General features: G+C 73.0%; 55 protein-coding genes (1 of these 55 only partly in view). 19 read left to right on the top strand and 36 right to left on the bottom strand.

Annotation, left to right across the window (positions count from 1 at the left end; all coding sequences use genetic code 11):
• The 14 genes in view from AB0M83_RS29255 to AB0M83_RS29190 are tightly spaced (at most 28 nt apart) and all read right to left on the bottom strand, a layout consistent with a single transcriptional unit that may run on beyond the window.
• Positions 1 to 9, bottom strand: partial view of an ornithine cyclodeaminase family protein gene (locus tag AB0M83_RS29255; RefSeq protein WP_364521612.1) — the beginning only. It extends 969 nt beyond the left edge of the window; 9 of the gene's 978 nt are visible here — the first part of the coding sequence; its start codon is at positions 7 to 9; the stop codon falls past the left edge of the window.
• Entirely contained in the window at positions 6 to 716 is a 711-nt protein-coding gene (locus AB0M83_RS29250; protein WP_364521611.1) for a 2OG-Fe(II) oxygenase, read from the bottom strand. The genes AB0M83_RS29255 and AB0M83_RS29250 overlap by 4 nt, the downstream gene beginning before the upstream one ends.
• 28 nt (positions 717 to 744) lie before the next feature.
• On the bottom strand, positions 745 to 1,437 hold the full coding sequence (locus AB0M83_RS29245; protein ID WP_364521610.1) for an alpha/beta fold hydrolase: 693 nt from the start codon (positions 1,435 to 1,437) through the stop codon (positions 745 to 747).
• 11 nt (positions 1,438 to 1,448) lie between these two features.
• Complete coding sequence (locus AB0M83_RS29240) at positions 1,449 to 2,816, bottom strand: class I adenylate-forming enzyme family protein (protein ID WP_364521609.1); 1,368 nt, start codon at positions 2,814 to 2,816, stop codon at positions 1,449 to 1,451.
• Positions 2,813 to 3,277: a hypothetical protein gene (locus AB0M83_RS29235; protein WP_364521608.1), complete on the bottom strand. Its 465-nt coding sequence runs from the start codon at positions 3,275 to 3,277 to the stop codon at positions 2,813 to 2,815. Before AB0M83_RS29235 ends, AB0M83_RS29240 begins: the two co-directional genes overlap by 4 nt.
• The gene (locus tag AB0M83_RS29230; RefSeq protein WP_364521607.1) at positions 3,270 to 4,382 is read right to left on the bottom strand and encodes a beta-ketoacyl-[acyl-carrier-protein] synthase family protein; all 1,113 of its coding nucleotides are present in this window, start codon (positions 4,380 to 4,382) and stop codon (positions 3,270 to 3,272) included. Before AB0M83_RS29230 ends, AB0M83_RS29235 begins: the two co-directional genes overlap by 8 nt.
• A 23-nt stretch (positions 4,383 to 4,405) precedes the next feature.
• A complete protein-coding gene (locus AB0M83_RS29225) occupies positions 4,406 to 5,632 on the bottom strand; it encodes a polyketide synthase (protein ID WP_364521606.1) in 1,227 nt (408 codons plus the stop codon).
• The gene (locus tag AB0M83_RS29220; protein WP_364521605.1) at positions 5,629 to 6,897 is read right to left on the bottom strand and encodes an MFS transporter; all 1,269 of its coding nucleotides are present in this window, start codon (positions 6,895 to 6,897) and stop codon (positions 5,629 to 5,631) included. The genes AB0M83_RS29225 and AB0M83_RS29220 overlap by 4 nt, the downstream gene beginning before the upstream one ends.
• Positions 6,894 to 7,151: an acyl carrier protein gene (locus tag AB0M83_RS29215; RefSeq protein ID WP_364521604.1), complete on the bottom strand. Its 258-nt coding sequence runs from the start codon at positions 7,149 to 7,151 to the stop codon at positions 6,894 to 6,896. Before AB0M83_RS29215 ends, AB0M83_RS29220 begins: the two co-directional genes overlap by 4 nt.
• Entirely contained in the window at positions 7,148 to 9,556 is a 2,409-nt protein-coding gene (locus tag AB0M83_RS29210) for a non-ribosomal peptide synthetase (RefSeq protein WP_364521603.1), read from the bottom strand. Before AB0M83_RS29210 ends, AB0M83_RS29215 begins: the two co-directional genes overlap by 4 nt.
• A gap of 28 nt (positions 9,557 to 9,584) precedes the next feature.
• Positions 9,585 to 10,298 carry an alpha/beta fold hydrolase gene (locus AB0M83_RS29205; RefSeq protein WP_364521601.1) on the bottom strand — a complete coding sequence of 238 codons (714 nt, stop codon included), beginning with the start codon at positions 10,296 to 10,298 and terminating at the stop codon, positions 9,585 to 9,587.
• A 10-nt stretch (positions 10,299 to 10,308) separates the two neighbouring features.
• Positions 10,309 to 11,547 carry a hypothetical protein gene (locus AB0M83_RS29200; RefSeq protein WP_364521600.1) on the bottom strand — a complete coding sequence of 413 codons (1,239 nt, stop codon included), beginning with the start codon at positions 11,545 to 11,547 and terminating at the stop codon, positions 10,309 to 10,311.
• A gap of 5 nt (positions 11,548 to 11,552) precedes the next feature.
• Complete coding sequence (locus AB0M83_RS29195) at positions 11,553 to 12,206, bottom strand: GNAT family N-acetyltransferase (RefSeq protein ID WP_364521599.1); 654 nt, start codon at positions 12,204 to 12,206, stop codon at positions 11,553 to 11,555.
• Positions 12,203 to 13,042 (bottom strand): hypothetical protein, encoded by an 840-nt coding sequence (locus tag AB0M83_RS29190; RefSeq protein ID WP_364521598.1) that lies wholly within the window; start codon positions 13,040 to 13,042, stop codon positions 12,203 to 12,205. Before AB0M83_RS29190 ends, AB0M83_RS29195 begins: the two co-directional genes overlap by 4 nt.
• Before the next feature lie 236 nt (positions 13,043 to 13,278).
• On the opposite strand from AB0M83_RS29190, the gene AB0M83_RS29185 reads away from it, so the two are divergent.
• The 4 genes from AB0M83_RS29185 to AB0M83_RS29170 are packed head-to-tail and all read left to right on the top strand — an operon-like array spanning position 13,279 to position 18,753.
• Positions 13,279 to 13,473: an MbtH family protein gene (locus AB0M83_RS29185; protein ID WP_364521597.1), complete on the top strand. Its 195-nt coding sequence runs from the start codon at positions 13,279 to 13,281 to the stop codon at positions 13,471 to 13,473.
• Entirely contained in the window at positions 13,470 to 14,360 is an 891-nt protein-coding gene (locus AB0M83_RS29180) for a 2-dehydropantoate 2-reductase N-terminal domain-containing protein (RefSeq protein WP_364521596.1), read from the top strand. The genes AB0M83_RS29185 and AB0M83_RS29180 overlap by 4 nt, the downstream gene beginning before the upstream one ends.
• An 11-nt stretch (positions 14,361 to 14,371) precedes the next feature.
• Positions 14,372 to 14,635: an acyl carrier protein gene (locus tag AB0M83_RS29175; protein WP_364521595.1), complete on the top strand. Its 264-nt coding sequence runs from the start codon at positions 14,372 to 14,374 to the stop codon at positions 14,633 to 14,635.
• A 20-nt stretch (positions 14,636 to 14,655) separates the two neighbouring features.
• Positions 14,656 to 18,753 (top strand): amino acid adenylation domain-containing protein, encoded by a 4,098-nt coding sequence (locus tag AB0M83_RS29170; RefSeq protein WP_364521594.1) that lies wholly within the window; start codon positions 14,656 to 14,658, stop codon positions 18,751 to 18,753.
• Here AB0M83_RS29170 and AB0M83_RS29165 read toward each other — a convergent pair.
• The 3 genes from AB0M83_RS29165 to AB0M83_RS29155 form a co-directional block, all read right to left on the bottom strand.
• Positions 18,731 to 19,234 (bottom strand): hypothetical protein, encoded by a 504-nt coding sequence (locus tag AB0M83_RS29165; protein ID WP_364521593.1) that lies wholly within the window; start codon positions 19,232 to 19,234, stop codon positions 18,731 to 18,733. The two genes, AB0M83_RS29170 and AB0M83_RS29165, sit on opposite strands and share 23 nt — an antisense overlap.
• Positions 19,235 to 19,251: 17 nt before the next feature.
• Entirely contained in the window at positions 19,252 to 20,361 is a 1,110-nt protein-coding gene (locus AB0M83_RS29160; RefSeq protein WP_364521592.1) for a hypothetical protein, read from the bottom strand.
• A gap of 125 nt (positions 20,362 to 20,486) precedes the next feature.
• Positions 20,487 to 21,902 carry an amidohydrolase family protein gene (locus AB0M83_RS29155; protein ID WP_364521590.1) on the bottom strand — a complete coding sequence of 472 codons (1,416 nt, stop codon included), beginning with the start codon at positions 21,900 to 21,902 and terminating at the stop codon, positions 20,487 to 20,489.
• 140 nt (positions 21,903 to 22,042) lie between these two features.
• Between AB0M83_RS29155 and AB0M83_RS29150 the strand changes: the two genes are divergently transcribed.
• The 5 genes from AB0M83_RS29150 (at position 22,043) to AB0M83_RS29130 (ending at position 26,695) form a co-directional block, all read left to right on the top strand.
• Complete coding sequence (locus AB0M83_RS29150) at positions 22,043 to 22,852, top strand: IclR family transcriptional regulator C-terminal domain-containing protein (protein ID WP_364521589.1); 810 nt, start codon at positions 22,043 to 22,045, stop codon at positions 22,850 to 22,852.
• A gap of 67 nt (positions 22,853 to 22,919) precedes the next feature.
• Entirely contained in the window at positions 22,920 to 24,080 is a 1,161-nt protein-coding gene (locus AB0M83_RS29145) for a CaiB/BaiF CoA-transferase family protein (RefSeq protein WP_364521588.1), read from the top strand.
• Positions 24,073 to 24,864 carry a citryl-CoA lyase gene (locus AB0M83_RS29140; RefSeq protein ID WP_364521587.1) on the top strand — a complete coding sequence of 264 codons (792 nt, stop codon included), beginning with the start codon at positions 24,073 to 24,075 and terminating at the stop codon, positions 24,862 to 24,864. Before AB0M83_RS29145 ends, AB0M83_RS29140 begins: the two co-directional genes overlap by 8 nt.
• Positions 24,865 to 24,875: 11 nt before the next feature.
• Positions 24,876 to 25,736 carry a dioxygenase gene (locus AB0M83_RS29135; protein WP_364521586.1) on the top strand — a complete coding sequence of 287 codons (861 nt, stop codon included), beginning with the start codon at positions 24,876 to 24,878 and terminating at the stop codon, positions 25,734 to 25,736.
• 5 nt (positions 25,737 to 25,741) lie between these two features.
• Positions 25,742 to 26,695, top strand: coding sequence for a zinc-binding alcohol dehydrogenase family protein (locus AB0M83_RS29130; protein WP_364521585.1), 954 nt, complete (start codon positions 25,742 to 25,744; stop codon positions 26,693 to 26,695).
• Here AB0M83_RS29130 and AB0M83_RS29125 read toward each other — a convergent pair.
• Positions 26,692 to 27,225, bottom strand: a complete 534-nt coding sequence (locus AB0M83_RS29125) for a carboxymuconolactone decarboxylase family protein (RefSeq protein ID WP_364521584.1) — start codon at positions 27,223 to 27,225, stop codon at positions 26,692 to 26,694. The genes AB0M83_RS29130 and AB0M83_RS29125 overlap by 4 nt on opposite strands.
• Before the next feature lie 113 nt (positions 27,226 to 27,338).
• Positions 27,339 to 29,054, bottom strand: coding sequence for a glycosyl hydrolase family 18 protein (locus tag AB0M83_RS29120; protein ID WP_364521583.1), 1,716 nt, complete (start codon positions 29,052 to 29,054; stop codon positions 27,339 to 27,341).
• 286 nt (positions 29,055 to 29,340) lie between these two features.
• On the opposite strand from AB0M83_RS29120, the gene AB0M83_RS29115 reads away from it, so the two are divergent.
• From AB0M83_RS29115 to AB0M83_RS29100, 4 genes are all read left to right on the top strand, one after another.
• Complete coding sequence (locus tag AB0M83_RS29115) at positions 29,341 to 31,923, top strand: ABC transporter permease (RefSeq protein ID WP_364521582.1); 2,583 nt, start codon at positions 29,341 to 29,343, stop codon at positions 31,921 to 31,923.
• Positions 31,916 to 32,608 carry an ATP-binding cassette domain-containing protein gene (locus tag AB0M83_RS29110; RefSeq protein ID WP_364521581.1) on the top strand — a complete coding sequence of 231 codons (693 nt, stop codon included), beginning with the start codon at positions 31,916 to 31,918 and terminating at the stop codon, positions 32,606 to 32,608. The genes AB0M83_RS29115 and AB0M83_RS29110 overlap by 8 nt, the downstream gene beginning before the upstream one ends.
• Entirely contained in the window at positions 32,605 to 33,279 is a 675-nt protein-coding gene (locus AB0M83_RS29105) for an ATP-binding cassette domain-containing protein (RefSeq protein ID WP_364521580.1), read from the top strand. The genes AB0M83_RS29110 and AB0M83_RS29105 overlap by 4 nt, the downstream gene beginning before the upstream one ends.
• 562 nt (positions 33,280 to 33,841) lie before the next feature.
• Positions 33,842 to 34,192 (top strand): VOC family protein, encoded by a 351-nt coding sequence (locus AB0M83_RS29100; RefSeq protein WP_364521579.1) that lies wholly within the window; start codon positions 33,842 to 33,844, stop codon positions 34,190 to 34,192.
• Here the strand turns inward: AB0M83_RS29100 and AB0M83_RS29095 are convergent.
• On the bottom strand, positions 34,189 to 35,028 hold the full coding sequence (locus tag AB0M83_RS29095) for an oxidoreductase (protein WP_364521578.1): 840 nt from the start codon (positions 35,026 to 35,028) through the stop codon (positions 34,189 to 34,191). The genes AB0M83_RS29100 and AB0M83_RS29095 overlap by 4 nt on opposite strands.
• A 98-nt stretch (positions 35,029 to 35,126) precedes the next feature.
• On the opposite strand from AB0M83_RS29095, the gene AB0M83_RS29090 reads away from it, so the two are divergent.
• The 3 genes from AB0M83_RS29090 to AB0M83_RS29080 all read left to right on the top strand — a co-directional run bounded on the left by AB0M83_RS29090 (position 35,127) and on the right by AB0M83_RS29080 (position 38,535).
• Positions 35,127 to 36,029 carry a LysR family transcriptional regulator gene (locus AB0M83_RS29090; protein ID WP_364521577.1) on the top strand — a complete coding sequence of 301 codons (903 nt, stop codon included), beginning with the start codon at positions 35,127 to 35,129 and terminating at the stop codon, positions 36,027 to 36,029.
• A 194-nt stretch (positions 36,030 to 36,223) separates the two neighbouring features.
• Positions 36,224 to 37,408, top strand: coding sequence for a cytochrome P450 (locus AB0M83_RS29085; RefSeq protein WP_364521576.1), 1,185 nt, complete (start codon positions 36,224 to 36,226; stop codon positions 37,406 to 37,408).
• 47 nt (positions 37,409 to 37,455) lie between these two features.
• Entirely contained in the window at positions 37,456 to 38,535 is a 1,080-nt protein-coding gene (locus tag AB0M83_RS29080) for a GDSL-type esterase/lipase family protein (RefSeq protein WP_364521575.1), read from the top strand.
• A gap of 93 nt (positions 38,536 to 38,628) precedes the next feature.
• Here AB0M83_RS29080 and AB0M83_RS29075 read toward each other — a convergent pair whose 3' ends face one another.
• Genes AB0M83_RS29075 through AB0M83_RS29060 form a run of 4 tightly spaced genes read right to left on the bottom strand, consistent with a single transcriptional unit; the run spans position 38,629 to position 40,780 of the window.
• Positions 38,629 to 38,928: a hypothetical protein gene (locus tag AB0M83_RS29075; RefSeq protein WP_364521574.1), complete on the bottom strand. Its 300-nt coding sequence runs from the start codon at positions 38,926 to 38,928 to the stop codon at positions 38,629 to 38,631.
• Positions 38,915 to 39,139, bottom strand: coding sequence for a hypothetical protein (locus AB0M83_RS29070; protein ID WP_364521573.1), 225 nt, complete (start codon positions 39,137 to 39,139; stop codon positions 38,915 to 38,917). Before AB0M83_RS29070 ends, AB0M83_RS29075 begins: the two co-directional genes overlap by 14 nt.
• 46 nt (positions 39,140 to 39,185) lie before the next feature.
• Positions 39,186 to 39,641 carry an Lrp/AsnC family transcriptional regulator gene (locus tag AB0M83_RS29065; protein ID WP_285992032.1) on the bottom strand — a complete coding sequence of 152 codons (456 nt, stop codon included), beginning with the start codon at positions 39,639 to 39,641 and terminating at the stop codon, positions 39,186 to 39,188.
• Positions 39,638 to 40,780 carry a Xaa-Pro peptidase family protein gene (locus tag AB0M83_RS29060; protein WP_364521572.1) on the bottom strand — a complete coding sequence of 381 codons (1,143 nt, stop codon included), beginning with the start codon at positions 40,778 to 40,780 and terminating at the stop codon, positions 39,638 to 39,640. The genes AB0M83_RS29065 and AB0M83_RS29060 overlap by 4 nt, the downstream gene beginning before the upstream one ends.
• Positions 40,781 to 41,169: 389 nt before the next feature.
• Here AB0M83_RS29060 and AB0M83_RS29055 point away from each other — a divergent pair, with 389 nt between their 5' ends.
• Positions 41,170 to 42,114 (top strand): 5'-3' exonuclease, encoded by a 945-nt coding sequence (locus AB0M83_RS29055; protein WP_364521571.1) that lies wholly within the window; start codon positions 41,170 to 41,172, stop codon positions 42,112 to 42,114.
• Between the two features lie 30 nt (positions 42,115 to 42,144).
• Here the strand turns inward: AB0M83_RS29055 and AB0M83_RS29050 are convergent, their stop codons facing one another.
• From AB0M83_RS29050 to AB0M83_RS29035, 4 genes are all read right to left on the bottom strand, one after another.
• Entirely contained in the window at positions 42,145 to 43,362 is a 1,218-nt protein-coding gene (locus tag AB0M83_RS29050) for a GNAT family N-acetyltransferase (protein ID WP_364521570.1), read from the bottom strand.
• A gap of 55 nt (positions 43,363 to 43,417) precedes the next feature.
• Positions 43,418 to 44,620: a GNAT family N-acetyltransferase gene (locus tag AB0M83_RS29045; RefSeq protein WP_364521569.1), complete on the bottom strand. Its 1,203-nt coding sequence runs from the start codon at positions 44,618 to 44,620 to the stop codon at positions 43,418 to 43,420.
• A gap of 72 nt (positions 44,621 to 44,692) precedes the next feature.
• Positions 44,693 to 45,463 carry a DUF4333 domain-containing protein gene (locus tag AB0M83_RS29040; RefSeq protein ID WP_364521568.1) on the bottom strand — a complete coding sequence of 257 codons (771 nt, stop codon included), beginning with the start codon at positions 45,461 to 45,463 and terminating at the stop codon, positions 44,693 to 44,695.
• Positions 45,464 to 45,622: 159 nt separating this feature from the next.
• Positions 45,623 to 48,403, bottom strand: coding sequence for a DEAD/DEAH box helicase (locus AB0M83_RS29035; RefSeq protein WP_364521567.1), 2,781 nt, complete (start codon positions 48,401 to 48,403; stop codon positions 45,623 to 45,625).
• 176 nt (positions 48,404 to 48,579) lie between these two features.
• On the opposite strand from AB0M83_RS29035, the gene AB0M83_RS29030 reads away from it, so the two are divergent.
• On the top strand, positions 48,580 to 49,155 hold the full coding sequence (locus tag AB0M83_RS29030; protein ID WP_364521566.1) for a hypothetical protein: 576 nt from the start codon (positions 48,580 to 48,582) through the stop codon (positions 49,153 to 49,155).
• Here the strand turns inward: AB0M83_RS29030 and AB0M83_RS29025 are convergent.
• The 7 genes from AB0M83_RS29025 to AB0M83_RS28995 form a co-directional block, all read right to left on the bottom strand.
• On the bottom strand, positions 49,152 to 50,033 hold the full coding sequence (locus AB0M83_RS29025; RefSeq protein WP_364521565.1) for a YegS/Rv2252/BmrU family lipid kinase: 882 nt from the start codon (positions 50,031 to 50,033) through the stop codon (positions 49,152 to 49,154). The genes AB0M83_RS29030 and AB0M83_RS29025 overlap by 4 nt on opposite strands.
• Positions 50,033 to 51,004 (bottom strand): twin-arginine translocase subunit TatC, encoded by a 972-nt coding sequence (gene tatC / locus AB0M83_RS29020; protein ID WP_364521564.1) that lies wholly within the window; start codon positions 51,002 to 51,004, stop codon positions 50,033 to 50,035. Before tatC ends, AB0M83_RS29025 begins: the two co-directional genes overlap by 1 nt.
• A gap of 85 nt (positions 51,005 to 51,089) precedes the next feature.
• Positions 51,090 to 51,413, bottom strand: a complete 324-nt coding sequence (tatA, locus tag AB0M83_RS29015; RefSeq protein WP_364521563.1) for a Sec-independent protein translocase subunit TatA — start codon at positions 51,411 to 51,413, stop codon at positions 51,090 to 51,092.
• Between the two features lie 31 nt (positions 51,414 to 51,444).
• Positions 51,445 to 51,657, bottom strand: a complete 213-nt coding sequence (locus tag AB0M83_RS29010; protein ID WP_364521562.1) for a bacteriophage holin — start codon at positions 51,655 to 51,657, stop codon at positions 51,445 to 51,447.
• A gap of 10 nt (positions 51,658 to 51,667) precedes the next feature.
• Positions 51,668 to 52,648 carry a WYL domain-containing protein gene (locus AB0M83_RS29005; protein WP_364521561.1) on the bottom strand — a complete coding sequence of 327 codons (981 nt, stop codon included), beginning with the start codon at positions 52,646 to 52,648 and terminating at the stop codon, positions 51,668 to 51,670.
• Positions 52,645 to 53,631, bottom strand: a complete 987-nt coding sequence (locus AB0M83_RS29000; protein ID WP_364521560.1) for a WYL domain-containing protein — start codon at positions 53,629 to 53,631, stop codon at positions 52,645 to 52,647. Before AB0M83_RS29000 ends, AB0M83_RS29005 begins: the two co-directional genes overlap by 4 nt.
• 10 nt (positions 53,632 to 53,641) lie before the next feature.
• Positions 53,642 to 54,073, bottom strand: a complete 432-nt coding sequence (locus AB0M83_RS28995) for a helix-turn-helix domain-containing protein (protein WP_364521559.1) — start codon at positions 54,071 to 54,073, stop codon at positions 53,642 to 53,644.
• Between the two features lie 122 nt (positions 54,074 to 54,195).
• Between AB0M83_RS28995 and AB0M83_RS28990 the strand changes: the two genes are divergently transcribed.
• Complete coding sequence (locus tag AB0M83_RS28990) at positions 54,196 to 54,894, top strand: SDR family oxidoreductase (RefSeq protein WP_364521558.1); 699 nt, start codon at positions 54,196 to 54,198, stop codon at positions 54,892 to 54,894.
• Here the strand turns inward: AB0M83_RS28990 and AB0M83_RS28985 are convergent.
• Positions 54,891 to 55,916 (bottom strand): oxidoreductase, encoded by a 1,026-nt coding sequence (locus AB0M83_RS28985; protein WP_364521632.1) that lies wholly within the window; start codon positions 55,914 to 55,916, stop codon positions 54,891 to 54,893. The genes AB0M83_RS28990 and AB0M83_RS28985 overlap by 4 nt on opposite strands.
• Positions 55,917 to 56,079: the final 163 nt, after the last annotated feature.

Below are 56,079 nucleotides of genomic sequence, written 5' to 3'. Positions count from 1 at the left end.
CAGCGTCATCGCTTGCCCGCGCCGAACAGCTGGTCGTCCAGCCCGGCCGGGCGCACCGCCTCGGGGATCGACCGCGTGTAGTAGTTCATCGTGACGACCGCGCGCAGGGCGTCGTCGGCGCGCAGCGGCTGGACGTAGTGCGGGTGGAAGCGGGCGTCGAAGAAGAACAGCTGGCCCCGCCGCGGGTAGATGACCGCCGCGTCCTCGTCCACTTCGGCCACGTCGCGGGCGTGCCGGTTGCGGGAGACGACCAGGCCGCCGCCGGTCTCCTCGGTGCAGTCGGTCAGGTACAGCAGGCCCTCCATCGGGTTGCTGTCGACGTGGCAGGGGTAGCGCATGGTGATGCCGCGCTGCACGTTCAGGCTCAGCGCGCGGTTGGCGGTGCTGGTCAGTTCCAGCGGCTCGTCGACCAGCCGCTCGCCCAGCTGCCGGAACCAGCCGGTGTAGAGCTCGTTCACCCACGGTGCCTGCTCGACGAGCACCTCGCCGTCGACCGACTCCAGCGGGATGATCGCGTCGGGCGTCTCGCGGGCGGTGGTCATGGTCGGGCGGAAGCTGCGCCGGGCGGCCTGGCGCGCCGCGACGTCCAGCAGCTCCTCGGCCCAGCCTTGCGGCAGGGCGCTGCCGACGTCGTAGATGTGCCAGTGGAACGGCAGGTTCCGCGGCGGGGTCCAGTCCGCGAACCGGCCCGGGGTGTGGTCGATCGTGGCCGACATGGTGCCTCCTCGTGGGTCGGGAACGTCCTCAGTGGACGCTCAGGTGCGCCCGCAGCCGCTCGGCCACCGCGGGCGGCCGCTCGAACGGGAAGTCGTGGCCGCCGGGGAAGGCGGCCGCCTCGAACCGGGCGCCGGTGTAGCGGGCCCACTCTTCAACCGCGGTCCCCGGCGCGGTGGGGTCGGCGCGGCCGTACCAGGCGAACAGGTCGACCGGCAGGGGTTCCGCGGGCCCCGGTTCGTAGGCCGCCACGAGCGCCAGGTCGGCCCGCAGCGTCGGGACGAACAGGCCGCGCATCGGGGACTGCCGGGCGACCGGGTCGAGGAAACCGAGGGCGACGAGCCCGGTCAGGAAGTCGTCGTCGCCGGCGGTGACGAGCCGGGTGAACTCGGCGGCGGAGATCAGGTGCGGGGGCCGGGCTCCGGCGATGACGACGAACTCCGGGCGCGGCAGTGTGTCCGTCGCGCAGATCCGGCGCGCCATCTCGTAGGCGATCAGCCCGCCCATGCTGTGCCCGGCCAGCGCGTAGCGGCCCTCGCGCGGGATCCGCTCGACGAGCTTCGCGGCCGCGGCGGCGAGGGTCGGCGCCGGGGTTTCGCGGGCCGCCTTGCCGCGTCCGGGCAGGTCGAGCGCCTGGACGGTGATCTCGGGGGCCAAGGCCGCGGCCCACGGCCGGTAGGCCCGGGCCGAGCCGCCGGCGCCCGGCACGCAGAGCAGTTCCATGGCGTTCTCCCCTACTTGTGCAGGCTGCCGGCCGCGACCGGGTGCACGGTCAGCTCGCCGGGGCGTTCGTTGGCCGTCAGCAGCGGGTACAGCGTCCGCCGGACGTCCTGTTCGGACAGTGGCCGGGATTCGTCGACGTAGAGCGCGAGGCCGAGGGCGCCGGCGTTTTCGTCGCCGGGCGGGGTGACGACCGCGCGCAGGACGCCGTCCACCGACTCGGCCGCCTTGCGCACCGACGAGAGGGACACCTTGTCGCCGCGCACGATCGCGAAGTCGGAGATCCGGCCGCTCAGCCACAGGTAGCCGTCGTCGTCGAGGCGGCCGACGTCGCCGGTGGCGATGGTGTCCGGCCCGACGAGCTTGCCGCGGGACACGCCGCCTTCGACCCCGACCTTGGCCCGGTACACCGTGTCGGCGGTGACGAGCACCTCCTGCTCGGCCGGGCCGCGGCCGGCGTCGCGCACGCTCAGCCGGACGCCCTCGAGCGGAGTGCCGGCCGAGGCGAACCGGCTCGGCGGCTCGCGGTGCGCCGCCAGCGTCGCCACCCGCGGCCCGGCTTCGGTCAGCCCGTAGGTCAGGTACAGCTCGAGGCCCGGGTTCGCGGCCAGCAGCGCCGCGGTGGCGGCCGGGGCGAGCGCCTGGCCGCCGACGCCGAGCGCCCGCAGGCCGGGCGGCAGCCGGCCGCCGTCGGCCAGCAGGCCGGCGACGAGCAGCGGGGTCAGCGCGGACACGGTGACGTCGTGCGCGGTGACGACGTCGCGGTAGCCGGCGGGCGTGAACGGCGGGCCGGTGACGACCGGCGACGCGCCGGTGACCAGGGCGGCCAGCACCTGCGCGACCAGGGCGTAGGAGTAGTGCATCGGCAGCGTGATCAGCATCCGGTCGCCGGCGCTCAGGCCGATGCCGCGGGCGTGGCGGGTGGCGTTGCGCCGCAGCGCGGTGACGTCGTGCAGGCAGCCGGTGGCCATCCCGGACGTGCCGGAGGTGAGCAGGATCGCCTGCCCGGGCCGGTGCGTCCGGTGCGGTCCCTCGGCCAGCGGGGTGACGGTCACCTGGTCGGCCTCGCCGGTGCCGGTGCCGGCCGGGCGGACGAGGGCCGCGGCGCCGAGCCGCCGGGCGGTGGCGCGCAGGCGGGTCGCCGGGGTCGACGCGGCGAGCAGCGTCGGCACCAGGCCGGCGAGGACCAAGGCGAAGAAGACCCGGATCAGCCTTGTGCCGTTGGGCAGCGCGACCAGCACGACGGAGCCGGGTGCCAGGCTCGACGCGGCGAACCGGGCGGCCAGTTCGGCCACGCCCGGGCACCGGCCGGTCGCGCCGGGCCAGGTCGTGCGGGCGAGCAGGTCCTCGACCTCGCCCGCGGTCACCGCGGTGTCGTTCACGCCGCCTCCAGGAGTTCGCAGGTTCCGCGGTGGGTGCCCGAGTCGTCGACCCGGTGGGTCACCAGCAGCACCGCCGGGGCCGCGCCGGTCAGCCAGCGGCCGGCGAGCACGCGCGCGACGGGGACCCCGTCGGCCGGGGGCATCGTCAGCAGCAGGCTCGGTCCGTGCAAGCCGTAGCGCAGGCAGCTCAGCCCGACGAGTGTGCCGGGACTGGCGGCGACGAACCGCAGCGGTGAGATCGCCCTCTTCGCGACGTCGACGGCGACCTGGCGCAGGGTGTCGCCGGTGGCGTACTCGCTGACCCCGAGGACGCCGACCTGCTCGCGCGGGCCCGCCCAGTCGCGCAGGACCCGGCCGACGAGGTCGCACACCAGCCAGGCGGACGCGTCGGCGTAGCGGACCGGGGCGCCGGGCGGCCGGGGCGCGTCCGGCGCGCGGGTCGCGGTGACCGGCTCAGGCATTGTCCCCCCGTTCGAGCAGCAGGCAGGTGTTGAACCCGCCGAAACCGAGGGTCAGGCTGATGCCGAACCCGCCGGTGAACCGGCGCGGCGCGTCCCGCGCGACGGGCAGGCGCAGCTCGGGCATCGGCCGGACCAGGCCCAGCACCGGCGGTACCGTCCGGTCGCGCAACGCCAGCTGCAGGGTGATGGCTTCGATGACGCCGGTCGCGCCGAGCGAGTGCCCGAGGGCGCCTTTCGTCGCGAACACCACCGGCGGCCGCGGTGCCAGGCCGAACAATCCCGACAGGCAGGTGGCTTCGGCTTGGTCGTTGAGGACGGTCGCGGTGCCGTGGGCGTTCACGACCGCGATGTCGGCCAAGCTCAGCCCGGCGACGTCGACGCATCGGCGGACGGCCCGCGCGGCGGCCTCGCCGTCGGGTTTCGGGGCGGTCATGCCGGCCGCGTCGTTGGTGGAGCCCCAGCCGCGCAGGTACCCGTGCACGCGGGCGCCGCGGCGCCGGGCCGAGTCCGCCCGTTCGAGGACGACGTACCCGGCGCCGTCGCCGGGCAGCATCCCGGCGCGGTCGGTGTCGAACGCGCGGTGCGTCGTCGGGGACAGCGTGCCCAACTGGGCGTGCCCGAGGCGCTTGCCGTCGGTCAGCAGGTCCACGCCCCCGGCGACGGCGACGTCCGCGTACCCGGCTTCCAGCAGCTCCGCCGCCACGGCGATCGCGTCGGCGCCCGAGGAGCACGCGGTCGACAGCGACACCGGCGGGCGCGTCAGTCCCAGGCGCTTGCCCGTTTCGGCGGCCCAGTCGTGCAGTGATCCCGGGTCCGCGTCGTCGATGTGCGGCCCCAGGCTGGTGCCGAGCACCAGCACCGGATCGGTGTCCCCGGCCCGCAGCCCGGCGTCGCGCAGTGCGGCTTCGGCCGTGACCGTGGCCAGTTCGACGTGCTGCTCCCGCGGGCTCCCTTCGGCGGGCGCGTCCGGCAGCGGGCCCGCGACGAAGCTGCGGAACTTGTTCGTCCCGGGCACCACGCGCAGCCCGGTCCGCCCGGCGAGCAGGGCCTGCCAGACCTCTTCGCGGCCGGCCCCCAGCGACGTGCGCCAGGCGGTTCCGGTCACGCAGAGCACCTCCGGGCCTGCGCTCAGCACGGGACCTGCTCGACGATCGCGAACGCGTTGGTGCCCCCGATCCCGGCCGACATCACCCCGGCCCGGCGCGGCCCGCCGGGCGTCCACGCGCGCCCTTCGGGCACGATCGAGAACCGGTCGCCGCCGGCGGTCAGCTCCTCGATCGGGTCGCCGGTGTTGGGGGTGGCGGGCAGGAAGCCGTGCTCCACCGCGAACGCCGTCTTGATCAGCGCGGCCAGCCCGGCCGCGGTGTCGCTGTGCCCGATGCTCGCCTTGACCGAGCCGACGGCGAGCGGCTGGCCTTCGGCGCCGAGGGCCTCGGTCAGCGCGGTGGCTTCGATCTGGTCGTTCATCGGGATCCCGACGCCGTGCGCCTCGACGTACCCGAGGTCCGCGCCGGTCAGCCCGGCACCGGCCAGCGCCTTGGCGACGACGCGGATCTTGCCTTCGACGCCGGGGATGGTGAACCCCGCCTTCTGCCGTCCGTCGTTGTCGACCGCGGTCGAGCGGATCACCGCGTGGATCGGGTCGCCGTCGGCGAGGGCGTCGTCGAGCCGGCGCAGCAGGACAGCGCCGACGCCATCGCCGGGGACGGTGCCGGTGGACGCGCGGTCGAACGGGCGGCAGACGCCTTCGCTGGAGTAGATGCCGTTGGGCGTGTACTCGTAGGTGCCGTCGGTGTCCATCACCGCGACCCCGCCCGCGAGGGCGTAGTCGCACGCGCCCAGCCGCAGGCTCTGGCAGGCCAGGTGCACCACGACCAGGCCGGTCGCGCACGAGGCGTCGACCATGATGCTTTCGGCGCGCAGGTCGTGGAAGTAGGAGAAGTGCGGGCCGGCGAACGTGGCGTCCCGGTCCACAGTGGACTCGAAGGTGCCGCGTTCGACGTGCTTGGTGCGGGCCACCCCGGCGTAGACCGCGGTCGAGCGGCCGATGTCCGACAGCCGCACGCCGGCGTCCTCGGCCGCGGCCCACAGCGCCTCGTAGAGCATCCCGTGCTGCGGGTCGCGTTCGGCCGTCTCGCTCGTGTAGCCGACCAGCCCGGCGTCGTAGTGGTTGCGGTCGGGGATGAAGCCCCACGCCGGGATGTCGCGCGGGCCGTCGCCGGGTGGCACCGGGCCGCCGCGGGTGAAGCGGTCGCGCCCGGCCCGCAGGTTGTCCCAGAACTGCGCGGCGCTCGCGGCCCCGGCGTACCGGCAGCCCATGCCGACGATCGCGATCGCGTCGGATCCTTCGCTCATGCCACGGCCTCCACTTCGTCGACGGTCGCCGGCTCGGCCCCGGCGGCGGGCAGCGACCGGCGCAGGCCCAGCACCAGCAGCGTCGCGACGACGCTCAAGGTGATCATCACGCCGACGAACGCGGCGCCGGACCCGAACGGCAGCAGTGCCCCGGCCAGCGCCGGCCCGATGACGGCGCTGGTCGAGAGCGTGATCGAGAACAGCGCGTTGGCCCGGCCGCGCAGGTCCTCGCCGACGGCGTTGTTCAGCAACGTCGTCAGCAGCGGGACGACCAGGGACTCCCCGATCGACAGGAGGATCACCGCGACCGTCGCGAGCGCCAGCGCCGTCATGCCGGTGTGGCCGCCGGCCAGCAGCACGAACACCCAGCACGCCGCGAACATCACGCCGCTGGCCCCCACCAGCAGCGTCCGCGAGAACCGCTCCAGGTGCGGCATCACCACGAACTGCACCACCGCGCAGAGGATGATGTTGACGGCGAAGGCGAACGACAGCCCGCTCGCGGTGATGGCACCGGTCTGGGTCAGGTAGCCCGGCAGCCCGGCGCGGAACTGGCCGAAGGACACCAGCGCGGACAGCAGCAGCACGGCCAGCAGGGCGAGCAGGCTCGGCGAGCGCAGCACGGCCCGGTAGGTGCCGCGGGCGGCGCCGGCGCCGCTTTCGGTGTGGTGCACCCGGTTCGGCAGGGCCCGCACGGTCGCCACGGCCATCACGAAGAACGTCGCCGCGTCGATCGAGTACATCAGGAAGTACCGGCCGACCGGGCTGAGGAAGGCCAGCGCGGCGAACACCCCGCCGAGGATGACGCCGATCCCCATCGCGACGTTGAGGACGCCGTAGTCCGCCGAGTACGCGGTTTCGCGTTGCGCGGGACCGGTGGTCGCGCCGTAGGCCGCGCGCACGGCGGTGCCGACCCCGCTGATGCCGAAGCCGAACACGATCGCGGCGGCGACCGCGATCCAGGCCTGCCCGGCGAAGGCGAACAGCAGCGTGCCGACGCCGGCGTTGACGTTGGCCAGCGGCACGACGACGTTGTAGGGCAGCCGGTCCAGCAGCGCACCGTAGACCAGGCCGCCGAACACCGCGGCGAACGCCTGCACCGCCAGGGTCGCCGCGGGCACCCAGGTGGGCAGGTGCCGCACCTCGGTGAGGTAGATCCAGAGGAACGGCATCACCATGCCCGCGCCGAGGGCGCTGATCCCGTTGGTGAAGATCAGCAGCCGGGCGGCCGGGGGCAGGGCGGCGATCCGGCGCAGGCCTTTCACGCCGCGTTCGCCTCGAGCCGGGCGGTGACCGCGGCGGCCAGCGCGGTGACCGTCTGGTGGTCGAACAGCATCCGGACGGGCAGCCGGGTGCCGAGTTCCCGGCCGAGCGCCGCCATGATCCGGGTCGCGCCGAGGGAGTTGCCGCCGACGGAGAAGTAGTAGTCGTCGTCGGTGAACCGGTCGTGGCCCAGCACGCGGGCCCAGGTCCGGCGGACCAGGGCGGCGAGGTCGGGCTGCGGGTGCGGTGTGGTCACGGCTGGGCTTCCTTCTGTGCGGGTGGTCCGGCGAGGTGGGCGGCGAGCAGGCGCGGGGTGGGATGGCCGTAGAGGTCGCGGATCCCGACCGTGAGGCCGGCGTCGCGCAGCGCGGCGAGGGTCTTGGCGGCCAGCAGCGAGTTGCCGCCGCTGTCGAAGAAGTGGTCGTCCGGCCCGATCGCGGGCCCCAGCACCGAGCGCCACGCGGCGAGCACGACACCGGCGTCCCCGGTGGCTTCCGCGACCGGGGCGCCGCCGAGCACCGGCTCGGGCAGGGCGGCCTCGTCGAGCTTTCCGTTGACCGTCAAGGGAAGCGCGGGCACGGCGGTGAACGTCGAGGGGACCATGTACCCGGGCAGCACGGCGGCCGCGCGGGCGCGCAGAGCGGCCAGGTCGGGTTCGTCGTCCGGGCCGCCGGTGACGACGTAGGCGTCGAGGCGGGCTTCGGCGGTGCCTGGCGCGGCGAGCACGACCGCGGCCGCGACGACGCCGGGGCCGGCCAGCAGGGCCTTGCGGATCTCGTCGAGCTCGATGCGGTAGCCGCGCAGCTTGACCTGGCTGTCGAGCCGGCCGAGGTGCTCGAGGCAGCCGTCGGGCAGCAGCCGGCCGAGGTCGCCGCTGAGGTAGCGCCGGCGTCCGGTCACGCGGTCGGTGACGAACCGCTGCGCGGTGAGGTCGGGGCGGCCGAGGTAGCCGTGCGCGAGCCCGGCGCCGCCGACGGCGATCTCCCCGGGCACGCCCGGCGGCAGCCGGCGGCCGCGGGTGTCGACGACGTGGACCTCCCAGCCGGGGATCGCCTGGCCCACCGACCGGGACCCGGCCAGCGCGTCCGCGCGGGTCACTGTCTGGGAGGTCACGTGCACGGTGGTCTCGGTGATGCCGAACATGTTCACCAGCCGGCACCGCGTCTCCGGATAGCGGTCGAACCACGGCAGCAGCGCGAAGGTGTCCAGTGGCTCCCCGCCGAAGACGACCAGCCGAAGCGGGAGGTCGTCGAACCGCCGCCGCTGCGTCTCGATCACCTGCGTGAAGCTCGACGGTGTCTGGTTGAGGACGGTGACGCCCTCGTCGCGCAGCAGGGCGGCGAACTCGTCCGGGGAGCGGCGCGTCCACTCCGGCACGACGACGACCCGGCCGCCGGTGAGCAGGGGTCCCCAGATCTCCCAGACCGAGAAGTCGAAGGCGACCGAGTGGAACCACGTCCAGACGTCGGTGTCCCCGAACCCGAAGTCTTCCGCGGTGCCGGAAACGAGGTCGACGACGTTGCGGTGCGGTACGACGACGCCCTTGGGGCGCCCGGTCGAGCCGGAGGTGTAGATGACGTAGGCGGGGTCGTCGGGGCCGGCGAGCCCGGCCGGTACCTCGCCGTCGGCCGGCAGCCCGGCCGCGATCTCGTCGGTGACCACCAGCGCGAGCCCCGCGTCTTCGGTGATGTAGGTCAGCCGCCGGCGGGGGTAGGCAGGGTCGAGGGGGACGTACACCGCCCCGGCCCGCAGGACGCCGAGCAGCAGCGCGACGAGTTCGGCGCCGCGTTCGTGCACGATCCCGACCCGGTCGCCGGGCCGGATCCCCCGGGACCGCAGGCCGGCGGCGAAGCGTTCGGCTCGCGCGGCGAGTTCGGCGTAGGTGAAGGAGCGGTCGTCGCCGGACACCGCCGGAGCCGGACCGCGCCGGGCGGCCTGCTCGGCGAAGACTTCGGTGATGGTGCAGGGACGGCCGGCCGTCGCCGGTCGCGGTTCGGGCCCCGCGTCGAGGGCGATGTCGGCCAGCGGCCGGTCGGGATCGCCGGTCCGCAGCTCCGCGAGCACCGCGGCGAGCTGCCGGCCGAGCTGAGCCGCGGCCCACCCGGCGACGGCGTCCGCCGCGAAGCGGGCGGTCGCGCGGCCGTCGACGACCCGCACGGTCAGCGCGTGGCCCACGGTGAGGACCTCGGGTACGGCGCCGGTCGCGACCTGCTTGCGGAACACCCCGACCGGCTGGTCCTCGTCGACCGTGACGAGCGTGGCACCGAAGACCTGCGACGCGCTGCGCGTGTACCGGCTGAACACCAGGCCGAGCGCGGCGAGCACGTCGGCGGGGCCGGCCGGACCGAGGTCCACAGTGGACTGCTCCGAAGGTCCGGCCAGGTGTGCCGGCAGATCTCCGGCCGGCGGGCTTTCCAGCACCGCGCGGGCCAGGCCCTCGGCACCCGGCCCGGTCGCGACCAGCTCGCGGACGCCGTCGGCATACGCCAGCACGACGAGCCCGGCGGTCCCGCGGGCCAGTTCGCGCTCCCGCCATCGCGCGGCCTCCGCGGCGGGGCGCGGAACGGGCTCGAACCGCAGAGCGGCGCCCAGGACGACGGCGCGGGCGCGCACGGTCCCGTCGCCGAGCCCGGCGGGCACCGGGCGCAGAACGTTCGGCACGGCTTCTCCTCCCACCCGTCTCAGCGGCTCACGGCCGCGCGCCTTCGCCCGCCAGCGCGCGCTCCATCAGCGCGACCAGCGGCTGCCACTGCTCGACCAGGTACATGTGGCCGCCGGGGAGTTCCTCGGCCCGCCACCCCGCCGACGTCACCTCGGCCCAGCGGGCGGCGGCCGCCGCGGACACCAGTTCGTCGTCGGCGCCGCGGACCGACACGATCGGGAACGCGGCCGCCTCGGCGTACCCGGGCTCGTAGGTCTCGTCGACCGCGATGTCCGCGCGCAGCGCCGGCAGGAGCAGCTCCCGCAGGTCCGGGTCGGCCAGGGCGGGGTGGCGGTAACCGGCCAGCTCGGCGACGGCGACGACGAACTCGTCGTCGGGGAGCCCGGCGATCGGCGCCGACCGCCGGACGCCGGGCCGGGCCGCGCCGCTGACGAACACCGTCAGGTCCGTGTCCGGCCGCTCGCGGGCGACCAGCCGGGCCACCTCGTAGGCGACCCGTGCGCCGAAGGAGTGGCCGAACACGCCGACCCGCCCGGCGGCGGCTTCGCGCAGGACGTCGTCGGTGATCGCGTCGAGCAGTCCGGCCATGGTGGTCGCCGGCGGTTCGGCGAAGCGCCGTTCCTTGCCGGGCAGGTCGACGGCGGCGAACCGCAGCGCGGGTGCCGCCTCCGGCCAGGCCTGGAAGAAGCTCGGGCCCGCCCCCGCGGGCGGGAAGCACAGCACGGGAACGCCGTCCGTCATCGTCGCTCCCTCACTCGAACCGGTTGCCGGCGGCGATGGCCGCGGACGCGGCGACCCAGGTGTCGCGGAACGCGGCCGGGGTGCTGCCCTCGATCCACACGTTCTGCAGCCGCCCGTGCAGGCCGGCGCGGTAGTCGAGCGCGTCGCCGACCGCCGCGCGGGGATCGACCCGCCACACCCCGGGCACCCGCAGCAGCTCGGCCGGATCGGCGAGCGCGGTGAGCCGGCGGGCGGCGGGCGGGAACTGGGTGAAGATGCAGGCCGCGTAGCCGGAGGTGACCACCGGGCGGCGCGCGGCCTTGCCGGCGGCCACCTCCAGCGCGAGGCGCACCGGGTTCAGGTCGCTCACGCGCGGCACGATCGAGGACAGGAACCCGCCGAGCCTGCCGTTGACCTCGATCAGCCGTGGGCCGGTGGCGGTCAGCTTGAACTCCATGTGCGTGAGGCCGCTGGTGACGCCCAGCGTGGTCAGGATCCGCCCGGCGCGCTCGATCGCGAGCTGCTGCGTCTCCCACGACAGCAGCGAGGGCCCGGTCATCCCGCTGTCGCGCAGCGGCGGGAGCAGCGGGAACCGGTCCGAGAGCCAGAACGGCCAGTGCTCGCCTTCGCCCAGGGAAGCCATCTCGACCGAGAAGTGGTCGCCGAGCCAGTCCTGCTCGTCGTGGGGGACGCCGATCAGCCGCTCCTCCAGCAGCCACGTCGGCGCGGCCCCCGTCCCGGGCCCCGCGGAGGTCCTCGCTCCGGCCAGCGCGGCCCGCAGCGCGGGTTCGTCGTCGACGGGGAAGATGTTGAAACTTCCGTTGCCGCGCACCGGTTTCAGCACCGCGGGGAAGCCGACTGCGGCGATCGCGGCGACGAGCCCGGCTTCGTCGGTGAAGGGCGCGGCGCGCACGGCGAGCCCGGTGCCGGCGAGCCGCGCGCGCTGGACGTCCTTGCGCGTCACCGCTTCGGCAGTCTCTTCGTCGTGGTAGGGCAGGCCCAGCCGGGCGGCGACCGCGGCGACGAGCGGGATCCACTCGTCCTCGACGGTCACCACACCGTCGACGCCGAGGCCGGCCAGCCGCGCGGCGACGGTGTCCGGGTCCGCCCCGGCCGCGTCGACGACCTCGGCCAGTTCGGCGAGGCCTTCGCGCTCGTCGGTGGTCCACGGCTGCGGACCCGCGTTGACCACGACCAGCTCGCACCAGTCGGCCGCCGCGTCGAGCAGGTCCGGCAGCGCGGACGCGTCGGCCGATTCGAACACCGCCACCTTGATCATACTGTGCCGTTCGTTACTGATCCGACCACAGTCACGGCCGGATGGCTTTCGTGGCAATGGCACGTACCGCTCGACGGCCGGCCTGCTTTTGGTCGCATCGGTAACGTCGGCTCCCGTCGTCTCGCGTACTCGCGCGTCTCGCCGTCCGTGCCGAGCAGCGTGAACCCGGTCTTCTCCAGCACGCGCCGCGACGGCAGGTGGTCCTCGTCGGTCTCGGCGCGCACCGTGGTGACGCCGGGCTGGCGGAACGTCCAGCCGAGCAGCGCTTCGACGGCCTCGGTCGCCAGGCCGCGCCCCCGGAACGGCTCGATCAGGCCGTAGCCGATCTCGGCGGTGCCCTCGGCGTCGGGCGCGGAGTGGAAGCCGACGTCACCGACCGCGAGCCCGGATACGCGGTCGACGATCTGGTAGAGGCCGAATCCCGGCCGGTAGGCGTCCGCGGTGACCATCCGCAGCACCAGCTTCGCGCCGCCGACGGTGCCGTCGAAGGGGTAGCCGGGCGCCCACGCCCACCGGTCCGCGGCGGGTTCGCCGGCGAGGATCGCGCGGACCTCGCCGAACGGGACTTCGCGCAGCGTGGTCCGCGGCGTCGGCAGGACCGTGAGCGGCGGTCCGGCGATCGTGGTGGGGTGGTCCGTTTCCTGCGTCATGCCGCCTCTTCGTCGGGGATCGCCGCGCTCATCGCGCGGTAGACCGCGGTGTTCTGCAACCACAGCTTGGGGAACAGCGGGCGCACGGCGAGCCGCTCCAGGTCGGAGATGGACTTGCCGCGCATGCTCCGGGGGCGGCCGGCGTCCTCCTCCTGTTCGTCGGCGGCGCGGGGCTGGCCCCCGAGCATCTGCCAGACGAGGTTGAGGTGGACCTGCTTCCATTCGAGGACCTGGGTGTCGAAGCGCTGCAGGCCGATCATGACGTCGGCGAGCTGCGCGACGCGCCCGGCGGCGCCGGAGTCCGGGTGCGTCGCCTCGACCAGGTCGGCCTGGGTCACGCCGGCGTCGGCGGTGGCGGCCTCGAAGGCGGCCCACACGGCGTGCGCGGCACGGCGGACGTTGCGCGAGCCGGGCGAGGCGAGCCCGGAGGCCGCGCCGGCGAGGTCGTCCCGCATGCGCAGGAACGAGACCTGGGTGAGGGAGTTCGCCATGACGCGCAGGCATCCGACGGTGAGCGACGCGGTGTCGGCGCACCGCACGAGCAGCCGTCCGGCGGCGATCGCGTCGCCGCGGCCGAGGGCGGCGGTCAGGTCGCACAGGCTGTGGTGCACGGCGACCCAGCAGTACTCGGTCAGCAGGTGCACGATCTGGAAGAACCGGTGATCGGAGTGCAGCAGTTCGTCCTCGGGGATGAGCGCCGAGAGGGCGGCGGTCAGCCTGATCTCGGTCTCGTAGCCGCTGCCGCGGTCGAATTCGTACCGAAGCCGCGGATTCGATTGCGCCGGATTGAGCGTCCGCACCTCACGGTCGCCGTCTCCGCCTTCCGACCCTGCCACGAAGGACCCCCCACGCGAATCTCGACGGCGATTGCCCCTGGTTCACAAAGTGGCAGCCCGCCACCGCGCACGGCAACCAAAATGCTTTGTGGCTCAGATCACAGCATTTTGGAATAGGTTTTCCGACACGCCGGATCGCCTTCCGCGAATGCGCAGAAATGGAGAAGGGCGGGTGTCCGGGACTCGCTACCGTCGATTTCGACAGCTGCGGCAGGCGGTGCGGAGTGGGGGCGGAAGTGCCGGAAGACGACGGTGCGACGCATGTCGCCGTGGTGAACGACGAAGAGCAGTACTCGGTCTGGCCGGCCGGGATCGCGGTGCCGCCGGGCTGGCACCCGACCGGGTTCACCGGCACCGAGGAAGCCTGCCTCGACCACGTCGCCGACACGTGGCGCGACATCGCCCCGCGCTCGGTCCGCCGGTCCGCATGAGCCGGCACGCGGTCCTCGGCGGCGGCGGGGTCGGGCTCGCCCTCGCCGCCGCTCTCGCGCGCGGCGGAGAGACCGTGACGCTCCTGCTGCGGGCCGCCGCCCTCCCCCGCTACCCCGGCACCGTGACGGTGCACCACGGGATCCGCGAGAGCTTCACCGCCGCGGTCCCGGCCGCCGCCACCCTGGCCGAGCCGGTCGACGTGCTGTGGATCTGCGTCAAGCACCCCGACCTCGCCGGCGCCCTGACGAGCGTGACGGCCGAACCCGGCGTCGTCGTCCCGCTGCTCAACGGGCTCGGGCACCTGCCGCCGCTGCGGGCGCGCTTCGGCGACCGGGTGGTCGCGGCCGCGATCCGGATCGAGGCCGCCCGGACCGCGGCCGGCGAGGTCCGGCAGGAGTCCCTGTTCACCGAGATCGACCTGGCCGGGCCGCCCGCGGTCGTCTCGGCGGCCCTGACCGCGGCCGGGATCGGCTGCACCGACGGCGGAACCGCGGCCGACGTCCTGTGGCGCAAGCTCGCGCTGCTCGCCCCGCTGGCCCTCGCCACTACGTGCGCCGCCGGGCCGCTCGAGCGGGTCCGCGCCGACGACGAGCTGAGCCGGCTGATGCTCGCCTGCGCGGACGAGGCCTGCGCGGTGGGCCGGGCCGAAGGCGCCCGCCTGGACCGCGGCCGCGTGCTGCGCGCGCTCACCCGCGCGCCCGGCCGGACCCGCACGTCGCTGCAGCGGGACGCCGAACGCGGCGTGCCCGGTGAGCTCGCCGCGATCGCCGGCCCGATCCGCGCCGCCGGGGCCCGCCGCGGCATCCCGACCCCGGCCACCGACCGGCTCGTGCACCGGGCCGGGCAGCACGCGGGCACGCCCCTGCCCGCGGGAACCCGAGAGTGAGGCAAGCGCCCATGTCGCCGAAGACCAGCCTGGAGAACACGCTGCGCGAGATCCTGGTCGCCGACCTGTACGTCGACGTCCCGGCCGACGGCATCCACGCCGAGGACAGCCTGCAGGAAACCCTCGGGCTCGACTCGCTCGGGTTCATCGAACTGCGCGCCCGCTGCGAGCAGCAGTTCGGCGTGGCCATCTCCGACACCGACTTCACGCCGGTGAACTTCCGGTCCATCAGCACGATCGCCGACTTCGTCGTGCGACGCCAGGCCGGCAACTGATTCTCGGGGGGGGAGCACCGGTGATCGAGGCGCGCAGGCCGGCGACGGCGGAACAGACCGAGGTGTGGCTGGCCATGCAGCGGGAGCCGGAGTCCGCCCGGTTCACCATCCCGCTCGACCTGGAGTTCACCCCCGGCGTCGACGTCGGGGCGCTGCGGGCCGCGCTCGGCGACGTCGTCGAGCGGCACCCCAACCTGCGCAGTGCCTTCCACGCCGAGGGCGGCGAGCTCGTGCAGGTGGTGCACGAGCGGCCGCCGGTGCCGTTCGCCGAACACCGGCGGCCGGGCCGCTACGACCGTGCCGCGGCCTTGGAGTGGGCCGCCGCGGTCGCGTCGCAGCCGTTCGACCTTACCTCCGAGCCGCTCGTGCGGGGCGCGCTGCTGACCGCCGACGGCGGTGCGTTGTTCGTGCTGGCGGTGCACCACATCGTGTCCGACGGCTGGTCGCAGGGCATCCTGCTGCGCGACCTCGCGCACGCCTACACCTCGCGGACGGCCGGGAATGCGCCGTGGGACGCGCCGCTGCCCGCCGAGCCGTCCACTGTGGACGTATCGCCGGGTGAGCTCACGTCGTACTGGGCGGGCCTGCTCGCCGACCAGCCGCCGTCGCTGGCCCCGATCGCGGACCTGAACCGGCCCGGCTCGGTGCCCGGGGTGGCCGGTTTCCACGAGCACGTGCTGTCCGGCGAGGTCCTCGACCGTGTCCGCGCGGTGGCCCGCGAGCGGCTCGCGTCACCCGCGGCGGTCGTGCTGAGCGCGTGGCTGACCCTGCTGCACGCGTGGAGCGCCACCGGCGACGGCACCACGGGCATGCTGTTCGCCTCGCGCACCGGCGAGAACGAGGACCGCGTCGACCTGCTGGCCCGGGTGCTCCCGGTGCGCAGCAGCCTCGGCTTCGCCGAATCCTTCACCACGCTCGTCGACCGCGTCCGCGACCAGGTGCTCGACTCGCTCGAGCACTCGGCCGTGCCCTCGGCGCGGCTGCGCGAGATCCGGCGTGACGGCGGCGCGGCCCTCATCGACAACAGCGTCTTCATGTACTTCCCGGAGCAGGAGCAGACCTGGACCGCCGGGGACACGACCGTCCGGGTCGTCGAACACGAGACCGCCGCCGGGAAGTACGACCTGTCGCTGGCGGCGCTGGAGGGCGAGGCGCACCTGCGGCTGCGCGTCGACCACGACACGCTCGTGTACCGCGGCAGCACCGCCGAACTGCTGCTCGCCCAGCTGGTCAAGCTCCTCACCGACGCCGTCGCCGACCCGGCCGCGAGCTGCGGCGCGCTCGTCGCCGCGTGCGATCCCTTCGTCCCGGGCCGCCCGGAGACCGAACGCGAGCCGGTCAACCGCGTTCTGCTGCCCGATCTGGTGCGCCGGCACGCGCAGCTGCGACCGGACGCGGTGGCCGTGCGCTACCACGACGAAGTGCTCACCTACGCCGAGCTCGTCGGGCGCGCGGCGTCGGTCGCGAACTGGCTGCGCGCCGAAGGGGCCGGCGCCGAGTCGCTCGTGGCGCTGCTGCTGCCACCGGGGCCGACGTCGGTGGTGTTCTGGCTGGGCACGCTGATGGCGGGCGCGGCCTACGTGCCGCTGGACCCGGCCTACCCCGACGCGCAGTTGCAGATGGTGATCGACGACGCCCGCCCGCGGCTGGTGATCGGCGCGCCCGGGTTCGTCGAGCGGGTGCGGCTGCCGAAGTGCCCGATCTACCTCGTCGACGAAGCGCTCGCCGAGGCCGCCCGCCACCCGGCCACCCCGCCGGCGGTGGAGATCGACCCGGCGTCGGTGTTCAACGTGCTCTACACGTCCGGCTCGACGGGCCGGCCCAAGGGTGTCGTGTGGCCCCACTCGGGGTTCGTCCGGCTGCTGGACCGGCCCGACTTCGTGCCGCTGCACCACACCGACGTCGTCTCCCAGCTCTCCCCGCTGAACTTCGACGGCGCGACCTACGAGGTCTGGGGCGCGCTCACCCACGGCGCCGAGCTGGTGATCTTCGACAAGGAGCTGACGCTGAGCCCGCCGGAGCTGCGGACGGCGTTCCGCGAGCGCGGGATCACCACGCTGATCGTGTCGACGCCGCTGCTGAACCGGCTGATCGAGGACGTGCCCGACCTGTTCCCCGGCCTGCGCCGGGTGTACTTCGGGGGCGAGATCATCTCGGTGCCGCACATGGAGAAGGCGCTGCGCTGGTGCGCGCCCGGCACCCTGCTGCACAGCTACGGGCCCACGGAGAACTCGTTCACCTCGACGTGGACGCCGGTCACGGCGATCGAGGAGCACACGCGCACGCTGCCGATCGGCTCGGTCGTCCCGGAGACCGACGGCTACGTCGTGTTCGACCACGCCACGATGCGCCAGGCGCCCCGCGGGGTGCCGGGCGAGTTGCTGCTGGGCGGCACCGGCGTCACCCGCGGCTACCTGGGCAACCCCCGCGAGACGGCGCGGCGCTTCATCCCGGACCCGTACTCCGGCGTGCCGGGCGCTCGCCTGTACCGCACGGGCGACCGGGTGCGGTGGCTGCCGGACGGGCGGCTGGAGTTCATCGGCCGCAACGACAACCAGGTGAAGATCCGCAGCCAGCGCGTCGAGCTCGGCGAGGTCGAGTCGGCGCTCGCGGCGCACGCGTCGGTGGAGGCGGCGTTCGTCCGGGTGTGCCTGAACAGCCGTGGGGAGAAGGAGATCGCGGCGTACGTGGTGTTCGGCCCGGGCGGCACGGTGGAGGAGCTGCGGAGGCACGCGCGGGAGGTGCTGCCGGCGTTCGCGGTGCCCCGGTACCTGGTGCCCTTGGACCGGATGCCGCTGACGCCGAACGGGAAGATCGACCGGCGGCGGCTGCCCGAGGTCGACGAGGCGGTTCCCGCCGTCGCGCCGGTGGTGCCCGCGGTCGTCGCGCCGGCGGACTCCACTGTGGACCTGGTGCGGGCGGCGTGGGCGGAGCTGCTCGAGCACGACACGTTCGCGATGGACGACAACTTCTTCGACGTCGGCGGGCATTCGCTGATCCTGGTGAAGCTGCAGGCGAACCTCCGGGCCCGGTTCGCGACGGCCCCGACGATCGGCGACCTGCTGCGGCACACGACGGTGCGGGCCCAGGTGGCGTTGCTGGCGAACGTCGCGCCGGTCGGTCTCGCCTCCACCGGCGCGGCGGAGCCCGCGCGTGCCTCCGCGACCTCGGCGCCGGAGACCACGCCCGCTGCGGTACCGACCGGCGAGCCCGTGAGTGCGGAGCCCGCAGTCGCTGCGGCCGCGTCGACGGGCATCGCCGCGCCGCCGGCGGGTCCCGTGCCCGGCGGGCGGCAAGTGCTCGCCGTGTCCGCGGCGACCCCCGGCGCACTCGCCGAAGCGCGGCGGCGGCTGGCCGAGCACCTCACCGCCGCCGACGACCTCGACCTCGCAGGCGTCGCGGCCACCTTGGACCGCGGCCGCGAACGGTTCCCTCACCGCTTCGCCGTCGTCGCCGGGGATGTCGCCGAAGCCGTGACCGGGCTGCGCGCCGGCACCGGGCAGGCCGGGGTCGTCGACCGGACGCGTCCGGTCCGGGTGGTCTTCGCCTTCGGCCCGGCGGCGTTCGCCGGGCAGCACGCGCTGCTCGCGGAGTTCACCACCCGCGGCGCGGTTCCGGACGTCGTCACCGGCGACGGCACCGGGCACCTGAGCGCCGCCGTCGTCGCCGGGGTGCTGTCCTTCGCCGACGGCGCGCGCCTGGCCGAAGCCCTCGACCGGGGTACTCTCACCGCCGCGCTGGACGAGGTCACCTTCGCCCCGCCCGTCGTGCCGATCGCCACTCCGGCGGGCATCCTGCCCGCCGGGCGGCCGCTCGACACCCGGCTGTGGGCCAAACACCTCACCGCGCCCCCGGACGCGTCGGCGCTGCTCGCCGCCACCGGCGGCCGGGCGGCCGTCGTCGCCGGCTTCGGCGGTGAGTTCTCGGCCGCGATCGCGGCGCGCCCGGAACTGACCGGGGTGTCGGTGGTGTCCTCTTCGGACGTCCACCCGGCACTGGCCGGGCTGTGGTGCGCCGGGGTGAACGTCGAGCTGAGCGACCGCCGGGCGCGCCGCGTCCGCCTACCCGGCTACCCCTTCGCCCGCCCGGCCGGGCTCAAGCCGGGGCAGCCGACTTGAGCAACGCCACGACCGCGGCCGACTTCGCGTCGTCCAGGAAGCGCAGGCCCATGAAGTTGTCGCCTGCGTTGAAGCCGGGCAACGCCCAGAGCGCTTCGTAGGGCAGCCCGACAGCCTGGTAGCGACGCAGGCTGTAGACGTTGCTGAACAGGCACTTCCCCGGGTCGGGGGTCCACAGCCGGCGCGCGAAGGCGGGGTTCCGGAAGCCGTGCCCCACTTCGGCGGCGGCTTGGACGTGCTTGCGGCCGGTGAACAGCACGACGTCCCCGGTGCTCACGGTGTCCATCCGGCGGTCGTACTTGTCCTTGGCGCCCCAGAACCGCGCCCGCCCGCCGGGGTGCAGCGCGTCCAGGCGGGCGAGGTCGGCCGGATCGAGAAGGTCGGCGTAGGCCCGGTAGGCGACGGTCTTCTCCAGCGACTCGGCCCCGTACCGGCGGGCGTCCGCGGTGCCGTAGGCGGGCTGGATCAAGACCTGGACCACGGCCGCACGGTACCGCGTCACGGTTCGCGCGCCACCACGTGCTCCGGCGATCGCCTTGGTTCCTGGGCGGGGATGCCACCGCGGGCGGGAAGCGGGTCGTCGGTGACCTTGACCCAGCCGCGCACCCCGGCCGGCGCCCGCCACCCCGGCACCTCCTCGGCGACCTGGTCGTGCACGCCGAGCGCGTGGCTGCAGTGCTCGTGCCACGCGCTGATCATCGCTGCCCGGGTACGAGCGCGCCGCAGGTCGGCGTGCAACGCGAGCAGTTCGTGCACCGAGTGCCGGGACACGTCCTCGGCCGAGCCGAGACCCGCGGGAGTCCGCCCCTCGCACACCGGGCAGGCGCACGGCCACAGCTGCGCCAGGTCAGGAGTGTCCGCGAAGACCCGGCTGAGTGTTTCGAGGCGGTGGTAGGCCAGCAGCGGGGTGACGAACGCCGAGATCCCGGGACGAGGCGGCCGTCCGCGCCGCTGGTGGGGATAGGTGTGGCGCAGTGCGCTGATCGTGCCGGCCGCGCCCGCGTGCGCTCCGTGGCACAGCGCGCCCACGGCGGCGATGTCGGACCTCAGGAGGATCACCGGCACCGTGACCGCAGCCAGCAGGCGGAGGAACCGCCGGACCAGGTACTGGATCCCGAACGGGTCGTCGCGGTGCTCGACCGCGATCGCGACCGGAACCCCGCGCGCGTTGATCTCGCGGATCAGGGCACCGCACGCGGCGTTCGTGGCGAACCAGCGTGCGGCCAGGGGCAGTACCGCCACCACCGCAGATCGACGATGCGCCGCCGCCCGGAGGATCGTGCGCAGTCCGCGGATGTCGTAGAGGGCGACGTACCCGGAATCGGTGAGCGGGAGCAACCCGAGCGCGGCCTGCCGGCCGAGCCACGCCGGGTGCGTCCCCCGGCCGGCGCCGACGCGCTTGCTCCCCGAATACCGGTCGGCGTCGCACAGGAGCGGACCGGTGAACCCGCGGTCGCGCAAGGCCCGGACGGTTCGCTCGAGGTCTCCGCCGGTGAGCACGAGGCCGGCGTCCCACGTCCGCGCGATCTCCGCGGCGACGAGTGCCTGGCGCGGCCGGCACTGGATCAGCAGCCGCCCGGCGATGTCGTCCAGGCCCGCACTTCCCACGGTTCCACCGTGAGCCGCGAGGGCCGGCGCTGTCACCGGTGGTCACACGGGTGCGATCGCCAATCCGTGGAACGGCCCAGCGGTCCGGGTGCGGAGCGTGATGCCCGCGGATCCTGTGGGTGACCTCAGCCGCCGTGAGTGGTGTCGCTCTGGTAGTCCGTGTACGTGTACGGGTTGTCGAGGACCTTCGCCTCCGGGATGTCCGGGTTCATCCCCTTCGCCCACGCCTCCTCGCCCAGCTGCCCACGCAGGTAGTCGACCGTCTCCTCGACCCGCCGCCGGACCGCCGGGAGGTCCACGTCCACCAGGCGGCCGTCGCGTTTGACGATGCGGCCGCCGACCAGAACCGTGTGGACGTCGCCGCGCTGGGCCTGGAAGGCCACGTGGCCGTACGGGTTCAGCAGCGGGAACGACACCGGTGAGTGGTCGTTCTTCAGCAGCACCACGTCCGCCTTCTTGCCCACCTCCAGGCGGCCGAGGTCCGGGCGGCCCAGCGCGGCCGCGCCGCCGCGGGTGGCCCACTCCACCACCTGCTCCGCCCGCAGCGCCGCGTGCGTCACCGTCTCGCCCTTCGCGTGCGCCTCCAGGTGCTCGCGCGAGCGGTCCGCGCCCAGCGTCGTGCGCATCGCCGAGAACAGGTCGCCGCTCCACCAGACCGACGTGTCCATCGACAGCGACACCGGGATGCCGAACGTCCGCAGCGCCCAGGTGGGCGGGTAGCCCTGGCCCGCGCTCTGCTCGCTCTCCGTCGACACCGACACCGACCCGCCGGTCGCGGCGATCCGGTGGTAGGAGTCCGCGGAGAGGGACGCGCCGTGCACGTAGATCGTTTCCGGGGTCATGAACCCGTGGTCGTGCATCAGCTTGATGCCGTCGTCGCCGGTCGCGCCCCAGACGCCGGCGTGCGTGGTCACCGGTACGCCCAGCTCGCGCGCCACTTCGAACGCCGGTTTCTCCGGGAACGCCGGGTCGCCGGTGACGTCGAAGGCGAGCTGGAAGCCCAGGTCGCCGCCCGTGCGCCGGGAGACGAAGTCGCGGAACTCGGGGGTGGCCGTCCAGGTCGCCGGGGCGTCCTGGATGTTGCCGTAGGCCAGCACGAACCGGCCGGGCACGGATTCGAGCGCGTCGGCCGCCGCGTCGGCGTGCTGGGTGGTCTGCAGGCCGTGCGACCAGTCCACTGTGGTCGTGACGCCCGCTTCGAGCGCTTCCCACGCGCCGAGCAGGTTGCCCGCGTAGATGTCCTCGGGGCGGAACACCTTGCCCCATTCGAGGTAGTACCAGACGAAGTACTGCGTCAGCGTCCAGTCGGCGCCGTAGCCGCGCATCGCCGTCTGCCACATGTGCCGGTGGGTGTCGATCATCCCCGGCATGACGATGCCGCCGGTGGCGTCGATCTCGGTCGTGCCCGCCGGGACCTCCAGCGCGGGCCCGATCGCGGCGATCTCGCCGCCGGTGACCAGGACGTCTTCGCCGGGCAGCACCCGGTGGGCGTCGTCGAGGGTCAGCACGGTGCCGCCGCGCAGGACGATCGGTCCGGTCATTACTGCCTCCGGTTGCGTACACTCGTCCGCTCTACGGACACTCGAACGGTGAAGTCACCTTTGCCCAGTGCCGCGCCGGTGTCAATCCCCGTCGATCGCCGCCGCTACGCTGCGGGCAGGACTGCAGAGGGAGGTCGCGCATGCCACGCGAGGGAACGGGTCCCGACTTCATCGAAGCGCTGGCGCGCGGGCTCGAGGTGATCACGGCGTTCGGGCCGCACCGGCCGGAGATGACCCTGGCCGAGGTGGCCACGGCCACCGGCCTCGCCCGCCCGACCGCCCGCCGGATCCTGCTGACGCTGGAGGAGCTCGGCTACGTCCGGGCCGGCGGACGCGGCTACGCGCTGACCCCGCGCGTGCTCGACCTCGGCGTCGCCTACGTCCACTCGATGGGGTTGTGGGACATCGCCCGGCCGCACCTGGAACGCCTGGTCGAGCGGACGAACGAGTCGTGCTCGATCGCTCAGCTCGACGGCTCCGACATCGTCTACGTCGCCCGGGTCGCGGTGCCGAAGATCGTCGGGCTCAGCGTGCAGATCGGCACCCGCTTCCCGGCTTTGCCGACGTCGCTGGGCAAGGTGCAGCTCGCCGCATTGCCACCGGACGAGCTGGAGGCGGTGCTGGCCCAGCCGACCCGATCCGGGCTCGTCCCGCGCTGGCAGCCGGACCGGGGCGAGCGCGACGCCGAGCTGCGCGAGGTCCGCGCCCGCGGGTGGGCGCTCACCGACGAGCAGCTCGCGCTGGGCATCCGCTCGGTGGCCGCGCCGCTGCGCGACGGTTCGGGCCGGGTGATCGCCGGGGTCAACGTCAACTGCCACGCCGCCGAGACGTCGGTGGAGCGGCTTCTGGACCACCACCTGCCGCTGCTGCTGCAGACCGCCGGGGAGATCAGCGCCGACTTCGCGCGGCTGCACGACGTCCCGCACGTGACCGTGCCCGCGGTGTCTTGACCGTCGCGGCTCTCCGGAGCAAACTGCGGACAAGAGTCCGTCAGACGGACAGGAAGTGAGGAGCCGGGTGGATCACAGCGCTGCCGGCCCGTTGACCGGGCTGCTGGTCGCGGACTTCTCCCGGGTGCTCGCCGGGCCGTACGCCACGATGCTGCTCGCGGACATGGGCGCCGAGGTCGTCAAGGTCGAAGGGCCGCAGGGCGACGAGACGCGCACGTGGATGCCGCCGGTGCGCGGCGACGTCTCGACCTACTACCTCGGGGTGAACCGCGGGAAGCGCTCGATCGCCCTCGACCTGCGTGACGAGGCCGACGCCGCCGTCGCCCGCGAGCTGGCGGCCCGCGCGGACGTGGTGATCGAGAACTTCAAGCCCGGCGGCCTGGCCAAGTACGGCCTCGACTACGACTCCGTCAAAACGGCCAACCCCGGCAGCGTCTACGCCTCCATCAGCGGCTTCGGCTCGGGTGAAGGCGCGCACGTGCCCGGCTACGACCTGATGGTGCAGGCGATCTCGGGCCTGATGAGCCTGACCGGCGACCCGGACGGCCCGCCGTACCGGGCCGGGATCTCGGTGTTCGACGTGATGGCGGGCAACCACGCGGTGATCGGCATCCTCGCCGCATTGCGCCACCGCGACGCGACCGGCGAAGGCCAGCACGTCGAGGTCAACCTGCTGTCCTCGGCGCTGACCGGGCTGGTCAACCACAGCTCGGCCTACGCGGCGGGCGGGGTGGTGCCGTACCGGATGGGCAACGCCCACCCCAGCGTCTTCCCCTACGAGCCGCTGCCCACCGCCGACCACGACCTGATCGTCGCCGCGGCCAACGACGGGCAGTTCCGCCGGCTGTGCGAGGTGCTCGGCCTGCCCGAGGTCCCGGACGACCCGCGGTTCGCCCGCAACGCCGACCGCACGAAGAACCGCGAAGAGCTGCGGCCGGTCCTGGTCGAGCGGCTGAAGGAACGCGGCGCGGTGGAGTGGTTCGACGCGCTGACGAAGGTCGGCGTCCCGTGTGGACCGATCAACACCATCGACGGCGGGTTCGCGATGGCCGAGCGCTTCGGCCTCGACCCGATCGTCGAGGTCGGCGACGGCGACCGCGCCGTCCCCACGACCCGGCACCCGATCCGGTTCTCCGCGACCCCGGCCGCCTACCGGCTGCCGCCGCCGGAGCTCGACGAACACGGCGCCGAACTGCGCGCCTGGCTCACGGAGACCCCGCATGACTGACCCCGCCTACGAGACCGCGCTCGGATCGTCCACCAAGGACAAGATCACGCTGCTCGGCCAGGACCTCGCCGAGGACGTCATGGGCACGGTCGGGTTCGGCGAGCTGGCCTTCTGGCTCGCGACGCAGCGACGTCCGTCCTCCGGGGAGACCCGGGTCTTCGAAGCGGTGCTCGCGGCGCTGGCCGACCACGGCTTCACGCCCACCGCGATCGTGACGCGGCTGACCTACCTGTCCGCGCCCGACTCGGTCCAGGGCGCGCTGGCCGCCGGGCTGCTCGGCGGCGGGTCGCGCTTCCTCGGCGTCACCGAGGACTGCGGCCGGTTCCTGCACGACGTCCTGACGCACGCGGAGCAGCCGACGGACGAGGCGGGCTGGGACGCGCTCGCGCTGAAGACCGTCGAAAACCGCCGTGCGGAGAAGAAGTTCGTCCCCGGGCTCGGACACCACGTGCACAAGGACGGCGACCCGCGCACCCGGCGGCTGTTCGAAATCGCCGAAGAGGAAGGCCTGCGCGGCCCGCACCTGGAGCTGTTCGCCGCTATCGGCCGTGTGCACCCCCGGGTGCTCGGGAAGACGCTGCCGCTCAACGGCGCCGGTGTCTGCGGCGCCGCGCTGGCGGATCTCGGGCTGCCGCTGGAGCTGCTGCGCGGGTTCGCGCTGCTGGCCCGGACCGCCGGGCTGATCGGCCAGCTCGCCGAGGAGCTGCGTCACCCGGTCGCGAACGACATCTTCCTGTCGGTCGACCTGAACAACCGGCCGGTCCCGCCGGACCCGCAACGCTGAGAGGAACGCCGATGCAGCTCGTCACCGAGGACAACATCACCGAGCTCGCCGCGCAGCGCTGGTCGAGCGCGCACGACCCGCGGACGGCGGAGGTCATGGCCGCTCTCGTCCGGCACCTGCACGCCTTCGCCCGCGAAGTGCGGCTGAGCGAGACCGAATGGATGGCCGCCATGCGGTGGCTGACCGAAACCGGGCAGATCAGCAACGAGAAGCGGGAGGAGTTCATCCTCGCCTCCGACGTGCTCGGCCTGAGCATGCTGGTGGTGCAGATGAACCACGCCTTCGACGCCAAGGCGACCCCGGCCACCGTGCTCGGCCCGTTCCACATCGACGGCTCGCCGGAGAAGCGGTTCGGCGGTGACATGTCCGACGGCCTGCCCGGCACCCCGCTCTACGTCACCGGCACCGTCCGTGGCCTCGACGGCTCCCCCGTCGCCGGCGCGGTCCTCGACGTCTGGCAGGCCGACGAAGAAGGCGCGTACGAATCACAGATCGCGGACATCGACGAAGCCCGGCTGCGCGCGAAGTACGCCACGCGCGCCGACGGGACCTACTGCCTGCGCACCATCGCGCCCAAGGGGTACTCGATCCCGATGGACGGCCCGGTCGGCGAGCTCATCCGCGGCACGGACATCAGCCACTTCCGCCCGGCCCACGTGCACTTCCTGATCAACGCGGCCGGCTACGAGCCGCTGATCACGCACCTGTTCCAGGAAGGCGCCGAGTACCTCGACAGCGACGTCGTGTTCGGCACCAAGCAGGAGCTGGTCGTCACCTTCGAGTCCCGCGACCCGGGACCGACGCCCGACGGCGGGGAGTCGGCCGAGCCGTGGCTCGAGGCGCGCTACGACTTCGTCCTCCAGCCCGTCTGAGCCCGGTGCGCGCGGCGGAGATCCGGGCGGCCGGCGGTTCCCCGGTGGTGGCCGACCGGCCGGTGCCCGAGCCGGGGGTGGGTGAGGTCGCGGTGAGTGTCACGGCCGCGCCGATCACCCCGCTCGACCTGCTCTGCGCGTCCGGCACCTCCTACTTCGGCGCGCCGGAGACGCCCTACGTGCCGGGCGTCCAGGGAGTCGGGGTGCTGACGCGCCCGACGCCGACCGAGGCGGCCGGGACCGCGGTCTGGTTCGCCACGACCGCGGGTATGCGGCCCGGGGACGGCAGCATGGCCGAGCACGTCGTCGTAGCACCGGATGACCTGGTGGTCCTGCCGCCGGGGGCGGATCACGCGCTCGTGGCGGCGCTCGGTCTGTCGGCGGTCGCGGCGTGGATGTGCTTGACGTGGAAGGGAAACCTCACCCCGGGTGAGACCGTGCTGGTGCTGGGCGCCGGCGGGGTGGTCGGCCAGTCGGCGGTGCAGCTGGCCCGCGTGGCCGGGGCCGGGCACGTCGTCGCGTGCGCGCGCTCGGCCGCCGCGCTGGAGCGGGCCCGGCGGCTCGGCGCGGACAGCGTCGTGCGGCTGACCGAGGACGACGACGTCGACAGCCTGGCGCGCCGCCTCGGTGAAGTCCCGGTGGACCTCGTCATCGACCCGGTGTCCGGGATCCCGGCCGCGGCGGCACTGCGCGCCCTGCGCCCGGGCGGGCGGCTGGTGAACCTCGGGAGCGCGGCCGGCGACGAGTGCCCGGTGTCCTCGGCCGTGCTGCGCGGCAAGTCACTGCACATCCACGGCTACACGAACAACGAGCTCGACCCCGGCCGCCGCCGCGAAGCACTCCTCACGGTGGTGCGGCACGCGATGACCGGGGCGCTGACCGTCGACTACGAACGCGTCCCCCTGCGCGACGCGGGTGATGCGTGGACCCGCCCGGGGCGGATCGTGCTGGTGCCTTAGCGGCCGTAGCCGTTCTCGACCAGCCGCTTGCCGATCAGGTCGAACACGGCCTCGTCGTCCGGCACGACCGTGGCCAGGCCGTCGACGTACCGGTTGAACATGCAGAAGGCCGCCGCGATCAGGACCGTGTCGTGCAGCTCGGTGTCGGTCGCGCCCTCCGCGCGTGCGGCGGCGACCAGCTCCTCGGTGACCGCGCGGCCGGTCTCCCGCACGGCGAGCGCGATCCGCAGCAGTGCCTTGAGCTTCGCCGACACGGGGGCGTCGTCGATCCCGCCGCACGCGGCGTCGACGACGGCCCGGCCGCCCTCGATGGTCTGGGCCGCCACCGCGGCGTGGCTGCCGGTGCAGAAGCGGCACTCGTTGCCCTGCGAGACGAGCGTGGCGATCAGCTCGCGCTCCCCGATCGTCAGGGTGCTGGGGCCGCGCAGCAGGACCTGGCCCAGTTGCCCGAGCGGCGCCGCGGTCTCCGGCCGGTAGGCGAAGAGCGCCGAGATGCCGGGCAGCTGCGGGTCGAGCGGGATGTGCGGCATCGGATCTCCTCGCGGGTGGTGAACGATCTCCCGTGAAGTCTTTCGGTCGAGGGCGGCCCGGCCAACCTCCGCGTTGCCCAACCGGGCCGCCGCCGAAAGGATCAGCCGAGGGTTCAGCCGATGGTGACGTCGTCGGCGTAGAGGGCACTTTGGCCGTACCAGCCGTGGACGTACACCGTCACCGCGCCGGACGCGCCGGTCGTGAACGGCACCGACAGCTGGGTCCAGCCGCTGCTCGAGGTCCAGGTGCTGGCGTTCGCGCCGCCCCGGACCCCGAGGTAGGCGTAGCTGCCCTGCACCCACGCCTTGAGCGTGTAGGCGTGGTTCGGCGCGAGCGTGACGTTCTGCGCCGCTTCCCCGGTGGCCGAGGAGGTGGGCACGATCTGCAGCGCGTGAGTGCCGGAGTGGGCCGGTGACGCGACGATCGCGTCGCCCGCGGCGCTCCACGGGCTCAGGGCGCCGGTCTCGAACCCGCCGTTGACGACCGAGCCGGTAGGAGCGGTTCCGTTGACCGTGAGAGTGAACGTGGCGCTGTGGCTGCCGGAGGTCCCGGAGCCGGTCACGGTGAGCGGGTACACGCCGGGAACCGCGGCCGACGTCGTGGCGATCGAGAGGGTCGCGCTGCCGCCCGCGGTGACCGAGCCGGGGCTGACCGACGCGGTGACGCCGGCGGGCGCGCCGGAGACCGAGAGCGTCACCGGCTGGGCGGAGCCGGACGTGACGGCGGTGCCGATCGTCGCCGAGGTCGAGGCACCCGGGTTCACCGCGGCCGAGGCCGGGGTGGCGGCGAGGGAGAAGTCGTTGCCGGGCACGGTCGTGCCGCCGGTGAACGGCGCGAAGGCGTGGCTGAAGAACCAGGTGTCCTGGGCGATGCCGGAGCAGTTGTCCGCGGCGGCGCCGCCGGGGCAGCTGCCGTTGTCGCGTTGCAGGGCCCAGAACGACAGTTCGTTGATGCCCTTGGCGACCGCCCAGTTGTAGACGGTGGCCGCGTCGGCGGTCGTGAAGGTCTCGGCCGGGCCGAAGTCGTCGACGCCGATCATCTCGGTGATCCCGACCATCGCCCACAGCTGCGCCTGCGTCTTGCCCGGGTACAGCGCGCCGAGCTGGGAGACGAGCCCGTTCGCCGAGGTCTGGGTGTCGGTGGCCATCTGGTGGGCGGCGTTGTCGTAGTAGTCGAAGGTCATCATGTTGACCACGTCGACGCGGGTGCCGTTGGCGACGGCGTTGCGCAGCACGGCCAGGCCGCTGTCGGCGAGGCCGCGGGTTGTCGTGGGCAGGGTGTAGGAGATCTGCAGCGACCGCCCGGACGCCGCGGCCCAGTCCTGGACCTTCTTGATGGCCTTGTTGCGGCGGTCGATGCCGGCGGAGTTGGTGAGCGAGTTGTCTTCGATGTCCATGTCGAGCCGGGGGACGTCGTAGGTGGTGAGCACCGACTCGTAGGCCGCGGCGATCGAGTCCACGCTGGTGCAGCTGTCCGCGATCTCGGTGCCGGTGTTGTCGGCGGTGTAGCCGCCGAAGGACGGGATGACGTCGCCGCCGCGGGAGCGGATGGTGGCGATGTCCGGCCCGAACGTCGAGTTCGCGATCGGCATCCCGGTGTCGCCGTTCCAGTAGACGGTGCAGGACCCCTTGGTGGCGGCCTGGATGAAGGCCATCGTGAGGTGCTTGGCGCCCGACTGCTGGGCCAGCGCGGCGGGACTCTCGCCGGTCCAGGCCTCGAAGTAGGGCGCGAAAACGTGCGCGGGCAGCGGCGTCGCGGCCTGGGCGGTCCCGGCCACGCCGGCCAGTGAACCGGCCGAAATCGCTGTCAGGGCCAGCAAAACGGACATTCGAGAGAAAGATCTGCGTCGACGCATCTGCGCTCCAGTGCCGGCGGGAGCCGTGCCGCGGCGTAACACGGCGAGAACGTCTCCAGGATTGGATCAGACCAATATCGGCGTCAAGGTCCAGACCACTAAACCGGCCGGATGGCGCCACGCGTTGCTTCTTTCCCATTTCGCCGGTCGATGACCGACTGTGAGCAACAATCGGATACAAAAACGTGCCAACTCCTGCGATCTGCCGGTAGCGTGCGCGTCCATGCGGGTGAAATGGGGGACGATTGGACAGCGCAGAGTGACCAAGCCGTGGCGTGCGGCACCGAAGGCCGCCCTCTCCAGCCCGCTCACCCTGATCGTCGCGGCGGTGACCTCGCTGCTCGCCTGCTTCCTCGGCACGGCCGCGGTCCTGCAGGCCTCCGCCGCCGGCGGCGCGACGATCGCCTACCAGAGCGGGATCACCTGCCCCGACAGCTACGGCCCGGTCTTCGGCAAGGGCAACATCCCGGTCAAGGACATCCCGGCCGTCACCGGCGCGGTGCAACGCCACGCCGGCGCGCACGGCTTCGGCGCGCCGGTCGTCGGCCAGTACACCACCGTCCTGCCCGGCACCCAGTTCAACGGCGACCCGAACTACAAGATCCGCCTCGCCTACCGCGACCAAGCCGGTCTGGACAACCTGTCACTGCAGCAGGGCACCCGCGCGCCCGGGCTGTGGCTCGGCAACGTCGTGGCCGACGCCGAGCACATCGGCGTCGGCACCAAACCCAGCATCCAGGGCATCGGGCTGCCGCCGGTCACCGGCATCTACCGCGACCTGCTCGACCCGCCGCCGCGCTGGTGGTGCTCGCAGCAGTCCGGCGCCGTCGTCGACCGGCTGGCCAACGACCCGATCGACTCGATCGTGTTCGCCACCGACCGCAAGACCTTCGACGACGCGGTCGCGGCGATCGGCCTGCCGAAGATGCAGTACTTCCACATCTCGTTCTACGAACCGGCCCCGGCCACGCTCAGCGCGGCCGAAGACCTGCTGCAACGCTCTCGCGACCTCATCGCCGACGTCCGCGCGGACCTCACCGCCCAAGGGCTCGGGAACCTGGTCGCCGCCGACGTCCCGACGTTCGAACGCTCCGTGCAGATCGCCCGCCAGGCCCAGGACAACGTGTTCGTCTCGATCCTGCCACTCGCGCTGATCAGCGTCCTGGTCGGCTGCGCCGGCCTCGGCACCGTCGCCCTCCAGTGGTACCAGCGCCGGCACGCCCAGCTGCGGCTGCTCTCCGCCCGCGGCAGCGGCCCGGGTGCCCTCGGCGGCCTCGCCGTCGCCGAACTCGGGCTGCCGATCCTGCTCGGCGGCGCCCTCGGCGCCGCCGCCGCCCGCCTGCTGCTCGGCGTGTACGGCCCACCCGGCGTACCCGACCCCGAAGCCGAACTGCGCGCCGGCGTCGTCGCCGCGGGCGTGCTGGTGCTGTCGCTCGCGCTGCTGGCCCTGGTCGTCGCCGTGCGGGCGCACCGGGAGTTCGAACTCGGCCGCATCCGCCGCGAAGGCAACCGCATGCGGCTGCTCGGGTACTTCCCGTGGGAGCTCGCGACAGCCGGCATGGCGTGGCTCGGCTGGACCCGCCTGGCCCACTACAGCACCGGCTCACGCCTCGGAAATCCCTTACCCCAGGTCGATCCGCTGGCCCTGACCTACCCGGTGTTCGTCGTGCTCACCGTCGGCCTGCTGACCGCGCGGCTGGCGTGGCTGGCCCTGCACGCCTCCCACCGGGCCCGGTTCTGGTCGCGCCCGGCCCTGCAGCTGGCGATCCGGCGGCTGGCCGGCGCCCGCGCCCCGGTGACCGGCGTCCTGGTCATCGGCACCCTCGCCATCGGCACGCTGGCCACCGGCATCGGCATCGCCAACGGCCAGGAAGCCGCGCTCGACACGAAGTCGTCGATCTTCGTCGGCGGCAACGCCCGCCTCGACACCGACAGCCCGATCGGGATGGGCACCGTCGCGATGCCCGCCGCGCTCGCGCAGAACAGCACCGTCGTCGGCGAACTGACCGGCACCGGCGGCGTCGTGCTGGTCGTCGATCCCGCGACGTTCACCAAGGGCGCCGCCGCCGGCGACGTCCCGGCCGGCGACCTCGACGGGCTGCTGCGGCAGATCTCCCAGCCGAACCCGAACGGCACGCCGGTGATCCGCGTCGGCCACACCGCGAAGCAGACCACCCAGCTGCCCGACGGGCTGCGCGACGCCGTCACCGTCGCCGACCTGCCGGTGTTCCCGATGATCGGCACCTCCCCCGGCTACGTCGTGTCCCGCACCGCGCTCGACCACGGGCAGCTCGACCGGATTCCGAAGTGGAGCGTCCTGACCGGCGCGCCGATGGCCGACGCGACCGCCGCCCTGCGCGCCGCGGGCGTGTTCATCCCCAACCGGATCAGCCGCGAGAGCGCACTGGACAGCCTGCCGTTCTTCGTCGTGTCGTGGACGTTCTCGTTCGTGGCGCTGCTCGGCGCGGTCCTCGGCGTCGTGGCGATCCTCGCCCTGCTCGTCGCGGTCGAGGTCCGGCGCCGCCAGAACGCCCTCGCCGGAGCGCTGGTGCTGCGGATGGGGATGCGGCCACGGACCCTGCTGGCGAGCCACCTGATGGAACTGGGCGCGCTCAGCGGGCTGGCGATCGTCGTCGGCGTGGTCTGCGGTGTCTCCGTGGCCGGGCTGTCGGTGCCGCGGTTCGACCCGGCGACCTTCCTCGCGCCGCGCTCCGAGCTGCCCGACCCGCTGCCGTTCGTGCTGACCGTGCTGGTCGTCGGCGTGCTCGTGGTGGCCATGGCCGGCTGGATCGCGGTGCGCTCGGTGCGCACCGCCCGGACCGCGGAGCTGATCCGTGCCTGACAAACCGATCTTCTCCCTGCGCGGCATCGGCGTCGACTACCCGACCCCGGCCGGCGTCGTCACCGGCGTCGACGACATCAGCTTCGACGTCCCCGCCCGCGGCATGACCGTGTTCGCCGGACCGTCGGGCTCCGGCAAGTCGACGCTGCTGCGCGTGCTCGGCCTCTTCGAACAGCCCGTGCGCGGCACCCTGACCTTCCAGGGCGCCGACGTCCGCAAGCTCAAGCACCGCGAACGGCGCGCCCTGCGGCGCCACCACCTGGGGCTGGTGTTCCAGAACCCGTCCGATAACCTGCTCGGCTACCTTTCGGTCGCCGAGAACCTGCGGGCCGCGGCCGAAGCCGCCGGAACAGACTGCGACCCCGGCGACATCCTCGGGCAGCTCGGCCTGCACGGCACCGGCGACTGGAAGATCTCCGCGCTCTCCGGCGGCCAGCAGCAGCGGCTCGCGTTCGGGTGCGTGCTCGCCGCGCGCTCCACGGTGATCCTCGCCGACGAACCGACCTCCCAGCTCGACGAGGGCTCGGCCGACCTCGTGCTGGACACCCTGCAGTACCTGGTGGACCAGGACTTCGCGGTCCTGGTCGCCTCCCACGACGAACGCCTCATCGACCTCGGCGCGCGCGTGGCCCGGCTGCACAAAGGCACGCTCGACGCCGTCGAAGAACGGGAACCGCAGCCATGACCGAGTCCATGCTGGAAGCCGTCGGGCTCCGCCGCAGCTTCGCCCACCCCAGCGGCGACATCGAAGTGCTGCGCGGGCTCGAACTCCGCGTCGCCGCCGGCGAGCTCGTCACGGTGTCGGGCCGGTCCGGGTCGGGCAAGAGCGCACTGCTGGCACTGCTGTGCGGGTTCGACTCCCCCGACTCCGGCTGCGTGCTCCTCGACGGCGTCCCCATCAGCGGCGCACCGCCGTGGCACACCTGCGCTGTGCTGCCGCAGGCCCTCGGGCTCGCCAACGAACTGACGATCGCCGAGAACGTCGCCCTGCCGCTGCGGCTGCGCTCCGACGTACCCCGCCCGTCCCCCGCGGTGATCCAGGACCGGGTCACCGAACTGCTGGACGAGCTGGGGATCGGCGAGCTCGGCGACCGCTATCCCCTCGAGGTGTCGTTCGGGCAGCAGCAACGGGTCGCCCTGGCGCGTGCGGTGGCCGGGAGGCCCCGGGTACTGCTCACCGACGAGCCGACCGCCCACCTCGACGCCGGCAGCACCCCCCGGGTCCTGCGGCTGCTGCGCCGCTGCGCCGCCGAGGGAGCGGCGGTGATCGTCGCGACCCACGACGACGAGGTCCACCGCATCGCCGACCGCCGCGTCCGCCTCCTCGACGGAGTCCTCACCGCTCTGCTCGACTGACCGAGGTCTCCCCAGCGTGCGACTCCCGGCACGCGGACTCGTCGCCGCCCGGCGCCGAGATGCCTTCGGCGCCGTGAATGACTCATTCACGGCGTCCGGCGCCAGGAATGAGTCATTCACGGCATTCGTGCCCGCCGTGCCCCCCAGGGTTCTGGCAAAGTCACCAGCCTGGCTGCCCCGGCGCAGGCCATGGGCGCGCGCCCTGGGCAGAGGTCTTGAATGGGTCATTCAGGACCTCTGTATCCGGCTGCGGCGGTTGAGGCGCTGCCGAGGCGGAGGCGACACCGGACCCGGCTTGGCCGGGTTCGGTGTCGCGAATGAGTCATTGGGGGCGTCTGGCGTCCGGAATGACTCATTCGCGACGTCCGGACCGCGGGCGAGTGGGCTGGGATCCGTCGCACGGCAGCGGCGGAAGCCAGGTGGCTGAACCCGCGACTTTGCCGGAACCCTGGCCACGCCCCCAGGGACCACACCCAACCGATCAGGAATCGAGAAGCGCTGGTCAGCGGACCGCGAATAGCGTCATCGCCGTACCGCACCACCGACTTCAGGAGCACCCGCGATGAGCACCCAGGGGATCAAGACCGTTCTCCACCCCGTCACCGACCTCGCCGCCGCCAAAGCCGTCTACACCGCCCTGCTCGGCACCGAACCCCAGGCCGACGCCCCCTACTACGTCGGCTACGACACCGAAGGCCAGCACATCGGCCTCGTGCCGAACGGCGCGCAGCAGGGCATGACCGGCCCGGTGACCTACTGGCACGTCACCGACCTCGCAGGCAAGCTCGCCGAGGTGACCGCCGCCGGCGCGAAGGTCAAGGACGAACCGAAGGACGTCGGCAACGGCCGCCTGGTCGCGACCTTCACCGACGCCGACGGCAACGTCCTCGGCCTGCTGCAGGATCCGGCCTAGTCCAGCGCGGTCGACCGGCTGACCTCCTCCCAGGCCGCCAGGTCCGCCGCGAGCGCCTCGTGCTGGGCCCGGATCGCTTCCACGGCGTCCGCTCCCAGCGCGAGGTGCAACGGCGCGTCGGCACTGCCGACCGCGCGCACGATCGCCGCGGCCGCCTTGGCCGGGTCGCCCGGCTGGGTGCCGTCCATCGACTCGACCGCGTCCCGCGTGCCCGACGTCGACACCGCGTACGCGTCGATCGTGCGGGAGCGGTGCATCCGGCCGCCGCCGAACTCCGTGCGGAACGCGCCCGGCTCCACGATCAGCACCCGCACCCCGAACGGCGCGACCTCCGCCGCCAGCGCCTCGGACAGGCCCTCCAGCGCGTACTTCGCCGCGGAGTACGCGCCGAAGCCGGGCATCGACAGCTGCCCGCCCATCGAGCTGATCTGCACCACCGTGCCGCTGCCCTGGGCCCGCAGGTGCGGCAGCACCGCCTTGGTCACCGCCACCGCACCGAAGAACATCACTTCCATCAGCGCGCGCAGCTCCTCCAACGTGAGCTCCTCGACCGCGCCGACCGAGCCGTTGCCGGCGTTGTTGACCACGACGTCGATCCGGCCGAACTCCTCGAGCGCCGTCTTCACCGCGGCCTCGACCTGCCCGGCATCGGTGACGTCCAGCGCCGCGGTCCGGACCCGGTCCCCGCCACGCTCCCGCAGCCCGGACAGGGTTTCCGGCCGCCGCGCGGTGGCCAGCACCCGGTCACCCGCGGCCAGTGCCGCCAGCGCGATCTCCCGGCCGAACCCGGAAGAGCAACCGGTGATCAGCCAGACGCGGCCGTCGGTGTTCGTCATCTTCGCGTTCCTCCCAGTGGATTCCTCCCTGCCATCCTGGGGACGATCACGACCACTCCGCCAACACCGATCTCCTGCCGGGGCTACAGTCCCAGCCTGTGACTCCTGAGCTCCGGCAGCTTCGCTACTTCGTCGCCGTCGCCGACGAAACCAGCTTCACGCGCGCCGCCGCCGGCCTGCACATCGCCCAGCAGTCCCTCTCCCAGCAGATCACCGTGCTCGAACGCACCCTCGGCACACGGCTGTTCGACCGCGACCCCCGCGGAACCCGCCTCACCGCCGTCGGCGCACTCTTCCTGCCGGAAGCACGCGCGGTCCTCGCCCGCGCCGACGAAGCCGTCGCGACCCTCGCGCGCGCCGTGCGCGGCGAGATCGGCACCGTCCGGCTCGCGTTCCTCACCACCACGGCCAACTACCTGCTGCCCCCGGTCGTCCGCGCCGTCCGCGAGCGCTTCCCCGGCCTCGCGGTGACCACGGCCGAAGCCCCGATCGCCGAACTCGTCGACGGCCTGCGCGAACGCCGCTTCGACCTCGCGTTCACCCGGCCGCCACTGGTGGAAGGACTCACGTCCCGGACCCTGCTGACCGAGGAAGTGTGCGCGGTCCTCCCGGCCGGCCACCCGCTCGCCGAGCGCGCCTCACTGAAGCTCGCCGACCTGGCCGGCGAACCGTGGGTGCTCACCCCGCGCAGCACCTGGGAACCCTGGCACCGCAGCTACGACGCCGACTTCGCCGCCGCCGGCTTCACCCCGCACGTCGTCCAGCGGGCCGCCACCGTCCAGGGACTCCTGGGCCTCGTCGCGGCCGGCGTCGGCGTCACCCGCCTGACCCGCTCCTCCCACAGCCTCCGACGCGGCGGCGTCGCGTTCGTACCGCTCGAGAACGACGTCGCCCGCACCGAACTCGTGTGGGTACCCGGCCACGACAACCCCGCGATCCCGGTCATCGCCGACGTCGCCGCCGAACTCGCGGCGACCACCGACCTGACCGAAGCCGGATAACGCCACCCGAATCGGGAAGGTTGCCCGATCCCGCCCCATTCACATCGAAAGTTGATTCACCAGCCCATTTGGTTGACCCCGATGATCACCTTTTCTCGTTGACGCCCAACCGGCAACGCCCATAGCCTGTTCAAAGTCAACGAAGCGAATTCCTTCGCTCTGGGGAAATCGGTTTCAGCAAAGGAGCCGCGGGAATGAACTCGCCCGAAGTCCGCCCACCGTCACTGGAAGACGGCGGATCCGCCCTGTTCACCTGGGTCGACGAAATGCGCGAGAACCACCCGGTCATCGAGGACGACAACGAAACCTGGCACGTATTCCGGCACGCCGACGTCCGCCGCATCTTCACCGATCACCAATCGTTCTCCTCCGACCCGGGACTACTCCTCCCGGACACCGCCGAAGCCGTCCGCGGCAACATGGCGGCCGTCGACCCACCGGTCCACCACCGGCTGCGGAAACTGGTCAGCAAAGCCTTCACCCCCAAAGTCGTCGCCGACCTCGAACCGCGGATCGTGACCGCCACCGACACCCTCATCACCGAAATGGCGCAGCGGGACGACCCCGACCTCATCCGCGACCTCGCCTACGCATTACCCGTCGTGGTCATCGGCGACCTCATCGGCATCCCACCCGAAGACCGCACCCTCTACCGCGGCTGGGCCGACGCCCTCCTCGCCGGCGGCGCCCCCCAGGAAGACGGCACCTCCCTGACCGAAGTCATGGAGACCTACCTCGCCGCCCTGCTCGCCCAACGGCGCCGCGACCCCGAAGACGACCTCTTCAGCGCACTCGCCCACGCCGAAGTCGACGGCGAACACCTCGCCGACCACGAAGTCCTCAACTTCGCCTCCCTGCTCCTGGCCGCCGGCCACATCACCACCACCATGATGCTCGGCAACACCGTGCTGTCCCTGCACGAATTCCCCGACGCCGCCGCCGCGGTCCGCCGCGACCCCGGCCTCATCCCCAGCCTCCTCGAAGAAGTCACCCGCCACCGACCCCCGATCATGCGCCTCCTGCGGATCACCACCACCGACGTCGAACTCGGCGGCGTCACCATCCCCGCCAAAGCGATGGTCACCCCCTGGGTCCTCGGCGCCAACCGCGACCCCCGCCACCACACCCGCGCCACCGAGTTCGACCCCCGCCCCCGCAAGGAAACCAACCTCGCCTTCGGCGGCGGCGTCCACTTCTGCCTCGGCGCACCCCTCGCCCGGCTCGAAGGACGAGTCGTCTTCGAACAACTGCTGGACCGCTTCGCCGACATCCGCGTCCGCGACGGCGTCCAGATCGGCTACCCCTCACCCATGATCTTCGGAGTCCGCGAACTCCCCGTCGAACTGATCCCCCGCCAAGCCGTCAAGCGCTCCGCGTGACCGGCGACGCACCCCGCTCCCACCCCTGATCCGTAGACTCGACGACGATGCGACGTCTCAAGTGGTACTGGGGAGCCTTGGTCCTCGCGTGCGTGGCCCTGCTGGCCGGCTTCTTCGTCTTCTTCGGCTCCGAAAGCAAGAACGGCCAACCACAACCCCGCCAAGGACCACCCGGCACCGGACCGCTCACCGTCGTCGCGATGGGCGACAGCACCGTCTCCGGCGAAGGCGCCGGCCAGTACACCGCCACCACCAACGGCCAGGGCGGCAACTGGTGCCACCGCTCCCCCAACGCCTTCGTCGACAAGATCGCCGTCCCCGGCATCACCGCCCACGTCAACCTCGGCTGCTCCGGCGCACCCGCCGAACAGGTCGCCCTCGGCGACATCAAGCAGTGGACCGAACCTTCGCAAGCACAGCAGCTCGCCGCACTGGTCAAGGACCACCGCGTCGCCGCGGTCGTCATCGCCGTCGGCGCGAACGACGACCCGAAGTTCTCCAACCAGGTGAACGACTGCTTCAAGGCGTGGTTCAACGCCGGCGGCCCGCCGTGCAGCACCGCGCTCAAGCAGACCTGGCAGTCCAAAGTGGACGCCATGGTGCCGAAGGTCGTCACCGCCGTCTCCGACGTGAAGAAGGTGCTGGCGGCCGCCGGGTACGTCCCCGCCGACTACCAGCTGATCCTGCAGTCCTACGCCGCCCCGATCGGCCCCGACCTGCCGGAGGACCTGCGCAGCCTCAACGGCTGCCCGTTCCGAGTCGAAGACCTGCGCTGGATCTCCCAGACCGGGATCGGCGTGCTCTCCGCCGGCCTGAAGACAGCCGCCCAGCAGACCGGCGCCCGGTTCCTGGACCTGGCGAAGGCCGGCGTGAAGCACGAGGCGTGCAGCGGCGGCGCCAACCCGGCGACGGAGTGGTTCACCCGCCTGACGCTCCAGCTGGCGGACCTCGGCAAGGCCGACCGCGCGGGCCACGCGCTCCAGGAGTCGTTCCACCCCAACGCGGCCGGCCACGCGGCGATCGCGAACTGCCTGACGGAGTTCATCGCGGCCCGCGACGGCAACGCGTCCTGCCTCGCGGGCGCGGACGGGAAGCTGCACGCCGCCCCGGAGGTCGTGGCCCGCTGATCCCCTTCGCTCTTGGCGGTTTTAGGGGTGACATGCTTGCTTACCGGATTGCTGTTTTTCGACCACTGTCGAGCAGTATAGGCCGTTATACACTCAAAGATCGAGAGCGGCTCGCAGGGCGATGTCGATGCGCTCTTGGACGTCGAGGTCGATCTCGGCGATGCGCTCGTCGAACCAGGGCCGGTAGAGCCGGGTGAGGTTCAGCGTCGACACCCAGTAGCGGGCGTCGACCGCCACGCCGAGGATGTCTTGCGGGTCGCGTTCGAGCAGTTCGGTGCCGAGCAGCCAGGGGCGCTCGGACTCGTTCACCCCGTCCGAGGACAGCAGCACCACGGTGCGCTGCCGGGCCGGTTCGGTCGGGGGGTGGTACGTCCAGACTTCACCCCTGCGCACGCAGATCCTTCTCCGCCGCCGCGCGCTCGGCCTCGTCGAGTTCCGCGACGGCCGGCTCCGGCTTCTGCGGGGTGTAGCCCGTGCGTACCGCCTCGCGCCGGGCTGCCTTCGACAGCCAGGACGAGACCGAGATCCCGTGTGCTTTCGCGGCGCGTTCGGCGAAGTCCAGGGCGCCGCTGTCCAGCGAAAGAGTGACCTTACGTGTTGCCATACCTTTTACCGTACCAGCGCCCCGGTCGCCGGGCGGGGCGCCGGCGTCAGAACGTCGGCGAACGTCCCTCGAACGGCGTAGAGAGCACCACCGTGGTCCTCGTCGACACCTTCGCGGCCTCGCGGATCCGGCGCAGCAGGTCCTCCAGGGCCAGCGGCGACTGGACGCGCACCAGCAGGATGTAGGACTCGTCGCCGGCCACGGAGTAGCACGACTCGATCTCCTTGATGTGCTGGATCCGCTGCGGGTAGTCGTCCGGCGCTCCCGGGTCGTTCGGCGTCAGCGAGATCAGCGCCGTCAGCGGCAGGCCGATCTGCTCGCCGTCGAGCCGCGCGGTGTAGCCGAGGATGACCCCGCGCTGCTCGAGGCGGCGCACCCGCTGGTGCACCGCCGACACCGACAGCCCGACCCGCTCGGCGAGGTCGGTGAAGCTGCGCCGCCCGTCGGCCGCGAGCTCCTGGACGATCGCCTGGTCCAGCGGCTCCAGGCCGCCGACCGTCATGCGTCCAGCACGACGAGCTCGTGCGGCTGGTTGTTGACGGACTCGACGCCGTCCGCGGTGACGATGACGATGTCCTCGATGCGGGCGCCCCACCGGCCCGGCTGGTAGATGCCCGGCTCGACGCTGAAGGCCATGCCCGGCTCCAGCGGCAGCGCGTTGCCCGCGATGATGTACGGCTCCTCGTGGACGTCCAGGCCGATGCCGTGGCCGGTGCGGTGGATGAAGTACTCGCCGAACCCGGCCTCGGCGATGACGTCGCGCGCGGCCGCGTCGACCGCTTCGGCCGTGATGCCCGGCTTCACCGCGGCCACCGCGGCGGCTTGGGCGCGCTGCAGCACCGCGTAGGTGTCGGCCACGTCGGCGTCACGCGGGGTGCCGACGGCGTAGGTGCGGGTCGAGTCGGAGTTGTAGCCGGCCGGCAGCGGGCCGCCGATGTCGACGACCACGACGTCACCCTTCTCGATGACGCGGTCGGAGACGTCGTGGTGCGGGCTGGCGCCGTTCGGGCCGGAGCCGACGATCACGAAGTCGGCCTGGACGTGGCCCTCCTCGACGATGGCGGCGGCGATGTCGGCGCCGACCTCCGCCTCGGTGCGGCCGGGCCGCAGCCACTCGGCGACCCGGGCGTGCACGCGGTCGATGGCCGCGCCGGCGTCCCGCAGCGACGCGATCTCCGCGGCGTCCTTGCGCATCCGCAGCTCCCGCACCACCGGGCCGGCGAGGGTCTGCTCGGCCGTCCCGAGCGCGGCCCGCAGGGCGAGGACGTGCAGGGCCGGGGTGAAGTCGCTGACCGCGACGCGGCCGGGCTTCCCGAGCCGGTCCGCGACGAGCGCGTACGGGTCGTCGCCGTCCACCCAGGTGAGCAGCTCGACGCCGAGCTCGTCGGTGGGGACGTCGGCGTACCCGGGCGCCTCCAGCTTCGGCACGACCAGCGCGGGCGTGCCGTCGGCCGGGACGACGAGGGTGGTGAGGCGCTCGAACGAGCCGCCGGCCTGGCCGATGAGGTAGCGCAGGTCGGAACCGGGCGCGATCAGCAGGGCATCGGTGTCCGCGGCGGCCGCGGCCGAGCGGGCGCGGTCCAGGCGAGCACGAAGGGCGGCAGCGTCGGGGGCGGGCGTGTGGAGGGAACGGCGCGACATGAAGCCGAGCCTAGTGGGGCGGCCCGGGTGGTCCGCCCGCCCGGGCCCGCGACATGCCGGGCCGGGTGACGCCGCTCCCGCCCCGCTCCCCTGCCGACCCGGCCCCCCTGCCCGGGGAAGCTCGCCGCCCGGCCGGCTCGCCCGCTACCCCCGCCCCGGGCACCTTCCCGGCCCGCTCCCCTAGCCCCGGCGTTGCCCGGCGGCGGGGAAGTAGCCTCGCCGCCGGGCAATGCCGCTCCCCCACAGCACGGCGCCCGGGCAGTTCCCTCGGTTCACCAGCACTCCCAGCCGACCGCGCACCCTCCTCGCCCGAGCGGCCGCATCTCCCCCTGTGCTCGCGTGCGCGTGGCTTGCCCCCGGGCACCCGCCGGGCGTGGCAGGCTGTGCGGGTGACCGGACCCCTTGCCCTGCTCGACTCCGCGAGCCTGTACTTCCGTTCGTTCTACGCCCTGCCCGACTCGATGCGCGCCGCCGACGGGACGCAGGTCAACGCCGTGCGGGGGTTCGCCGACACGATCGCGCGGATCCTCACCGACCGGCGCCCGGCCCGGCTCGTGTGCTGCCTCGACGCCGACTGGCGGCCGAAGTTCCGCACCGACCTGCTGCCCAGCTACAAGGCGCACCGGGTGGCCGAGGAGAACGGCGCCAGCCCCGACGTCGAAGAGGTGCCCGACACGCTCACCCCGCAGGTCCCGATCATCCTCGACCTCCTGGAGGCGTTCGGGTTCGCCACCGCGGAGGCGGCGGGCTACGAAGCCGACGACGTCATCGGCGCGCTGGCCACCCGCGAGAAGGCGGACCCGGTCGAGGTGATCACCGGCGACCGCGACCTGTTCCAGCTCGTGCGCACCGAACCGACGCCCACGTCGGTGATCTACGTCGGCAAGGGCTGGGCCAAGGCCGAGGTCCTCGGCCCGGCCGAGATCGCCGAGCGCTACAGCCTTCCCGTCGAGACCGCCGGACCGGCGTACGCGGACATGTCCATGATGCGCGGCGACCCCTCCGACGGGCTGCCCGGCGTCGCCGGCATCGGCGAGAAGACCGCCGCGAAGCTGATCACGCAGTTCGGCAGCCTCGACGCGCTCCTGGAAGCCTCGGCCGCGAGCGATCCCCGCGTCCCGCTCAAGACTCGGCTGCGTCTCGCCGACGCCGCCGACTACCTGGCCGTCGCGCCGACCGTGGTCCGGGTCGCCGTCGACGCGCCGGTGGAGCAGTCCCGCCCCGACACCGTGCCGGCGACGCCGGCCGACCCGGACCGCGTGGCCGAGCTGACCGAGCGCTGGAACCTCGGCAACTCCACCGAACGGCTGCTCAAGGCCCTGCCCGGCGCCTAACTCCCCGCGAGCTGAAGGGCACCTTCAGCGCTAGAAGTACGTGCCGCACCACGGCGCGGCGATGGTGGTGAACAGCTCGTCCGCCCGGCCGGGCGCGGCCGGGTCGTGGACCGTGATCCGCCCGGCCTCGGCCAGTGCGGTCGCGCTCCACTGCCCGAGGTAGAGCATGCCGAGCGTGTCGACGTCGAGGGCCAGGTCCGCCGCCGCGTCCGTGCGGTGTGCGCCGTCGGGCGTGACCTCGTAGTGCCCGGTGTTGGCCGGCAGCATCCGGTCGGCCACCGCGAGGACCACCGGCTCGGCCGCCCGGTAGGTGCGGGCGGCCAGCGCCGCGGCGACGTCGACCGGCCGCAGCCACAGATCGTCCTCGACGTCGGCGGTGCGGGCGTGCCGGTGGTCGGCCAGCATCGCCGCGAGCGGCTCGTCGACCGGCCGGTAACGCGCCCGTACCCCGGAGACGAGGTCGATCGACAGCAGGAACCGCCACAGCGCGGCCCGCGCGGCCGGGTCCGCGCTCTGCAGCTCCCGGACCTTCAGCACGGCCCCTTCGTCGGGCGACTCCAGGGTGCGGCGGTCCACCGTGTCGTACACGACGTACCCGTCGTCGCCGTCGGGTCCACTGTGGACGGCCACGACGTAGCTGCCCTCCGGGCCGACGAGCCGGTCGTGCGCGATCGGCCACCACTCGGCGGGCCGGCCGATCATCCCGGCCCGGTGCAGCCCGATCCGCTGGTACAGCCCGGAAATCTCCTTCACCGCTTCCTCGGGCGTGAGCATCCGGACGTCGCCGGCCGCCGGGACGCGGTCGTGGAGCCGGGCCGCGGGCCTGGGCAGCCACGCGGTCTTGCCGAGCGCGGCCGAGCCGTAGCCGAACCGGCCGTAGATGGTGGGTTCACTGGCGTGCAGCGCGGCCAGCGGGATTCCGCGCGCGGCGAAGTCCTCGAGCTGCACCGCCATCATCGCGGTGAGGACCCCGCGGCGGGTGCGGTCGGCGCGGACCCCGACGCCGTCGACCGCCCCGAGCGGCAGGACCGCTCCGCCGGGTACCGCGATCCCGGAGTCGAAGGAGCTGGCGATCCCGATCGGGGTCCCGCCGTCGAACGTGCCGAACTTGTGCGCGGCGGGCCACGAATCCCCGTACTGCGCCCAGGATTCGTCGCTGATCCGGTTGGTGTGCAGCGAGCGCCCCAGCAGGTCCAATGTGGTGCGGCGCTCGTCCTCGGTCACGGGGCGGACGTCGAAGTCGGTCATGCCGCCGATCCTGCCGTCCGGCCCCGCCCGCGGCATCCCGATTTCCGCCGGTCGCTCAGAAGTGGGTACCGCTCCACGATGCGACGCGAGTCCCGAAGAGCACGTCGGCGTCCGCGAGGGCACCCGGCTCACGGACCTCGAGCCGGCCCGCACCGGCCAGCGCGGACGGCCGCCACGTGCCGAAGTAGATCATCGCGAGCGTGGTGACGTCGAGCCGCAGCGCCGCCGGCTCGTCGGTGTGTGCGGCGCCGTCGGGGCCGATCCGGTACGTCCCGCCGTTGGCCGGCAACAGCGGGTCGTCGACCTCGACGACGACCGGCGCGGCACTCCCGTATTCGCGGGCGGCCAGTGCCTTCGGGACGTCGACGAGCCGCATCCAGTGCTCGTCGCCGACCCGGTCGACGGTGGCGGTCCGGTGGTCTTCGAGGAGCAGCTCGATCGGCTCGTCGAGCGGCCGGGCCTCCGCGACGATCCGGTCGACCAGGTCGATGCCCAGCAGGAACCGCCACAGCCCGGCGAACGCGGCCGGCGTACCGGCGAACAGGTTGATCACCTGCAGGCTCTTCGTCCACGGGTGCGCCTGCAGACCCTCGACGTAGTAGAACGCGAAGCCGTCCGGCCCGTCGGGGCCGTGGTGCACGGCCGCTCGCATCGGCTGGGGGTTGCGCCGGGACTGCGCCTCGTACAGCCGCCACAGCACCTCCGGCCGGGACATCTTCCCCGGCCGGCCCGCCAAGCCCTCGTAGACGGCCGGGCAGACCTCCAGGGCCTCGTCCAGCTCGAGCAGCCGGACTTCCCCCGACGCCGGCACGTCCGGACGCAGCCGCGTCCGGTGCCGGTCGACGCTGTAGGTGCGGTAGCGCATGGCCAGCCCGTAGCCGAACCGGCCGTAGATCCGGGCCTCCGACGCGAGCAGGCTCGCGAACACCATCCCCCGCGCGGCGAAGTCCTCCAGCTGCGCGGCCATCAACGTCCGCAGCACGCCCCGGCGGGTGCGGTCCGCCCGCACGGCGACCCCGGTGACCCCGGCCATCGGCAGCCGCGTCCCGCCCGGGACCGTCAGCTCGGCGTCGAAGGAGCGCGCGGTGCCGATCAGCCCGGTGTCGAACGCGCCGAGCGTCCGGCCCGGCTGGTAGGCGCGGGACACGCGTTCCCAATCGGCGTCGGCGCACGGCGGCACGTGCAGGCTCGCGCGGAAGAGGTCGCCCGCCGCGCGGATCTCGTGGTCACCCAGCGTCCGGATCTCGAAGTCGCTCATCCCCGGATCATCTCCGGAAACGACGGGATCCGGCCACCGCAATACCGCGGCGACCGGATCTCGTGCGCACGATCACTTCGTGGCGGGCGGCGAAACCTCGTAGTTCCCGCCGTCACCCTTCACCGTGATGGGGATCTGCGTCGGCTTGCCCGCGATGGTCGCGGTGCACTCGAACTTCGCGCCGTCCTCGACCTTCTGCTCGGCCGGGCAGGTGACCCCGGTGACGCCGTCGATCTTGTACGTCTCGGTGAGCAGCTTCTGCACGTCGGTCTGCATCTGCGTGTTGTTGAAGACCTGCGTCTTGAAGAACCCGGGCGCCACGAAACCGAGGATGCCGACCACGGCCACCACCACGACCAGCACCACGATGCCGATCAGCAGGCCCTTCTTCGACTTCGCCGGCTGCTCGCCGCCCTCCGGCGCACCCTGGCCGGGGAACTGCTGCTGGCCGTAGTCGTACTGCCCCTGCGGCGGCTGCTGGCCGTACTGCGGCTGCTGCTGGGGCCCGCTCTGCGGGTACGCCCCGCCGGGCTGCTGCCCGTACTGCGGCTGGGCCTGCGGGCCGCTCTGCGGGTAACCGCCACCGGGCTGCTGGCCGTAGGGCGGCGGCTGCTGACCCCACTGCGGCTGCTGCGGCGGCGTGTATCCCCCGGGCTGCTGGCCGTAGGGCGGCTGCTGGGGCTGCTGCGGCTGACCACCCCACTGCTGCTGGTTCGGATCGTACGAAGGCGGCTGCTGTCCCCACTGCGGCTGCTCCTGCGGGCCGCTCGGCGGGTACGCGCCGCCCGGCTGCTGCCCGTACTGGGGCTGCTGTGGGTCGTTGCCGCCATACGGCGTGCTCATCGTCTGCCTCCGCCTGCTTCGCTCATCACGCTGTCCACCCCGAAACCGCCGCATTGCCGCGTACACACGGTCTTGCAGGCGATCCAACCACAGGTCGGAGCCGAGCACACGTGTCCACGCCCTCCGCCCGCCCCGTCCCGATCAGGCCTTACACGAAGTTCACGCGGCACCCGCGGCCACGACACCCCGCCGCAGCGCCTTCACCGCCTCGGCCGCCGCCGCACCCACCGGGTCGGCCTTGCCGAGCACGTCGCGGATCTGGTCGAGCAGGTCGATCACCTGACGCGACCAGCGCACGAAGTCACCCGCCGACAGCTCCTGCCCGTTGGCCTCGGCCGCGGTGAGCACCTTCTCCAGCGACTCACCGCGAGCCCAGCGGTAGACCGGCCACGCGAACCCCGCGTCCGGCTCCCGGGTGCGGTCGAGCCGGTGCCGCCGCTCGTCCTCGGTGAGGTCCACCCACAGCTTGACCGTCTCCTGCCACGCCTCGGGCACCGCACCGCCGGGCAGCCGCGGCTCGCCTGCCGTGTCCCGCCGCGCCTCGAAGACCAGCGTCGAGACGACGGCGGCCAGCTCGGCCGGATTGAGCTTGCGCCACACGCCGTGGCGGATGCACTCCGCGGCCAGCAGGTCGGACTCGCTGTAGAGCCGGGTCAGGCGCCGGCCGTGCTCGGTGACGCGATCCTCGCCGTCGCCCGCCGATTCCGGTCCCAAATAGCCGCGCTCACCCAGCAACCCCAGGATCCGGTCGAACGCCCGCGCCAGCGAGTGGGTCGTCGCCGCGACCTTCCGCTCCAGCTGCTGCGTTTCGGCCGAAAGCCTTTCGTAGCGCTCTACCCAGCGCAGGTTCGCTTCGCGCTCGGCCAGCCCGTGGCACGGGTGCGCCCGCAACGCCCGCCGCAACGCCGCCAGCTCACCGTCTTCGTTCGCCCCCGACCGCCGCTTCTGCCTGCCGGGCAACGAAATTCCCGCGTTGCGCAGCGTCGATGCGATGTCCCGGCGCGCCCTCGGCGACCGCAGCTCGACGTGCTTGGGGAGCTTGATCCGCCCCAGCGCCTCCACCGGCGCCGGGAAGTCGGCCACCGACAACGGCCCCGACCACCGGTCCTCGGTCACCACGACCGGACGCGGCTCGCGGATCGGGTCCAGTCCCGGGTCGACGACCACGGCCAGCCCCGCCCGCCGGCCCGCCGGCACCGCGATCACGTCGCCCTTCCGGAGCTTCTCCAGCGACTCCGCCGTCCCGGCCCGCCGCACGGCGGTGTTCTGCCGCGACAACGCCTTCTCCCGCGTCGAAATCTTCGAGCGCAGCTCGACGTACTCGAGCATCTCGGCGAAGTCCCCGGTCACCGCGGCCGTGTAGCCCTTCAGGGCCTCCTTGTTCCGCTCGATCCGGCGTGCCGTGCCGACCACCGACCGGTCGGCCTGGAACTGCGCGAACGACTGTTCCAGCAGCTCGCGAGCCTCCGCCGCGCCGACCTGGGCGACCAGGTTGACCGCCATGTTGTAGCCGGGCCGGAACGACGACCGCAGCGGGTAGGTCCGCGTCGAAGCCAGCCCGGCGACCTGCTTGGGATCGACCCCGGGCTGCCAGGCGACGACGGCGTGCCCCTCGACGTCGATCCCCCGCCGCCCGGCCCGGCCGGTCAGCTGGGTGTACTCCCCCGGCGTCAGGTCGACGTGCGCCTCGCCGTTGTACTTGACCAGCCGCTCCAGCACGACCGTGCGGGCCGGCATGTTGATCCCGAGCGCCAGGGTCTCGGTGGCGAACACGACCTTCACCAGACCGCGGACGAACAGCTCCTCGACGGTCTCCTTGAACGCCGGCAGCAACCCCGCGTGGTGCCCGGCGATCCCGCGCTCCAGCGCCTCCCGCCACTCCCAGTAGCCGAGCACGCCCAAGTCGCCCTCGGGCAGTTCGGAGGTGCGCTCCTCGATGATCCGGCGGATCTCCTCGACCTCACCCGGCCCGTTGAGCCGCAGCCCCGACCGCACGCACTGGCCCACCGCGGCGTCGCACCCGGCCCGGGAAAAGATGAACACGATCGCCGGCAGCAGCCCGGCCCGGTCCAGCTGCTCGGCGACCTCCACCCGCGACGGCGGCCGGAACCGCGGCATCCGCGACGGCCCGCCGCCCCGGCGCCCGCGCGGTCCGCGGAACCCGGCCGGCGCGTACTGGCGGCCGATCTCCTCGGTGCGGCGCAGCAGGGTCGGGTTGATCCGCAGCTCGGCCCCGGGCGCGTGGACGTCCTCGCCGGCGAACAGGTCGAGCAGCCGGTTCCCGACCAGCATGTGCTGCCAGAGCGGTACCGGCCGGTGCTCGTCGACGACGACGGTCGTGTCCCCGCGGACCTCCACCAGCCACTCGCCGAACTCCTCGGCGTTGCTGACCGTGGCCGACAGCCCGACCACGCGGACGTGCTCGGGCAGGTGCAGGATCACCTCTTCCCACACCGCCCCGCGGAACCGGTCGGCCAGGTAGTGGACCTCGTCCATGACGACGTAGCCGAGGTCGGTGATCGTCGAGGAACCGGCGTAGAGCATGTTGCGCAGCACCTCGGTGGTCATCACGACCACCTGCGCGTTGCCGTTGATCGAGGTGTCGCCAGTCAGCAGGCCGACGGCGTCCTGGCCGTACCGGGCGACGAGATCGCCGTACTTCTGGTTCGACAGCGCCTTGATCGGCGTGGTGTAGAAGCACTTGCGGCCTTCGGCCAGCGCCAGGTGCACCGCGAACTCGCCGACGATGGTCTTGCCGGCCCCGGTCGGCGCGCAGACGAGCACGCCGTGACCGCCCTCGAGGGCTTCGCACCCGCGGATCTGGAAGTCGTCGAACTCGAAGGACGCTTCCGCGGCGAAGCGCGTCAGCTGGGGGTACTTCCCTCGACGCGAGGAGGCCGCATAGGCCTCGGCCGGGGACTGAGAAGGGCTATTGGCCACCCCGTCAGGGTTTCACATCCCCCCGGCGGTCCGCACGCGGCGTGACCGACGGCCGTCGGTGCTTCTTTTCCGGTCGCGTGACGCCGTGTGGTGATCACCACGATCGGCCGCCGTATAGGTCGTTATACATCAGGGTGGGCGGGAACCGGGGTGGGGGTGGCGGCGTCGGAGGGTGCATGACCGAACCGTGTCCGAGCTGTGGCCTGCTGGACCGGGTGCAGCACGTGCCCGCCGTCTACCAGGGCGGGCATGCGTTCTACCGCGGTCAGGGTCCGCTGGTGGCGGTGCCGGCCGGGGACGGGGTGGTGTACGCGAGCAGCCAGATCAGCGGGGTTTCGGTGACCGCGGTGGCGCGGTCGCTGGACCCCTTCCCTCCCCCGCGCCGTGGTGGTGGCCTGGTGGCGGCGGTGGTCGCGCTGGCGCTGGTGGGCGGGTGTTTCCTGATGTTGCCGTTGTCGGCGGTGGACGATCCGCCGCCCGGTGGCGCGGGTGGCCGGGTGCTGGGGTTCGCACTGATCTCGTTGCCGTCGTTGTGCGTGTTCGTCGCGGCCGGGGTGCTGGTGTGGCTCTACGTGCGCCGGGTCCGGGCGCACCGGCGAGAGCGGCGCGGGGTGCCGGCGGCGCGGCAGGTGTGGGAGCAGGGCTGGTTCTGCCACCGCTGCGGCGGGGTTTACTTCACCGACGGGGGCCGGCTGCTGACGCCGGCGCACTTCCGGCAGCTGGTGGCGCGCGCCGGCGGTTACGACCGTTAAGCGAGGACGGTCAGCGCGCCCGGGACGCAGCTGACCGTCACCGGCACGGTTCCCTGCGGCTCGCCGTCGGCGTAGACCGGCCAGCTGTTGCCCATCAGGGAGACCTCGCGGGCGCGCAGCGTGCGGACCGCCGGGTGGGTGAGGTGCTTGCCCGTGCGCAGGCCCGGCAGCATGCGGATGAGGCCGCGGCGGGTCACGTCGCCGACGATCGTCACGTCGAAGACGCCGTCCTCCGGGTCCGCCGTCGGGCAGATCGGGACGCCGCCGCCGTAGAAGCGGGTGTTGCCGACGGCCACCAGGGTCGCGTCGAGTTCGAGGCGTTCGGTGCCCGTGTCGACCACGACCGGGCGGGAGCGGAAGGCTGCCAGCTCGGCGAGGATCGCGACGTCGTAGCGGCGCGGCCCGGACGGCCAGCGCATCCGGTTGGCGCGCTCGTTGACGCTGGCGTCGAAGCCCGCGCACAACACCGTCGCGAACCACGTGTCGCCGGCCCGGCCGAGGTCGATGCGCCGCCGGGCACCCGATCGCAGGGCCGCCACCAGCGCCTCGACCGCCGGCAGCGGCTCGCCGGGGACGCCGAGGGCGCGGGCGAAGTCGTTGCCGGTGCCCGCCGGGACCAGGCCGAGCGCGACGTCGTGGTTCGCGCAGAACTGGACGCCCTGGTGGGCCGCGCCGTCGCCGCCGAGGACGATCAGGACGTCGAGGCCGGCGTCGTGGGAGGTCCGCATCAGCTCGCGGGACTCGGCGACGGAGTTGGCGACCAGCACGTCGAGGCGGTCGACGGCGGTACGCAGCCGCTCGGCGACGGTGTCGGCGATGCGGGCGGCCGCGCCGTGCCCCGAAGCCGGGTGCACGGCGAGTGCGGCGTGGATCCCCACTACGTGATGTCGTCGGTCGCCGAGCGGCCGCCGGACGCGGTCGGCGCGGCCGGCTCGTCGTCGACCGTGCTCGGCGTGTAGCTGAACGGCGCGGCTTCGTCGTCGTCGAGCTGGTCCCAGCCCTCGTCGGCGCGCTCGCGGTCCTTCTTGCGGTCGTGCAGGCGGGCGATCTGGATCGACAGCTCGAACAGCACCGTCAGCGCTCCCGCCAGGCCCAGCATCGAGAACGGGTCCGAGCCGGGGGTGACGAAGGCGGCGAAGACGAACAGGGCGAAGACGATGCCGCGGCGCCACTTCTTCAGCTGCCGGTACTTGACCACGCCGACGCGGTTGAGCATCACCACGAGCAGCGGGAGCTCGAAGCTGATCCCGAAGATGATCAGCAGCGACAGCATGAAGGAGATGTACTTGTCCGCGGTCAGCGCGGTGACGAACTCCTCCTGGCCGAAGCCCATGAGCAGTTCCAGCGCGTGCGGGAAGAGGATGTAGGCGAGCACGGCGCCCGCGGCGAACAGCACCGAAGCGAAGGCGACGAACGTGAGCGCGTACTTGCGTTCCTTGGAGTACAGGCCGGGCGCGATGAACGCCCAGATCTGGTAGAGCCAGCCCGGGGACAGCAGCACGGCGCCGGCGGCGATACCGACCTTCAACTGCGTCATGAACGCTTCGAACGGCACGGTCTGCAGCAGCCGGCACCCCGCCTCGCCGTCGAGCCGCCGGCCGGCCGGGATGGCGCAGTAGGGGGCCTTGACGATCTCGCCGAGCGACGGGATGGGGCCCACCTTGGTGCTGAACCAGATGAAGCCGAGGATGCCGCCGAGGACGACGGCGAGCACCGCGAAGCCCAGCCGGCGGCGGAACTCGTAGATGTGCTCGATGAGCGTCATCGTGCCGTCGGGGTTCTTGCGGCGGCTGCGCTTGGTCCGCTTCGACCGCCGGGTGGTGCCGTTTCCGGAGGCGGGTTCCGCCACGGGATGTTCCGTTCTCGTCGGAGTCCGCCGGAGCGCGCCGGGACCGGCGCGCTCCGTGGACCAGGGACCGGGTGTGGCCCAGCCGTCAGCTGGCGTTCTTCTGCGGCTGGTCGGCCTGCTGCTTCTTCAGCTCGTCGAGCTGGCGCTGCAGGTCGGCGACCTGCTGGTCGGTCGCGGCGGCCGGGGTCGCCGGGGCGGGCGTGGCCGGGATCTGCTTCGTCTCGACCGGCTCGGCGTCCTCGTGCGAAGCGCTCTTGTCGCCCGCGAGGTCCTTGGTCTCGGCCTTGAAGATCTTCATGGACTTGCCGATCGACCGCGCCGCATCGGGAAGCCGCTTGGCCCCGAACAGCAGCACGACGAGCAGCACCAAGATGATCAAATGCCATCCTTGCAATCCGTTGGCGAACAAGATGGCCTCCTATCTGCGTCTGGTAGGGATGTTACTGGTTTTCCGGTTTCCGGCGGCGCTGCGCGAAGGCGACGCGCAACGCAGCCGACCGGGCGCGGACGAGACCGGCCCGGTCCTGGGTGTTCGTAGCCACCATGCTTGCGGTCTGCTTGAAACGACGCAAGACCTTGACGGTCCGCACCAGCAGGAGCACGAGCAGCAGCAGGCCGATCGCGACGAGCACGACGGTGGGCAGGTACGGCACGTCGATCACCCTAGTGGTCGCAGGTTGACGGAAGGTGACGGGCTCGGGCCACCGCGTCGGCGGCGCGGCGTCCGACGTCCGCCGCGAGGTCGGCCGGGCTCTCCACCAGCGCTTCCCCACCCAGACCCAGCACGAGGCGCACCATCCAGGACTGGTCGGCGTAGCGCATCCGGATCCGCAACCGGCCGCCGTCGAGCTCGTCGAGCTCCTCGCACGGGTAGTACTCGGCTACCCAGCGTGCGTCCGGGTCGAGGACGAGCACCGCCTCCCGCTGGTCGGGACGCTCCCGGAAGACCCCCTCGGAAATGTCGGTGGGATGGGCGTGCGCCGGCGGGCGCGAAGGCTCGTCGAGGATCGTCAGGTCGTCGATCCGGTCGAGCCGGAACAGCCGGACGCCCTCGGCGCGGCGGCACCAGGCTTCGAGGTAGCCGACCGCCTGCACGATCAGCAGCCGCATCGGGTCGACCGTGCGCTCGGTGATCTGGTCCTTGGACGCGGTGTAGTAGCGGATCCGCAGCGCCCGCCCGTCCCGCAGGGCCCGGGCGACCTCCTCACGGGTGTGCGCGGTCTTCTTGCCTTCGCGCACTCCGCCGCCGACGACCACGCCGGCGGGCTGGGCCTGCCCGGCCGCGGACTCGATCTTGGCGATGGAGCGGCGCACGGCGTCGCCGTCGACCACGCCCGGGGTCTCACCCAGCGCGCGCAGCGCGACCAGCAGCGCCGTGGCCTCGCCGCCGGTGAGCCGCAGCGGCCGGTTCATCCCGGCGTCGTGGGTCACGACGATCGTGTCGCCCTCGAAGGACAGGTCGATCAGGTCGCCGGGGCCGTAGCCGGGCAGCCCGCACATCCAGAGCAGCTCGAGGTCCTTGCGCAGCTGCTTCGGCGTGACGTCGAAGTCGTGCGCCGCCTCGTCGACGCGGATGCCGGGACGCGCCAGCAGGTAGGGCACCAGCGCGAGCAGCCGCGGCATCCGGTCGGTCGACCCGCTCACCGGCCGCTCCCCTGCCGGGCCACGACGGCTTCGAGCCGGTCCTGGACGGTCTTGGCCAGCACGTCGGGTTCGAGCACGACGACGTCGGGGCCCTGCGCGGTGATCCAGTCCGCCGCCGACTCCGGGAAGTAGAGCCCGATCTCCACGAGATCGCCCTCTTCGCCGTCGATCGTGCAGCGGCCGAGGACGGTGCCGCGGCGGCGGACCCCGGCGGCGCGGCCGTCGGCGACCCACAGCCGCGCGGTGGTGACCGGGGCCGGCTCGGCACTCCCGCTGGTGGCCGACACCAGCTGCAGCAGGTTGACGCCGTCGGGCCGCCGGACCGTGCCGGGCTTGCCCACCGGGCGCACCTGGCCGGTCACGCGGGAGAGGCGGAAGCAGCGGGTGGCGCCGCGGTCGCGGTCGTGCCCGACGACGTACCACCGGGCCTTCCACGACACCACGCCCCACGGCTCGAGGGTCCGCATGATCCGCTCGGGCGAGCCGCTGCGGCGGTACTCGAAGCTCACCGCCTGGCCGTTCTGCACCGCGGCCAGCAGCGGCCCGAACGCCGGTTCGGCGCGCACGCGCGGTTCGACGACGGTGGGAGCTTGGTCGTCGACCTCCAGGCCGGCGGCGCGCAGCTTCACGAGCGCGCCCTGCGCCTGGCCGGTCAGCTCCGGGGAGTCCCACAGCCGGGACGCGAGCGCCACCGCGGCGGCCTCGTCGGGGGCCAGGTCGATCTCGCCGAGCTCGTAGTCGCGGCGGGCGATGCGGTAGCCCTCGATGGCGTCGAAGGCGGAGTTGCGGCCGGTCTCCAGGGGGATGCCGAGCTCGCGCAGCTCGGTCTTGTCCCGCTCGAACATCCGGAAGTAGGCGTCGTCGCTGGCCGCGTCGCCGTATCCGGGCACGATGCCGCGGATCTTCTCGGCAGTGAGGTACTGCCGGGTGGACAGGAGGGCCAGCACCAGATTGACCAGCCGTTCGGCGCGTGCGGTGGACACCCGGTAGAGACTAGCCCGCGCCGCCCGGCCCGATCGTGAGGTCCGGCGTACGCGCGTCGTAATCGGTCCGGGCGGCCGCCACGGCGTCGAAGTGCGTCTCGGCCCAGTCCTTGAACCCGGCCATCAGCGCGCGGAGGCTTTCTCCCAGCGGGGTAAGGGAATAGTCGACGCGGACGGGCACCGACGGGGTCACCTCCCGGCGCACCAGGCCGTCGCGTTCGAGCACCCGCAGGGTCTGGGTGAGCATCTTCTGGCTGACGCCGGCGATGCGCCGCGAAAGGTCGCTGTAGCGCTGCGGGCCGTCACCGAGCGCGACGAGGATCAGGCTGACCCACTTGCCGGCGATCTCGTCGAGGAGCTTCCGGGTCGGGCACGCCGCGAAATAGGCGTCGTAGGCGGCCTTTTCGGCTTGCCGCCGCTGTTCCGCCGCGCGCGTGGACACCGACGAACCTCCTGGCACAGGGAATGGGTGAGCTTACTTCCCGATGGAGAGTAGCTCCCCATCCGTTCGCGGGGAAGCCGGCTCTCCTGCTGACGCCGTGATTCCTGCCTAGCCTGGGTGGCATGGATGATCGCGTTCTTCTCATCACCGGTGCCTCCCGCGGCCTCGGCGCCGCGACCGCGCGGCTGGCCGCCGCCTCCGGGTTCAAAGTCGCCCTCGTGGCCCGCAAAGCCGGATCCGTCACCGACCTCGCCGCCGAACTCGGCGAAGACCGGGCGATCGCGCTCGGGGCCGACGTCGGGGACTGGCCCAGCATCTCCGGCGCCGTCACGCAGGCCGTCGAGCGGTTCGGGCGGCTCGACGCGGCCTTCGCCAACGCCGGAATCGGCGTCGGGACCTCGTTCTTCGGCACCGACGACCCCGACCCGCGAGCGTGGGAGGAGATGGTCCGCACGAACGTCCTCGGCGCGGCCTACACCGCCCGCGCGGCCCTGCCCGCGTTGAAGGAATCGGCCGGGCACCTGCTCATCACCGGCTCGGTCGCCGGCCGCTACATCCGCAACGCCAGCCTGTACTCGGTGACGAAGTGGGCGGTGACCGGGATGGCCGGCGCGATCCGCGAGGAGGCCGTCGGCACCGGGGTTCGCGTCACCCTGATCAACCCCGGCATCACCGACACCGAAATCCTGAACGACGACCAGCGCAAGAAGCCGAAGCTGGACGCCGACGACATCGCCCGCGCCGTGCTCTACGCGCTGTCGCAGCCGCCGTCGGTCGACGTCAACGAGATCATGGTCCGCCCGACCGGCCAGGTGCTCTAGCGGCTCAGGCGGGCCACCCGGCCCTGGGTTCCGCTGGCCCAGCAGGCCGCGCCGGCGCAGTCGACGCTGTCGAAGCTGCCGGTGTCGAACGACGTCCAGAGCCGGCCGCCGTCCGGGCTGGAGTCGCTGCCGCCGGGGCCGACGGCCAGGACGGTCCCGCCGCGCCAGGCCAGCCCGGAGCGGTACCCGGCGGGGTACTGCCCCGGGGTCTGCCAGGTGCGGCCGCGGTCCCGGGTCAGCGCGACGGCCGGGCCGGGCGCCGTCGGGTTCGCGTAGTCGCCGCCGATCGCGATCCCCTGCGCCGGGCTCCGGAAGGCGACGGCGAACACGCCGGCGGACGGGCTGCTCGGCAACGGCGTGCCGGACGCGGTCCAGTGGCGGCCGCCGTCACCGGAGTGCAGGACGCGGGCCGTGGCGCCGCCGCCGGTGGCGAGCCAGGCGTCGAACGGGCCGGCGGTGGTGATGCACTGCCCGCTGGCGGCGAATCCGGCCTCGCCGGGCAGCGCGGGCGGGAAGCCGCTGTCGGGCACCGGCCGCCAGCTGCGGCCGCCGTCGAAGGTGGCCTGGACGCGGAACTTCCCGTCGACGGGATCGCTCATCGCGAGCCCGCGCCACGGGTCGAAGAAGGCGAGGCAGTCGTAGAACGCCGCCGCTTCGCTGTTCTGGAACGTCTGGCGCCAGTGCGCGCCGCCGTCGTCGGTCCGGTAGACGCGTGAATCGGTGCCGGGGCCGATCGACAGGATCACCGCGTGCGCGGCGTCGAAGGCTTCGATGTCGCGGAACTCGAGGGTGCCGGTGTCCGGCGGTCCGACGGACTTCCAGCTCGTCCCGCCGTCGGTGGTGCGCAGGACGGTGCCCTGGGTCCCGCTGACCCACGCGACGCGGGCGCTGACGGCGGACAGGCCGCGGAACTGGGCGGTGACGCCGGTGGGCGTGAGCTCCCACTTCGGCGGGTGCTCCCCCGCCGACGCGGGCACGGCGGCCGAGACCACCAGGGCGAACACGAGCAGAACCACACGCACGACACGCATGGGGGCGATCCTGCCGCACTCCGGCCCCGACTTTCGTCGCGTCCGCGGCACCGGAAAGCCGTGAATGTCGCACCTCGGCGCCGAACTTCTGCGCCTGGCGCCGCGCCCGGTCGGTCAGCTGCGCGCCGGAGACGCCGTCGGGGAAGCCGAGGTA

The sequence above is a fragment of the Amycolatopsis sp. NPDC051106 genome, from assembly GCF_040682775.1.
Lineage (GTDB): Bacteria > Actinomycetota > Actinomycetes > Mycobacteriales > Pseudonocardiaceae > Amycolatopsis.
Note: the sequence above shows the minus strand (reverse complement) of the source record. Positions and strands in the feature narration are given on the sequence as shown.

Excerpts from the sequence above, each read along its gene's own strand:
- AB0M83_RS29250 (WP_364521611.1), bottom strand. The coding sequence starts at position 716 with ATGTCGGCCACGATCGACCACACCCCGGGCCGGTTCGCGGACTGGACC.
- AB0M83_RS29245 (WP_364521610.1), bottom strand. The coding sequence starts at position 1,437 with ATGGAACTGCTCTGCGTGCCGGGCGCCGGCGGCTCGGCCCGGGCCTAC.
- AB0M83_RS29235 (WP_364521608.1), bottom strand. The coding sequence starts at position 3,277 with ATGCCTGAGCCGGTCACCGCGACCCGCGCGCCGGACGCGCCCCGGCCG.
- AB0M83_RS29225 (WP_364521606.1), bottom strand. The coding sequence starts at position 5,632 with ATGAGCGAAGGATCCGACGCGATCGCGATCGTCGGCATGGGCTGCCGG.
- AB0M83_RS29205 (WP_364521601.1), bottom strand. The coding sequence starts at position 10,298 with ATGACGGACGGCGTTCCCGTGCTGTGCTTCCCGCCCGCGGGGGCGGGC.
- AB0M83_RS29195 (WP_364521599.1), bottom strand. The coding sequence starts at position 12,206 with ATGACGCAGGAAACGGACCACCCCACCACGATCGCCGGACCGCCGCTC.
- AB0M83_RS29180 (WP_364521596.1), top strand. The coding sequence starts at position 13,470 with ATGAGCCGGCACGCGGTCCTCGGCGGCGGCGGGGTCGGGCTCGCCCTC.
- AB0M83_RS29175 (WP_364521595.1), top strand. The coding sequence starts at position 14,372 with ATGTCGCCGAAGACCAGCCTGGAGAACACGCTGCGCGAGATCCTGGTC.
- AB0M83_RS29155 (WP_364521590.1), bottom strand. The coding sequence starts at position 21,902 with ATGACCGGACCGATCGTCCTGCGCGGCGGCACCGTGCTGACCCTCGAC.
- AB0M83_RS29150 (WP_364521589.1), top strand. The coding sequence starts at position 22,043 with ATGCCACGCGAGGGAACGGGTCCCGACTTCATCGAAGCGCTGGCGCGC.
- AB0M83_RS29140 (WP_364521587.1), top strand. The coding sequence starts at position 24,073 with ATGACTGACCCCGCCTACGAGACCGCGCTCGGATCGTCCACCAAGGAC.
- AB0M83_RS29135 (WP_364521586.1), top strand. The coding sequence starts at position 24,876 with ATGCAGCTCGTCACCGAGGACAACATCACCGAGCTCGCCGCGCAGCGC.
- AB0M83_RS29125 (WP_364521584.1), bottom strand. The coding sequence starts at position 27,225 with ATGCCGCACATCCCGCTCGACCCGCAGCTGCCCGGCATCTCGGCGCTC.
- AB0M83_RS29120 (WP_364521583.1), bottom strand. The coding sequence starts at position 29,054 with ATGTCCGTTTTGCTGGCCCTGACAGCGATTTCGGCCGGTTCACTGGCC.
- AB0M83_RS29105 (WP_364521580.1), top strand. The coding sequence starts at position 32,605 with ATGACCGAGTCCATGCTGGAAGCCGTCGGGCTCCGCCGCAGCTTCGCC.
- AB0M83_RS29100 (WP_364521579.1), top strand. The coding sequence starts at position 33,842 with ATGAGCACCCAGGGGATCAAGACCGTTCTCCACCCCGTCACCGACCTC.
- AB0M83_RS29095 (WP_364521578.1), bottom strand. The coding sequence starts at position 35,028 with ATGACGAACACCGACGGCCGCGTCTGGCTGATCACCGGTTGCTCTTCC.
- AB0M83_RS29085 (WP_364521576.1), top strand. The coding sequence starts at position 36,224 with ATGAACTCGCCCGAAGTCCGCCCACCGTCACTGGAAGACGGCGGATCC.
- AB0M83_RS29080 (WP_364521575.1), top strand. The coding sequence starts at position 37,456 with ATGCGACGTCTCAAGTGGTACTGGGGAGCCTTGGTCCTCGCGTGCGTG.
- AB0M83_RS29070 (WP_364521573.1), bottom strand. The coding sequence starts at position 39,139 with ATGGCAACACGTAAGGTCACTCTTTCGCTGGACAGCGGCGCCCTGGAC.
- AB0M83_RS29065 (WP_285992032.1), bottom strand. The coding sequence starts at position 39,641 with ATGACGGTCGGCGGCCTGGAGCCGCTGGACCAGGCGATCGTCCAGGAG.
- AB0M83_RS29060 (WP_364521572.1), bottom strand. The coding sequence starts at position 40,780 with ATGTCGCGCCGTTCCCTCCACACGCCCGCCCCCGACGCTGCCGCCCTT.
- AB0M83_RS29050 (WP_364521570.1), bottom strand. The coding sequence starts at position 43,362 with ATGACCGACTTCGACGTCCGCCCCGTGACCGAGGACGAGCGCCGCACC.
- AB0M83_RS29045 (WP_364521569.1), bottom strand. The coding sequence starts at position 44,620 with ATGAGCGACTTCGAGATCCGGACGCTGGGTGACCACGAGATCCGCGCG.
- AB0M83_RS29040 (WP_364521568.1), bottom strand. The coding sequence starts at position 45,463 with ATGAGCACGCCGTATGGCGGCAACGACCCACAGCAGCCCCAGTACGGG.
- AB0M83_RS29030 (WP_364521566.1), top strand. The coding sequence starts at position 48,580 with ATGACCGAACCGTGTCCGAGCTGTGGCCTGCTGGACCGGGTGCAGCAC.
- AB0M83_RS28990 (WP_364521558.1), top strand. The coding sequence starts at position 54,196 with ATGGATGATCGCGTTCTTCTCATCACCGGTGCCTCCCGCGGCCTCGGC.